Source organism: Bradyrhizobium macuxiense (genome assembly GCF_007993935.1).
Classification (GTDB): domain Bacteria; phylum Pseudomonadota; class Alphaproteobacteria; order Rhizobiales; family Xanthobacteraceae; genus Bradyrhizobium; species Bradyrhizobium macuxiense_A.
Map to the genome: position 1 here is coordinate 345,782 of NZ_VITY01000002.1, position 57,298 is coordinate 403,079.

A 57,298-nucleotide genomic window follows, 5' to 3' on the forward strand; every position below is an offset into this window, starting at 1 on the left:
CCAACGCCTTCTTCCTCTACATCCGCGATCCTGACGGCCATCGCATCGAGCTCTACACCAGCGATTATTTCACCGGGGATCACGACCACGAGCCGCTACGCTGGTCGCTGCGCGATCCGCGCCGTCAGACGCTGTGGGGCGCCCCGGCGCCGCGCTCCTGGTTCGAGGAGGGCTCGACTTTCGCTGGGCAAGCGGTGCGCGAGCCGCGCTTCGTCGCCGACGTGCTGGTCGCGGACTGATACGAGACACTGTTCACCTGTCGTCCCTGCGAAAGCAGGGACTCATAACCACCGGCCCGCGTTGTTGCGAAGATCGTCACCCCGCGTGCCATAATGTGAAGCCTTTGGTCATTGGTCCCGGCTCGCGCTTCGCTTCGCCGGGACGACATCAACGATTGGATTGCCGATGACTGCCCCTCGCCTCGCCACCTATTCCGTCAACGGCGTCACGCAATATGGCACCGTCACCGACGGCGGCATCGTCGACCTCTCGTCGCGCTTTGCCAGGGACTATCCAACCTTGCGCGAGGCGATCGCCGCCGGCGCACTGAGCAGGCTCGTGGAGGATGCCGCCAAGCGATCGCCCGACCACGCGCTCGACGCGGTCACCTGGCAACCGCCGATCCCGGCGCCGGACAAGATCATCTGCATCGGCGTCAACTATCCGGACCGCAATGCCGAGTACAAGGACGGCTCGGACGCGCCGAAGTACCCGAGCATGTTCCTGCGGGTGCCGCGCTCCTTCGTTGGCCACAACACGCCGGTGGTGCGGCCGCGCATCTCGCCGCAGCTCGACTATGAGGGTGAGCTGGTGCTGGTGATCGGCAAGGCCGGCCGGCACATCGCAGAGAGCGCCGCGCTCGATCACATCGCCGCGATCACGCTCTGTAATGAAGGCACCATCCGCGACTGGGTGCGCCACGCCAAGTTCAACGTCACCCAGGGCAAGAACTTCGATTCCACCGGCAGTCTCGGCCCGTGGATCGTGCCCTACACCAGCGAAGCGCAGATCGCCGATATCCGGCTGACCACGCGGGTCAATGGCGAGGTCAGACAGGACGACCGCACCTCGCGCTTGATCTTCGGCTTCCGCTACCTCATCAACTACATCTCAACCTTCACGACGCTGGTTCCCGGCGACATCATCGTCACGGGCACGCCGACCGGGGCAGGTGCGCGGTTCGATCCGCCGCGCTACCTGAAGCCCGGCGATGTCGTCGAGGTCGAAGCCGAAGGCGTCGGCATTCTGCGCAACGGCGTCGTCGACGAAACCATCTAACCTCGCAAGCGAAGTGGACAGTGCCATGACTTCAACATCCGGCGGCGAAGCGATCGTCAACGGCCTCGTCGCGCACGGTGTCGACACCGTGTTCGGCTTGCCCGGCGCGCAGATCTATGGCCTGTTCGATGCGTTCCACCAGGCGCAGCTCAAGGTGATCGGCGCTCGCCACGAGCAGGCCTGCGGCTACATGGCGTTCGGCTACGCCCGCTCCAGCGGCAGACCCGGCGTGTTCAGCGTGGTGCCCGGCCCGGGTGTGCTCAACGCCTCGGCCGCGCTGCTGACCGCGTTCGGCTGCAACGAGCCGGTGCTGTGCCTGACCGGCCAGGTGCCGACGCAATTTCTCGGCAAGGGCCGTGGTCATCTGCACGAGATGCCGGACCAGCTCGCGACGCTGCGCACCTTCGTGAAATGGGCGGAGCGGATCGAATACCCCGACAACGCGCCCGCGATGGTGTCGCGCGCGTTCCAGGAGATGCTGTCGGGCCGCCGCGGCCCCGCCTCGCTTGAGATGCCGTGGGACGTATTCACCCAGCGCACCCAGGTCGCTTCCGTGAAGCCGTTCGACCCGTTGCCGGCGCCGCGGCCTGATCCAGACCGTATCAAGGCGGCCGCCGATCTGATCGCCGGCAGCAAGGCGCCGATGATCTTCGTCGGCAGCGGCGCCATCGAGGCGCGCGAGGAAATCCTCGAGCTGGCCGAGATGATCGACGCGCCTGTCGTCGCATTCCGCAGTGGCCGCGGCATCGTCTCCAACGCGCACGAGCTCGGACTCACCATGGCATCCGCCTACAAGCTCTGGCCGAAGACCGATCTGATGATCGGCATCGGCACCCGCATGGAGCTGCCGACCATGTCGCGCTGGCCCTATCAGCCGGCCGGGCTGAAATGCGTGCGCATCGATATCGATCCGGTCGAGCTGCGCCGCTGGCCGGCCGATACCGGCGTGATCGCCGACGCCAAGGCCGGCACCGCCGACCTTGTCGCAGCGGTGCGCAAGGCCGGCTACAGCAAGACCTCAGGCCGCCGCGCCGCGATCCGCGAGGCGACCGCGGCGACCGAGCAGGAGATCCAGCGCATCCAACCGCAGATGGCTTATCTGAAGATCCTGCGCGAGGTGCTGCCGGCCAACGCCATCGTCACCGACGAGCTGTCGCAGGTCGGCTTCGCTTCCTGGTACGGCTTTCCGATCTATGAGCCGCGCACCTTCGTCACCTCGGGCTATCAGGGCACGCTCGGCTCGGGCTTCCCGACCGCGCTCGGCGCCAAGGTCGCCAACCCGAACAAGCCGGTGGTCGCGATCACCGGCGACGGCGGCTTCATGTTCGGCGTGCAGGAGCTCGCGACCGCGGTGCAGTTCAACATCGGCGTCGTGACGCTGGTGTTCAACAACAACGCCTATGGCAATGTGCGCCGCGATCAGCGCGAGCGCTTCGACGGCCGCGTCGTCGCCTCCGACCTGGTCAATCCTGATTTCGTCAAGCTCGCAGAGTCGTTCGGCGTCGGCGCCGCGCGCGTCACCTCGCCCGATCACTTCCGCCCGGTGCTGGAGAAGGCGCTGGCCGATGGCGGGCCCTATGTGATCTCGGTGGAAGTGCCGACGGATTCGGAAGTCTCGCCCTGGGCGTTCATTCATCCGGCTCGGAACAGCTAAGCGCTCTTGACGCCGCGTTGCAGCCGCGACGCGGCGATCACGAGCAGGCCGGCGCCGGTGACCGACCAGCAAGCGACCGGCGCCCAGTGCACCAGCGGTGCATAGTCCGGCAGCTTCTGCAGGCCGCCGGCTACCGCCGCCATCCGCGCAAAGGTCGCAAGCGCGAGCGCCGAGAACACGAGGCCGGTGACCTTCCCCTCGGCGCCGGTCTCGCCGATCGCGAGCGCGGCCGACACCGCGCTCATCAGCATGCAGCCCCAGGCGGCGCCCGCCATGAACTGCGCCACAATCAGGACGTTGAGGCTGCCGGCGATCTCGGCGGCGACGATGGCGAAGGCACCGAGCAGCCCCGCGCCGCCCATCACGATCAGCCCCCCGCGATGCTTGACGACGATGCTCGCCGGAAACATCGCGATGTTGAAGCCGATCCAGAACACCGGCATCAGCCATTGCAGCTCGTTCGGCTTGGCGAAGCGCAGATAGAACGGGGCGCTGTTGATGTTGAAGTGCAGCTGGTAGCCGAGCGAGAGCAGCACCATCGACGCGATCAGGAACATCGGCACCGCCCCGAGCCGCCTTGCCGGCGCCGCAAGCCGCTCGGGCTGCACCTCCTCGGCGACGCGGCGCTCGATCCCTGAGAGAGCCAGGGCGGTCAGCAGCAGCACGGCGCCCGACAGCACGAATGGCAGCCGCGCATCATGGTCGCGCAGCACGACGCCGAGATAGGGCGAGACCGCGCCCGCGATGCCGTAGCCCAGCATCGCCAGCGCGGTGAGGAACGGGACCGAGGGCTGCGCGCGATACCTGCCGAGCAGCGTCAATGGCGGCGCACGCAGTGCCGACGATGTGACAGCCCAGATCACGATCAACACGATCAGCCAGACCTTGGCGCCCGGCCCGGTGCCGGCGACGTAAGGCAGCGCGACGAAGGCCGCGCATGAGATCGCGGCAAGGACGCCGACGAACACGCCGAGACGGCCGACCAGGATCGAGATCCTGTCGGCGGCCATGCCCATCGCCGTATCCGTGATGGTGAAGATCGCCTGGTCCATCATCAGGATCAGGATGACGGTTGATGGCGCGATGCCGACATCGGCGCACAGCTTGGGCAGATAGATCAGGTAAGTGGTCCAGCCCAGCGTGAAGACAAGCTGCAGCACGGCGAGATAGACGCCGGTGCGATTGACGGCGCGGTCGGCCTTGGTGCTCATGCGCGAAGTCTAGACCAGCTCTCCCATTTGCGGGAGGCCTTTAGCCTGACTGAAGCGACGAAGCAAAGGTACGAGCTGCCAAAATATCGAAAACAACCCCATGCAAAGCAGCAGGCGTTCCGCCGGCACTCGGAAAAAGCGCTTGACCTGTCGGGCAACTCAGTGGCATATTTCCATTATTCCGAAATTGCACAGCCACCCCGCCGCCGCGCAATAGCTAGCGCACCTTGCGGAAGGTCAGATTGATGCGCTGCCGGCCGAGCACGCTGTGCTCGCCATCGGCAAGCGGCGCCACGCCGTGATAAAATAGCCGTGACGGCCCGCCCCACACCGCAACATCGCCATGTTCGAGCCGATAGCGGCGCGGCGTGTCGCTGCGCTTCAGGCCGCCGAACAGGAAGATCGCCGGCAGCCCGAGCGAGATCGAGACGATCGGCGCGCCGTAATCCAGCTCGTCCTTGTCCTGATGCAGCGACAATTTTGCGCCGGGGACATAGCGATTAATCAGGCACGCCTCCGGTGCGAAGCCGTGGAAGCCGGCCGCGGCCGCAGCATCCGCCGCGAGCCCGCGCAGCACCTCCGGCATCGCCGGCCAGTTCTGTCCCGAGTCAGGATCGATCGGATCGTAGCGATAGCCGCTGGGGTCGGAGACCCAGCCGACGCTGCCGCAATTGGTCATCGCGACCGACATCCGGTGGCCGCCCGGCGTGATCAGATGCCGGAACGGTGCCTGCTTGACTATGACGCGCAATGCCGGAATGAGCTCGGCCTCGAACGGCCGGACGAAGCCGCGCAGCAGCACCGCACCATCCGCGATCGTCTCGCGCTGCGGCCGCACATCGCCAAGTGTCTCGAACAGATCAGCGGCCACGCCTCTCTCGCACTCACTTCGCGTCGTGGAAGATCACACCAACGGTGTGGCGGTGGCCGGTGCGAATCCGGCTGACGCCGTGGCGCAGATTGACACGATAGGGTCCGCGTGTCCCCTGCACCGGACGATGATGCACGGCAAACGCCACTGCATCGCCCTTGGTCAGCGGCACCACCTCGGGCCGCGACTGCATCCGCGGCCGCTGCTCGGTCAGCACGAATTCGCCGCCGGTGAAATCGCGGCCCGGCTGCGACAGCAGGATCGCGACCTGGATCGGGAACACGTGCTCGCCATAGAGATCCTGATGCAGGCAATTGTAGTCGCCCTCGCCATACTGCAGCAGCAGCGGCGTCGGCCGGGTCTGCCCGGCGTCATGGCAGCGCTTCAGGAATGCGGCGTGCGACGAGGGATAGCTGATCTCGATCCCCATCGTCTGGTTCCAGCGATTGGCGGTCGCGGTCAGCCGCGCATACAACGCCGGCCGCAGCTCCGCGATCAAATCCGGCAGCGGATAGGAGAAGTATTTGTACTCGCCGCGGCCGAAGCCGTGGCGGCCCATCACGACCTTGCTGCGGAACCGGCCGTCGTCGGGATAGAGCGCGGCGATGGCGTCGCATTCCTCGGGAGTCAGCAGGCCGTCCAGGACGGCGCAGCCCTGCCCGTCGAGGTCGGTCGTGATCTGGTTCCAGCCGAGCGCGTCGACGCGGGCTGGGATGTCGGAGGTGGGGCGGGTGAGGGTCTTGGCTGTTGCTGTCATGGGGCGGAATCTGGCCGATAACCGCGGCCCGCGCCACCCGATTTCCGGTGCAATTTATGCCGGGAGCGCCGCCACAATCACGCTGTCGTCCCTGCGAAAGCAGGGACCCATAGCCACCGTCGTCAGTTGTTCGCGAGGGCTGGGGCCACAGCGTGCTAACGACAGCATCCTGTGGTTATGGGTCCCTGCTTTCGCAGGGACGACAGGTGGAGAAAGTGTCAGCCGATCCTCGACAGGATCGCGCGCAGAAGGAAATCAGCCCCTCACCGGCAGCGTGATCACGTCGTAGCCGTGGCTGATCTTGCGCTTCAGCACCGGGTCTTCCAGCTCGAACTCGAAGCGGCTGGCGGGACGGATGCCGCCCTTGGCCGCAAAAGTGCCGCCGAACATCGCGCAGCCGTCGGGCAATCCACCCTGGTCGAAGCCGCGAGCGATCAGGTCCTTGACCGGCAGCATGTGATCGAGCGTGCCTTCCTGGTAGAGCACGCGCTCGCCGCCGATCACGGCCCAGGAACGCAGAACAAGCTGGTCCCAGTGGCCGATGACGTCCTCGAGCTCCCAGAGCTCGGAAGCCATCGGCTTGTCGCACATCTGCTTCGACACGGTGACGCTGTAGGCCTCCACCTTGCGATCGGTGTGGTCCGAGCCGCAGCCGACAAAGACCCGGCCCTGCCAGCCGATCAGCACGAACTCGACCTCGCCGCTGGAGTCCTCGCCGCAGACCTCGATGGCATCGGCGAAGGTGATCCGGCGCGCCGAGCATCGGTAATAGATCGGCGTCGTCGCCGGCCGCGCGATGCCGAGCGCTTCGAGCTCGGCGATGTGCTTGTCGCGGGCCACCGGATCGCGCCCGGTCCAGCCGGCGATTACGGCCTGCCGGATTTCGAGCGTGAGCGGCGTCGCGACGCCCTTGTCGTCCACGTTGAAGGTGAGATCAAACACGGATGACGGTCTCCATTCCGGCCGCGAGCTCGAAGATGCGGCGATCCGAACCGCCCGCGGCGGCGAGCATCAGGCCGACCGGCGCCTCGCCCTCGCGATGCGCGGGCAGCGAGATGGCGCAGCCATCGAGCACGTTGATCAGCGAAGGATTGCGCAGCGCGCGCAAATTCTCGGTGGCGAACGCCTTGTCGTCGGCGAGGCTCGCAATGGTCGGCGGCAGGTTCGCGGTGGTCGGCAGCACCAGCGCGTCGTAGGGCGCGATCCGCGCCTCGGTGCGGGCAATGAACGAGCGGCGCGCGTTGATGAGGTCGATATAGTCGGCCGCCAGAAAACCCTCGCCGCGCTGGATGCGGACGGCGACGCGCGGGTCGTAGATATCGCCCTTGCTGGCGAGCAGGAAGCGGTGCCAGGCATAGCTCTCGGCCGCGGAGAACCCGCCCTTGGTGTTCATCACGCCGACATCAAGAAACTCAGGCACCTCGATGCGCTCGATCAGGGCGCCGGCGCGCGACAGCGACGCCAGCGCGCGCTCGAAGGTCTTTGCGACGGCATCGTCGAGATCATCGAGCGCGACCGTGGTCGGCACCGCGAGCCGCATGCCCTTGACCGGACGCGGCGCGATCGGCGTCACCGCCTCATCGGCCAGCACCGCGTCGAGCACCGCACAGCAGGCCACCGAATTCGCGAGCGGACCGTAGCTATCGAGTGTGAACGACAGCGGCACGCCGCCATCGAGCGGAATCCGGCGCTGCGTCGGCTTGTAGCCGACGATGCCGTTGAAGGCCGCCGGAATCCGGCAGGAGCCGCCGGTGTCGGTGCCGAGCGCGCCGAACGCCATGCCGTCGGCGATCGAGACCGCCGCGCCCGAGGACGAGCCGCCGGGCACGTGGCCGACGCTCCGGTTCCAGGCGCTCTTCGGCGTGCCGTAATGCGGATTGATGCCGATGCCTGAATAGGCGAACTCGGTCATGTTGGTACGGCCGATCACGATGAAGCCGGCGCGCTTGAGCCGCGCCACCACCGGCGCATCGGCATCCGCCGGCGCGGAATCCTCCAGCGCCCGCGAGCCGGCACGCGTCACCTGCCCCTTGATGTCGAACAGATCCTTGATCGAGACCGGAATGCCGGCAAACGGCGACGGCGCGGCGTTGGCCTTGCGCAGCCGGTCCATGGCGTCGGCGGCCTCCAGCGCCGCGTCGCGGTCGACATGGATGAAGGTGCGCTGGCCCTCGCCGCCCGGATCGGCGATCCGGGCGATGCATTGCTCGACGAGCTTGCGGGCGGAGGTCGCGCCGCTGGCGAGATCGGCGGCAAGGGAGGCGAGTGTCGGATTGTTCGGCATGGCTTTCACTTCACGGCTGGCACTTCATGGCTTCAGCTGATTGTCGCGCGAACCGGGGCCGATTTCCAGTGCGCCGGCCCCCAGTCTCGCATCACTATCACTTCAGCCCGAAATAGGCGCGGTGCAGCTCTTCATTGCCGCTCATCTCGGCAACCGTGCCGGAGAAGCGGATGCGCCCGCCTTCAAGCACGAACACGCGGGTGGCAATCTCAAGGAAGCCGATATTCTGCTCGGCGATCAGGAGCGCCAGTCCGCGGCCCTGCAGGCTCGAGAGGGCGCGCAGCACCTCCTTGACGAACAGCGGCGACAGCCCGGCCGAGGGCTCGTCCATCACGAGTAGTTTCGGCTCGGCCGACAGCGCCTTGGCGATGCCGAGCATCTTGCGCTGGCCGCCGGAGAGGCTGGATGCCGGGTCGCGGCGCTTGTCGCGCAGCACCGGAAACAGGCTGTAGAGCTCGTCGACCCGCGCGCCCGGATTGGCATGGCCCAGCGCCTGCGCGCCGACCCGGATGTTCTCCTCGATCGACAGATCGGGAAATACCGCAAGCTCCGACATGTAGGTCATGCCGCGCTTCATGCGATCCGAAGATCGCATTTTCGTGATGTCCTCGCCGCCGAGCCTGATGTGGCCGCTGCGGGCCTCGATCAGGCCGACCAGCGATTTCAGGAAGGTGGTCTTGCCCGCGCCATTGGCGCCGAGCAGCAGCACGGTCTCGCCGGGGCGAACGTCGAGATCGACGCCCCACAACACCTGCATGGTGCCGTAGCCGGCATCGACGCCCCTGGCGTCGAGAAGCGAAGCTGCATCAGTGGGCATGCTCGCCTCCCAAAAACACTTCGATCACTTGCGGCTCGCGCACCGCGGTCGCAAGCGTGCCCTCGAAGATTTCCTTGCCCGCGTTGAGCACGATGACGCGGTCGGTGATCTGCTCGATGAAGCCCATCAGATGCTCGACTACGATGATCGCCATGCCGGTCGCGGCCAGCGCCTTGATGCGGCCGGCGATCCAGTCGAGCTCCGCCGGGTTGAGGCCGGCCGCGAGTTCGTCGAGCAGCAGCAGCCGCGGCCGCGTCGCGAGCGCGCGGGTGAGATCGAGCATCTTCTGCTGCGCGCTGTTGAGATCGGCGGCGGGACGGTCGGCGACCTCCTTCAGCCGGTACTCTTCAAGCAATTCGGCAATCGACGGCGCACCGGTCGCGCCGCCATAGGCCAGCGCCACCTGGATGTTCTCGCGCACCGTGAGCGACAGGAACGGCTTCGGCACCTGGAAGGTGCGGTTGATGCCGCGGTGAACCAGTTTGTGCGAGGCGACGCCGCCGGACGACACATTGTCGAACACGACCTCGCCGCCGTCGGGGGCATAGAGACCGGATATTACGTTGATCGCCGTGGTCTTGCCGGAGCCGTTCGGACCGACCAGGCCGAGGATCTCGCCCGGCACGACGTGAAAGCTCAGGCCGTCGAGCGCGTGGAAGCCGCCGAAACGCTTGACCAGCTTCGAGACCTCGAGGATGGGGGATTTCTCAGGGGACATGCCACCCCCTGCGGGTTGCCAGCGACACCAGGCCTGCGGGCAGGAACAGCACGAGGCCCATGATCAGGAGACCATAGATCAGCTGGAAATATTGCGGCGTGGTGAAGCCGATCAGATTGTAGATGCCATAGAGGATCAGGACGCCGACGATCGGTCCGCTGATGGTGGCGACGCCGCCGAACAGCGCGAACACGATCGCGAAGATCGAGAACTCGCCGGAGAACACGTTGTCCGGATAGAACACCGAAACGTACCAGGCGTAGATGCCGCCCGCGAGGCCGGCGACAAGCGCCGAGGCGAGCCAGGCGATCACCCGCATCTTGATGATGTTGACGCCGGCCATCGAGGCCGACACCGCATCTTCGCGCACGGCCTGCAGCGCAAGGCCAAACGGCGAGTTCTTCAGATACACCACCGCGCCGACCGTCAGCGCCATCACCACGACCGCGGCATAATACGCATGGGTCGGGTTGAACGTGCCGGTGAGCGAGACGCCGTAGGGACCCTTGGTGATCCCCTCCAGCGCCGGGTTGGCGACGAAGTGCAGCACCGCGAGCGACGCTGCGAGGTTCGCGATCGCGAAATACGCACCCGACAGCCGCAGCAGCGGCGTCAGCAACAGCCCGAGCAGGACCGCGACACCGCCGCCGACCAGCACGGCGAGCGGCGCCGGCGTCTGCAGATGCATCACCATGATGGCAAAGCCATAGGCGCCGGCGCCGAAGAAGCCGACATAGCCGAACGGCAGATAACCGGTGAAGCCATAGATGATGTTCACGCCTTGCGCGAGGATCAGGAAGATCACGAAGTTGAACAGCAGCAGATGGTTTTGATAGACGCCGGGCAGCAGTGCGAACACCACCACCAGCGGCGCCAGGATGAACAGCAGGTGTTTCGGGGCGTTATGCAACGCGCACCCGCCTTCCGAGCAGACCGCTCGGGCGCAACAACAGGATCACGATCAACAACACAAAGGGCAGCAGGTCGGCCCAGGAACTGAGATAGGTCTGCACCAGCATGTAGCAGAGACCATAGACGACACCGCCGAGCGCGGTACCGAGCGGATTGCCGAGCGAGCCCAGCACGACGATGGCAAACGACGTCACGGTCGCATCGGCGCCGAACGCCGGGGTCACCGAGCCGAACATGAAGGGCGCGAACACGCCGGCGACCGCCGCGATGCCCAGACCGATGCCGAACGCCGCCGCCGAGATGCGGTCGACATCGATGCCGGTTGCCAAGGCTTCGTCGCGGCGCGACATCACCGCGCGGGTCAGGGTGCCGAGCCGCGTATGGTAGAGATAGAGGTAGACGAGCCCGATCGCGATCAGGCTGGTGATGGCCGCGATCACCCAGGGCGCGGGAAAGCCCTGGCCGAAGATCTGGATCGGCCCTGCCCCGCCGGCCTTGCCGCCGAACCACTTGACCTTGATGGTCGTGAACACGGTGCCGAGCAGCCGGCTCTGGATCGAGCGCTCGCTGGTGCCGGCGAAAATCGTGGTGACGGCTTCGATCACCTGCGACAGGCCGAAGAACAGGATGATCGACAGCATCTCCGGGTTGGCCGAGCCCTGCAGCCGCGGCACCAGCACCCAGTAAAGCAGCACGCCCGCCAGCACGAACACCACGAAGGCCAGCGGCACCGCGAACAGCGGGTCGATGCCGGCGACGCCGACCACGCCAAGCGCGATGAAGGCGCCCAGCATCAGGATGTCGCCATGCGCAAGATTGACGATGCGCATGACGCCGAACACGAGATTGAGACCGATGCCGACCAGGCTGAAATACAGCCCGAACAGCACGCCGGCAACGAGCGCATAGGTCATGCTACCGCTCGCCGCCGAAGGTTACGCTGCCGCACTTAACCTGCATCACGGCGCCGGATAGATCGGCTTGCCGGTGGCGGTCTCGTGCGGATAGATCGAGACGAACTTGATGTGATCGTGCTCGTCGACCGTGAGCTGGCCGAGCGGCGTCAACTCGCCGATCTGGCCGCCGGTCTCATCCAGCGCGAAGGTGCCGTCCAGCGTCTTGAGCTGGCCGCTGAGCGAGAACACCGCACGGCGCAGCTCCATCTGGTCGAGGCTGGTCGCAACCGACAGCGTCTTCTCGATCACCAGCGCGGTGGTGTAGCCGGCCACCGCGTTGAAGCCGAACTCCATCTTGCCGTCGTTGTACTTCTTGGTCCACGCGGCGCGGAAATCCTTCATGTTCATCCCGAAATTGACGGGATAATCCAGCTCGGACGGCGGCACGTAGGTCCAGATGTGCTCGAGGCCCTTGGCGCCGACGTTCTTCTCCAGCAGCTCGGTCTCGAGGCCGGCATAGATCGCGAACAGCATCTTGAACTTGGTGCCGACGTCCTGGACGTTGCGCAGGAAGGCGATGTCGTTCGGCGCATAGCCAAAGTGGATCACCGCGTCGGGATTGGCGTTGCTGATGTTGTTGATGATGACGTTGTAGTTGGTGGTCTCGGTCGGAACGCCCTGGTCGTAGACGATCTCGATCGGCGCACCGGACTCCTTGACGAACTTGCGGAACGCATTGGCCTGAGTGCCGGTGAACTCGTTGGTCGCGTAGAGGATCGCGACCTTCTTGATGCCGAGGCCGGGACCGTCGTGGCTGATGAAGTCAGCGACCGGCTTCGGCCAGATCGTCGACACCGGGTCGGCCATCAGCGCGATGTAGGGATTGTCCTTGGAGAAGAAGCTCGCGCCGGTGCCGGTCTGGTCGAACAGGAACATTTTGTGATCGCGCGCGATCGCAACCGCAGGCGCCGTCAGCACCGATCCGGAATCGGCGACCAGCAGGTCGACCTTATCCTGGGTGACGAGCTGATTATAAAGCGTCGCGGCGGTCGCGGTGTTGCTCTGGTCGTCATAGGAGACGAGCTTGATCGGGATCTTCTTGTCGAACGCTTTCACGAAGACGCCGCCCTCGGCGTTCTTCTGCTCGACCCACAATTTCAGCGAGCTGTAGACCGGCATCGAGATCGAGGCATAGCGCCCCGAGGACGCATAGAGCGTGCCGATCTTGATCTCCGACGGCGCGTCGGCGGCCACAGCCTGCGTAACGCTGGCCTGCGTGGCAAATGCGAGGCTGGCAGCGAGTGCCGCGCCGATGATCCTCAGCATGATATTATCCTCCCGGGTATCTTGGATGTAGCTTGGACGCGGCCCTTCTACGCGCCGGACCGGAGCGACACAAGCATCGCGGCCTTAGCAATTGTGCGAGGGGCGGAATATGCGGCATGCGCCGGACACAGGCCGCTGCGCGCCGCATGGATGGACCGTTGACGGGACTTGGTCCGATGGCGCATCAAGACTGTAATGATTTCGGGAGGAGACTATAGACATGGCCGAGCCCGCGCGCGCGAAACCAAAACCGACGCCTGAGACCCAGCATTTCTGGGACGGCACCAAGGCCGGCGAGCTGCGCCTGCAGCGCTGCGACGCCTGCGCCAATGTCTACTTTCCGCCGCGGCCGTTCTGCCCCTCCTGCGCCTCGCGCAAGGTCTCGGTATTCAAGGCCAGCGGCAAGGGTAAGCTCTACAGCTACGTCATCAACCATCGTCCCGCCGCACCCGGCTTCACGCCGCCCTATGCGATCGCCGTCGTCGAGCTCGACGAGGGCCCGCGCATGATGAGCAACATCATCGATTGTCCGCAAACGCCGGAAGCGCTCGAGCTCGACATGCCGCTCGAGGTCGCCTTCGAGGCGCTCGACGACAAGATCACCCTTCCCTTGTTCCGTCCGGCGAAGGGGTAACGCGATGCGCAGGAACCAGGTTGCCGTCGTCGGTGCGGCTGAAACCACCGAACTCGGCGTCATCCCGAACATGTCGCAGATCCAGCTGCACGCGGACGCGGCGCTGAATGCGATCGCGGATGCCAGCCTGAAGCTGTCGGACATCGACGGCTTCGCCACCGCGGTCGAGACCCCGCAGCAGATGGCGCACTATCTCGGCATCACGCCGACCTGGGTCGACGGCACCTCGGTCGGCGGCTGCTCCTTCATGCTGCACGTCCGCCACGCCGCCGCCGCGATCGAGGCCGGCCTCTGCAAGACCGTGCTGATCACGCACGCCGAGAGCGGCAAGTCGATGATCGGCAAGCAGCCGCGCTTCACCGCGCCCGACAGCCTCAACGGCCAGTTCGAGGCGCCGTTCGGCGTCTACGGGCCGCCGAGCATGTTCCCGATTCCGGTGCTGCGCTTCATGAAGACCCACGGCATCACGCATGAGCAGCTTGCAATGGTCGCCGTCGTGCAGCGCGAATGGGCGGCCAAGAATCCGCGCGCGACCATGAAGGATCCGATCACGGTCGCCGACGTGCTGAACTCGCGGATGATCGCTTATCCGTTCCGCCTGCTGCAATGCTGCCTCGTCACCGACGGCGGCGGCGCGCTGATCCTCACTTCGGCCGACCGCGCCAAGGATTTCCCGCAAAAGCCGGTCTACATCCTCGGCACCGGCGAGAGCGTGGAAACGCCGATGGTCAGCCAGATGAAGACGTTCGACTCATCGCGCGCCTTCAAGGTGGCAGGTCCGCTCGCGTTCAAGGAGGCTGGCATCTCCCACAAGGACGTCGATCATCTGATGATCTACGACGCCTTCGCGCATCTGCCGCTGTACGGCCTCGGCGACCTCGGCTTCATGCCGCATGAGGAAACCGGCAAGTTCATCGCCGACGGCAACACCCGCCCCGGCGGCAAGCTGCCGCTCAACACCAATGGCGGTGGCCTGAGCTACATGCACTCCGGCATGTACGGCATGTACGCGCTGCAGGAGAGCGTGCGGCAGATGCGCGGCATCGCGCCGGCGCAGGTGCCGAACGCGAAGATCTCGGTCTGCCACGGCGTCGGCGGCATGTTCGCCGCGAGTGGCACGATCATCTTTACGAACGAGAAGTAACCCAACCCGTCATTCCGGGGCGCGCAAAGCGCGAACCCGGAATCTCGAGATTCCCCGATGCGCAATTGCGCATCTGAGGTCTGGGTGCTTCGCACCATCCCGGAATGACGGCCCCAACAAGGAGAACCCACATGGCAAAATCACTGCAAGACAAGGTCATCATCGTCACCGGCGCGGGCCGCGGCATCGGCCGCGAGATCGCGCTGCTCTGCGCGGCGGAAGGCGCCAAGGTCGTGGTCAACGATCCCGGCGGCGCGGCCGACGGCGGCGGCTCGAGCGCGGCGCCCGCCGAAGAGGTGGTCGAGGAGATCAAGAAGCGCGGCGGCACGGCCGTTGCCAATTTCGAATCGGTGGCGGAAGCCATTCCGGCCAGCAAGATCGTGAAGACCGCGACCGATCATTTCGGCCGGCTCGACGGCGTGGTCAACAATGCCGGCATCCTGCGCGACATGATCTTCCACAAGATGAGCGTGGAAGCCTTCGAGGCCGTCATCAAGGTGCATCTGATGGGCTCGTTCTATGTCAGCCACGCCGCCGCGCGCATCTACCGCGAGCAGGAGTCAGGCTCGTTCGTGCACTTCACCTCGACCTCGGGCCTGATCGGCAATTACGGCCAGGCCAACTACGCCGCCGCCAAGCTCGGCATCGTCGGCCTGTCGAAGTCGATCGCGCTCGACATGGGCCGCTTCAACGTGCGTTCGAACTGCGTGTCGCCGTTCGCCTGGACCCGCATGATCGGCACCATCCCGACCGAGACCGATGCCGAGAAGGCGCGCGTCGAGAAGATCAAGCAGATGGGCCCGGAGAAGATCGCGCCGGTCTGCGCCTATCTGCTCTCGGACGCCGCCAAGGACGTCACCGGGCAGATCTTCGGCGTGCGCATGAACGAGATCTTCCTGTTCGGCCAGCATCGTCCGGTGCGCTCGGTGCATCGCGGCGAAGGCTGGACGCCCGAGACCATTGCGGAACACGGCATGCCGGCACTGAAGGGCTCGTTCGCCAAGCTCGACCGCTCGGCCGACGTCTTCAGCTGGGATCCGATCTGAACTTGTTCTGATCCTCGGATCGGATCTGACAGTTTTGTGAAAAAGTCGCCTCCGCAAAGCAGCGGGGGCGACACACTCTTCGGTTGTTTCTTCATGGCGTGCCCGCATTGTGCCAGAATTGCGGGCGCATGATCGTCCTCCCCGATAACAAGAAACCTGGGAGGACTTTCGTGACAAATCCAAGCAACACAGAGCAACACGAGAGCGACGGAACGAAGGCGTTCGACCGTCGGACCATTTTGCGCGGCGCAACCGCGCTTGCTGCAACCGCGATGGCGGCGTCAGATGCATCCGCGCGCGACTACGGCCACAACGCGGAACCGCAGCGTTATCCCGATCCTGACATCGTCGTGATCGACGACAAGCGCTTCAAGGCCAAGGTCGGCAACACCGCGATCAAGCGGCTGTACACCGGCTGCCTGTGGGCGGAAGGCCCGGCCTGGAATGCGCAGGGCCAGTATCTGGTGTGGAGCGACATCCCGGCCAACCGGCAGTTGCGCTACCTCGACGATGACGGCCACATCTCCGAGCAGTTCCACAAGCCGTCGAACGAAGCCAACGGCTCGACCTTCGATTTCGAGGGCCGGCAGATCACCGCCGAACGCACGCGGCTGGTGCGCTACGAGCACGACGGAACCGTCACGTCCTTGGCAGAGCAGGTCAACGGCAAGCAGCTCAACGGGCCGAACGACATGGTGGTGCACCCGAACGACAAGTCGATCTGGTTCACCGATCCCGGCTACGGCGCGGTCTCGATCTATGAGGGCCAACTGGCCAACACCGGATCGAAGCAGCCGTATCAGAAGGAAGCCGTCTATCGCATCGATGCATCGACCGGACAGATCACCAAGGTCTGCGACGAACCGTTCAAGCCGAACGGCATCGCCTTCAGCCATGACTACAAGAAGGTCTATGTCTGCGACACCGGCATCACGCATTATCCGAGCGCCAAGAACATCGTCTGGCAGTACGACCTCAACGGCGACAAGCTCTCCAACCCGCGCACGCTGATCGACATGACGCTGGACGGCAAGTCGGGCTTCCCGGACGGCATGCGTGTCGACATCGACGGCAACATCTGGGTCGGCGCCGGCTGGGTCGGACCGGGCTATGACGGCGTGCAGGTGTTCGCACCCGACGGCCAGCGGATAGGCCAGATCCTGCTGCCGGAGACCTGCGCCAACCTCACCTTCGGCGGCAAGAAGCGCAACCGCCTGTTCATGACCGCGAGCCAGTCGCTCTATGCGGTGTATGTGGAGACCAGAGGCGCGCACAACTGTTGAGGCAAACACGCTGTCGTCCCTGCGAAAGCAGGGACCCATAACCACCAGTGCCGATTGTTTTGAAAGGCTGGGGCTCCAGCTTCTCACAACACAACCGGTCGTGGTTATGGGTCCCGGCGTTCGCCGGGACGACAATGTGGCTGGCCGCTATTCCCCAGTAACTAACCGCTATTCCTCAGCCCCGCCGAAATCCCGTTGATCGTGATCTGAATCCCGCGCAGCACCTGCTCGTCCGGGTTCTGCGCGCGATGCTCCTTCAACAGCTCGACCTGCACGTGGTTGAGCGGATCCATGTAGGGGAAACGGTTGCGGATGCCGCGCTCCAGCAGCGGGTTGCCCTGCAGCAGCCGGTCATGGCCCATGATGTCGAGCAGCGTTTCGATCGACAGATGCCACTCGCGGCGGATCTCGCCGAAGATCTTCTCGCGCAGCGCGACGTCGGGCACCAGCTCGGCATAGCGCGAGGCGATTGCGATCGAGCTCTTCGCCAGCACCATGTCCATGTTGGACAGCAGCGTGCGGAAGAACGGCCATTCCCGGTAGAGCTCCTGCAGGAACGGCATGCCCTGCTCCGGATGCTCAGCGATCCAGGTCTCGACCGCAGCGCCGAAGCCATACCAGCCCGGCAACATCAACCGGCATTGCGCCCAGGAGAACACCCAGGGAATCGCGCGCAGATCCTCGATCTCGCGGGTCTTCTTGCGCGAGGCCGGACGGCTGCCGATGTTCAAGGTCGCGATCTCGTTGATCACCGTCGAGCCCCAGAAGTAGTCGGCAAACCCCGGTGTCTCGTAGACGAGGCCGCGATAGGCCTTGAACGCGAGCGCGGAAATCTCCTCCATCGCCTTGAGATATTCGGGGCGCGGCGCGCTCTGCCGCGGCTGCAACAGGCTGGTTTCGAGCGTCGCCGCGGCGAGGATCTCCAGATTGCTGCGCCCGACCTCGGCATTGGAGTATTTCGACGAGATGATCTCGCCCTGCTCGGTGATGCGGATCTGGCCGTTCACCGCGCCGCCGGGCTGCGCAATGATCGCATCATAGCTCGGGCCGCCGCCGCGGCCGACCGAGCCGCCGCGGCCGTGGAACAGACGCAGCCGCACGCCGTGGCGCTCGAACACTTCGACGAGGCCGATCTCGGCTTTGTAAAGCTCCCAGCCCGAGGTGACGAAGCCGCCATCCTTGTTGCTGTCGGAGTAGCCGAGCATCACCTCCTGCACGCTGCCGAGACTGTCCACCAGCTTGCGATAGTCGTGCAGCACCAGCATGCGGTCCATGATGCCGCTCGAGGCCTGCAGGTCCTCGATGGTCTCGAACAGCGGCACGATGTTGACGGCGCCGCGGCCGGACGGATTGACGAGCCCGACCTCCTTCAAGAGCACCGCGACCTCGAGCATGTCGGACATGCCCTGGCACATCGAGATGATGCATTGGGAGATCACCTCGGGGCCGAACTTGGCATGCGCTTCGGCCGCGGCGCGGAACACCGCAAGCTCGCTTTGGGTCTCCTCGGAATATTTGACGAAAGGCGAGGCCAACGGCCGCGCGCTGCGCAATTCGCCGAGCAGCAGGCTGACGCGCGCATCCTCGCCGAGCGCAAGATAGGACATGCCGGGATTGGCGGTATCGAGCAGCTCGGCGACGGTGCGCTCGTGCACCGCCGAGTTCTGGCGAATGTCGAGCCGCGCCAGATGGAAGCCGAAGCAATCCACCGCTCGCCGCAACTGCCGCAGCCGGCCGCGCGCGATCACGCCGGAATTGTTCGCGATCAGCGAACGATTAAGCACATCGAGGTCGGCCTGGAATTCCCTGACGGTCGCATAGGGCTCGGCCTTGCCGACCGGCGGCCGCGTGGTCTCGACCTCGAGCCGCGTCGCGGTGGCTGCGAGCCGCGCATAGATGCCGGAGACCGCCAGGCGGTACGGCTCGCCGCTGCGATGCGGCGAGGTGTCGGGCGAACGCTCAGCAAGGATCCGCAGTTCCTCGGAGACGTCGGCGAGGTGCGCCGCCAGCGACAGCTCGGCGCCGAGCGCATGCAGCTCCTCGAGATAGAAGCTGAGCACCCTGCTCGACTGCAGCCGCAGCGTGCCGCGCATCACCTCTGCGGTGACGAACGGATTGCCGTCGCGATCGCCGCCGATCCAGCTTCCCATCCTGAGGAACGAGGCGAGATCGCCGGCCTCGCCGCCTTCCTTGTTGAGCCGGTCCTCCAGCGCGCAGTGCAGCCGCGGCACCTCCCGCAGGAAGGTGTAGTCGTAGAACGACAGGCCGTTGGCGACCTCGTCGAGCACCGTCAGCTTGGTCCGGCGCAAGAGATTGGTCTGCCACAGCGTCACGACCGCGCGGCGCAGCTGCTCGTCGCTGGCTTCGCTCTCGTCCGGCGTCATCTGCAACCGCTCGCGGCGGTCGAGCAGATCGGCGATCTCCATCTCGCGATCCATCGTGCTCTTGCGGCGGACCTCGGTCGGATGCGCGGTCAAGACCGGGCTGACCAGCGCGCTCTTGAAGAAGCTGCGCAAATCGGCCGGGCTGATGCCGGCCTGGCGGGCATGGACGAGGGTTTGCTCCAGCGTGCTCGGCCGCGGCGTCCCGCTCGGCCCGCGGCTGCGCATCTGGCGGATGTTGTTCTGGTCCTCGGCGATGTTGGCGAGGTGGGAGAAATAGCTGAAGGCGCGGACGATCCGCAGCGTTTCGGCGATCGACATGCCGTCGAGGATGCCTTCCAGCTCCCGCCGGGCCAGCTTGTCCTCGTCGCGGTGGAACCGGACTGACGTCTGGCGGATGCGCTCGACCAGGTCGAACACATCGGCCCCTTCCTGGTCGCGCACGGTGTCACCCAGCACGCGCCCCAACAGCCGGATGTCGTTCCGGAGCCGTGTATCCTCCTCCTGCGCCTGGGCTTCCGCAGCGCTCTTGGCACGGATTTCGGTCTCGGAAGGCAAGATCTGGGGAGACATGGCGTGGCTACTCCAGAGGCTGCCCGGCTCCTCCCGAGTGTGCGCTTTTTTTGCCGCAGCGCAAGATGAACTTGCGCGGTGCACCACCGCCGTCGTCCCTGCGAAAGCAGGGACCCATAAACACCGGCTATGGTTATACGGAAGGTGTCTACCACCGCCTTTCATTGATAGATCACGCGGTATGGGTCCCGGCCTTCGCCGGGACGACACCGAGTTTGCGGCCCTAGATCCTCCGCCCCGCGCGCTCCCAATACGGGTCGCGCAGCCGGCGCTTGAAGATCTTTCCGGAATCCTCGCGCGGCAAATTGGTCTGGATCTCGATGTGCTTGGGCACTTTGTAGTCGGCCAGCGCGACTTTCAGCTGGGCCCGGACCGAGGCGATGTCGAGCGCGACGCCCGGCTGCGGCTCGACCACCGCCATCAGTGCCTCGCCGAATTCGGCGTCGGGAATGCCGAACACCGCGCAGTCGTGCACGCCGGGCACCGCGTGCAGCACGGCCTCGATCTCGGCCGGGTAGATATTGACGCCGCCCGAGATCACCATGTCGCGCTTGCGGTCGCAGATGAAGACGTAGCCATCGGCGTCGATGTAGCCGACGTCGCCCGAGGTGATGAATCCCTGACGGTCGATCTCGGCACGTTTCTCGGACTTGTTGTGATAGGTGAAATCGGGATTGCCCGCGATCCGCGAATAGATCTCGCCGATCTGGCCCTGCGCCACCTCGCGGCCGTCGTCGCCGATGAAGCGAAGCTCGGCGCCGGGCGAGATCTTGCCAACCGTTCCCGGCTTCTTCAGCGCATCTTCCGACGTCGCGAACGTCACCGCGCCCGACTCGGTCGAGCCGTAGAATTCATAGATCACCGGCCCCCACCAATCGATCATGGCGCGTTTGACATCGGCCGGGCACGGCGCGGCGGCGTGGATGATGTGGCGCAGCGACGACATGTCGTACTTCCTGCGCACCTCCTCGGGCAGCTTCATCAGGCGAATGAACATCGTCGGCACCATGAAGATGGTGTCGATCCTCTCGCGCTCGATCAGCGCCAAAAATTCCTCCGCGTCGAACCGCGGCATCAGCACCAGCGCGCCGCCGAGCTTGCCCGAGCGCAACCCGAAAGAGTTCGGCGCCGAATGGTAGAGCGGTCCGGGCAGGATCGCGCGCGCACCCGGCTTCAGGCCATAGATCATCGCGCGCATCGCTTCCGCATTCGCGGTCTGCTCCGGCGTCGGCGCGAAGCGGCGCACGCCCTTGGGATGGCCCGTGGTGCCCGAGGTGTAGATCATGTTCTGCGGCTGCGGCACCACGGGGCCGTCATAGCGCGAGAATTGCGCCAGCCAGGATTCGAAATCGATCGCGAAATCCGGGGTTCCGAGATGATCGGGATTGATCTTGTAATGGCTAAGGATTTCCGGCGGCGTCGGCACGCTGAGCACGGTGACATCAGGCGGGATCGCGCCACGCAGCGGATGCAGCATGTCGGCATGGCCGATCAGGACGCGCGTGCCGGAATCCGTCAGCACGTAGTTGATCTCCTCCGGCTTGAAGTGCCAGTTGATCGGCACGCCATAGGCGCCGAGCCGCATCGCGGCATAGGCGGCCTCGATGAAGGCGATGTCGTTGCGCATCAGCATGCAGACGCTGTCGCCCGGCTTGACGCCGAGCTTGGCAAGGCCGCTGGCGATGCGCTCCGTGCGCTCGGCCACCGCAGCGTGATCACGCCGGCGCTCGCCGCTGATGACGCCGAGGAAGGGTTTGGACGTTTCCATTGTCGTTGTCCGATCTTTCGTCGGGTTAGTTGGTCATTCCGGGTCCGAAGGACCAGACCCGGAATCTCGAGATTCCGGGTTCGATGCTGTGCATCGCCCCGGAATGACACTGCGGCCACTCTCACACATCCGCAAACTTCGGCGCACGCTTCTCCAGATTGGCGCGCACGGATTCGGTCTGGTTCGGGCTGCCGAGCAACTTCTGCTGCTCGACGGATTCCGCGAGCAGCGCAGCCGCCGGATCGACCGACAGATTGTTCAGCATGCGCTTGGCGGCACGGATCGCATCCGGGCTCTTGCCGGCGATCTCGCGCGCGACCTCGAGCGCGGCGGCGCGCGGGTCGTCACAGACGCGGGTGGCAAGGCCGTAGCTCTGCGCCTCCTGCGCCGAGAAGATGCGCCCGGTGTAGGTGAGCTCGCGCAGGATGTCGTCGCGCACCAGGCTCGCGAGGATCGGCGTGCCCGCCATGTCGGGCACGAGACCCCATTTGATTTCCATGATCGACATCCGCGCGTCCGGCGAAAGGAAGCGCATGTCGGCGCCGAGCGCGAGCTGAAAGCCGCCGCCGAACGCGACGCCATGGACCGCAGCGATCACGGGCACCGGAAGCTGGCGCCAGCCCCAGACTGCCTGCTGCGGGGCATTGGCCTTGCCGTGGGTGCGGATCGTGAGGTCGCGGTTTGCGCCACCCGGCACCCCGTTACCGCCATCCTTCATGGCGGCGAACCGGCCCATATCGAGGCCAGCGCAAAACGCCCGGCCCTCGCCGGACAGCACGACCACTCGGACGGCTTTTTCCTTGGAAAGTCGGTCAGTTGCAGCGACCAATGCCTCGAACATCGCGGCATCGAGCGCGTTCATCTTGTCGGCCCGCACCAGGCGGACATCGGCGATACCGTTTGAAATCGATATCGAAACGCGATCTTCCATCATTCCCTCCGCTTTGTTCCTTGAGTTGGCGCTTTACAGAAAGGCCGTTGTCCGCTTTTAGTCAATCGACCAATTAACTGACAACCCCCGTGGAGGAAACGATGTTCTCTGATCAGCTTCTTGCCGGGCGGCGCATCCTGGTAACCGGTGGTGGCACCGGCCTTGGCAAGGCCATGGCCGAGCGGTTCCTCCAGCTCGGCGCCGAGGTGCATATCTGCGGCCGCCGCAAGAGCGTTTGCGACGAAACCGCCACCGAGCTGATGGCCGAGCACGGTGGACGCGTGGTCAGCCACGGCGTCGACATCCGCAATGCCATGGCGGTCGACGAGATGATCGACGCGATCTGGACCACCAGCGGTCCCCTCACCGATCTGATCAACAACGCCGCCGGCAATTTCATCTCGCGCTCGGAAGAGCTCTCCGCGCGAGGGTTTGACGCGGTGGCCAACATCGTGATGCACGGCACCTTCTACGTGACGCATGCGGTCGGCCGGCGCTGGATCGCCGGCGGCCATCGCGGCAACGTGATTTCGATCACGACGACCTGGGTGCGCAACGGCTCGCCCTATGTGGTGCCGTCGGCGATGAGCAAATCGGCGATCCATGCGATGACCATGTCGCTCGCGGTCGAATGGGGCCGCCACGGCATCCGCCTCAACACCATCGCACCCGGCGAGATCCCGACCGAGGGCATGAGCAAGCGCATCAAGCCCGGCGACGAGGCCGGTGCGCGCACCAAGGCGATGAACCCGATGGGCCGCGTCGGCACCATGGAAGAGTTGCAGAACGTCGCGGTGTTCCTGATCTCCGGCGGCTGCGACTGGATCAATGGCGAGACCATCGCCATGGACGGCGCACAGGCGCTCGCGATGGGCGGCAATTTCTACCAGCTGCGCGACTGGAGCGACGACGACTGGACCAAGGCGCGCGAGTCGATCAAGGCCCAGAACGAGAAGGATCGCGCGGCGCGGGGGTGAGGCCTGCGCACCTGCCGCAATCACCGCCGTCGTCCCGGCGAAAGCCGGGACCCATAACCACCGTTGCGCGTCGTTAAGCTCGCTGCGGCCCCAGCGTCGCGCCACACTAACATTCGTGGTTATGGGTCCCGGCTTTCGCCGGGACGACGATGTTGAAGCAGCGCGTGTACTTACCCCGTATTGTTTTTCCCGCGCGATGCCGTCACACTCCGCGCAAACAAAAAGCATCACGGGGGAAACATGTCCGACGCGCCGAAACTGAACAACCTTGCCGACATGGTGCGCGACCGCGCGAGCAGCCGTGGCGCTGCGCTGGCCTATGAGTTCGAGGGCCGGCAAACCAGTTTCGCGGAGTTCGACATCAAAACCAACCGCGTCGCCAATGCGCTGATCGCGATGGGCATCAAGAAGGGCGAGCGCATCGCCTATCTCGGCAAGAACAGCGATTTCTATTTCGAGCTCCTGATGGGCGCGATGAAGGCCGGCGTGGTGATGGCGCCGGTGAACTGGCGCCTCGCAGGCCCCGAGGTCGCCTTCATCGTCGACGACTGCAGGGCGCCGGTGCTGTTCGTCGGTCCCGAATTCATCGCCCAGGCGCGCAACATCGCCGACAAGCTGCCCAGCGTCCGCACCATCATCACCACCGAGGGCGGCGCGCCGGAGTGGCCCGATTTTCTCGCCTGGCGCGATGCGCAGAGCGGCGACGACCCGCGAATTGCGATCGAGCCGAAGGATATCGCGATCCAGCTCTACACCTCGGGCACGACAGGCAAGCCGAAGGGCGCGATGTTGTCGCACGCCAACTTCCTCAATCTCGTGCAGAGCGGCAACGAGGCCGAGAAGCCGGAGTGGAACCGGTGGACCACCGACGACGTCTCGCTGGTCGCGATGCCGATCTTCCATATCGGCGGCTCCGGCTGGGGCGTGATGGGCCTCTATCACGGCGCCCGCGGCGTGATCGCCCGCGAGTTCGATCCGACCAAGGTGCTCGACTTCTTCGAGCAGTCCGGCATCACCAAGCTGTTCATGGTGCCGGCGGCGATGCAGTTCGTGGTCCGGCAGCCGCGCGCGCGGCAGGTCGACTTCTCCCGCCTGAAGTACATGCTGTATGGCGCCTCGCCGATCCCGGCGGCGCTGCTGAAGGAGTGCATCGAGGTCTTCAAATGCGGCTTCGTGCAGATGTACGGCATGACCGAGACCACCGGCACCATCGTCGCGCTGCCGCCCGAGGATCACATCGAGGGGCTCGAGCGGATGCGCTCGGCCGGCAAGGCGCTGCCCGGCGTCGAGCTCGCGATCCTCAACGAGAACGGCAAGCCGCTGCCGCCGGGCGAAGTCGGCGAGATCGCCACCCGCTCGGGCTCCAACATGGCCGGCTACTGGAATCTGCCCGAGGCCACCGCAAAGACGATCGACGGCGACGGCTGGCTGCGCACCGGCGATGCCGGCTACATGGACAAGGATGGCTATCTCTACATCCACGACCGCATCAAGGACATGATCATCTCCGGCGGCGAGAACATCTATCCGGCCGAGGTCGAAAGCGCGCTGTGCGATCACCCTGACGTGGCGGAGGCCGCCGTGATCGGCATCCCCGATGACAAATGGGGCGAGGCGGTGAAGGCGGTGGTGGTGATGAAGCCCGGCAAGACGGCTAGCGCGACCGACATCATCAACTTCACCCGCGAACGCATCGCGGGCTACAAGACGCCGAAGTCGGTCGACTTCATCCCGGCGCTGCCGCGGAACCCGTCGGGCAAGATTTTGCGACGGAGCCTGCGTGAACCGTATTGGGTCGGCAAGGACCGGCAGGTGAATTAGCTCCCTCCGTCGTCCCGGCCAAGCGAAGCGCGAGCCGGGACCCATAACCACCGCTGTTCGAGGTGGTAGCACGCTGGGGCCACAGCCCGCTCAACCAATAACCGACTGTGGTTATGGGTCCCTGCTTTCGCAGGGACGACGGTGGAGAGAGGCGTGCATCATTTCTGCTTCATCTTCTCCCGCAACACCCGCCAGCGCTCCTGCGCCTCCTGCGGCCAGACTTCCCGCCTATCGTAATATTCCGCGAACACCTTGGCGCCAGGCGGGAACGTCACCCAGGGCTGTTTGGACGAGGTGAAGATGTGGACATCCGGCGGGCACTGGCTCGGATCATCCAGCGTGCCGACGCGGACGAAGCGCACCGCGGGGCCGGATCCCGGATAATTGCTCCACACCGCGACCTTGCAGCGCGCGCAGCGGGCGATCTTCTGGCCCTTGCCGCTGGCCGACGGCGTGTCGACGATCTCGGGCTCGGCTGCGATGTGCGCGACCCGCTCGGCCTCGTACATCGCGTTGAGCGCGTGCACGGTGCCGGTCTCGCGCTGGCACCAGGTGCAATGGCAGGCGTGCACGATCAGCGGCCTGCCGGTGAGGCGGTAGCGGACGTTTCTGCAGGTGCATCCGCCTTCCATGCTCGGCCTCCTCGTGCCGAAGTGTTAGTGCTTGCCGGCTCCCATGTAACCGAACAGGAAGCCCGCCACCTTGCGCTTCTGGATTTCCTCGCTGCCCTCGGTGATGCGATAGCGGCGGTGATGGCGGTAGATGTGCTCGAACGGCTTGTGACGCGAATAGCCCATGCCGCCATGCACCTGCATCGCGCGGTCGGCGGCCTCGCAGCACAGCCGGTTTGCCCAGTAATTGCACATCGAGACCCGGTCCGACAGCGTGTGCTCGACCTGCGCCTGGGTCAGCTGATCCATCTCCCACGCCGTCTTGCGGATCAAGAGCCGCAGCATCTCGGCCTGGGTCGCGAGCTCGACCAGCGGCCACTGGATCGCCTGGTTCTCGGCCAGCGCCTTGCCGAACGGCTTGCGCTCGCGGGCATACTTCACGCTCTCGTTGATGCAGTAGACCGCGGCGCCGAGCGAGCTTGCCGCCTGGCGGATCCGGTTCTCGTGGACGAAGCATTGCGCCAGCGACAGGCCGCGGCCGACCTCGCCGAACTGCGCATCCTCAGGCACGAACACGTCGGTGAAGCTGACGCGCGGATGATCGGTCGGCATGTTGAAGGTCCACATATACTCCTCGACCTTCACGCCCTCCGATTTCGCCGGCACCAGGAAGCAGCTGATACCGCGGGCGTCGCCGTCATTGCCCGACGTGCGGGCAAACAGCGCGCAGTGCGTCGCGACATGCATGCCCGTCGTCCACATCTTCTCGCCGTTGATGATCCAGCCCTTGACGTTGTCGCGGGTTGCCTGCACCGCCTTGGTTTCCATATGCGTCGCGTCCGAGCCGTGGTCGGGCTCGGTGAGGCCGAACGTGATGCGGTACTTGCCGGTGATCGAGCCATCGATCATCGCCTTCTGCTCGTCGGTGCCATAGCGATCGAGCATGGTCACAATGGGGAGATTGCCGACGATCGAATGCTCATTCTGCAGATCGTTGTGCAGGCCGAGCCCCTTCGAGGCGAAATGCTCGCGGATCACCGCCATCCAGAGGTTGGAGCCGTCCCTGCCGCCGTAGCGCTTGGGGATCGCGAAGCGCAGATGGCCGGCGGCATCGGCCAGGTTCTTGGCCTTGCGCAGCAGGAGCTCCCATTCATGGCGCGGCAGGCCGCCCTTGTCGAAATCGGTGCGCGCCCATTCGCGGCGATGATCGAAGAAGCGGATGTTGTCATCAACCGCTTCCAGCGGCTTGATCTCGCGTTCGATGAATTGGTCGAGCTCGGCGAGATAGGCTGTCAGGTCAGCCGGCAGATTGAAATCCAAGGCGGTCTCTCCCGAAGATTTTGTTGATTCTGGTTTTGCGTTTAGACGCTATCGCGTATCCGCGTTCGGATCGATTAAGGTGAGAAGCACGCGGCCAAGTCAAGCAGGCCGGTGAGGCTTGCGCGCGCGGTCGCGTTGCGTAATTGGATGGCACGGAACGGCGCGCAGGCGCTAGGATATCGGCAATATTCTTCGCCGCAGAAAATCGACGGGAGCAAACATGGATCTGAAATTCTCCAAGGTGACGCGCAAGGGTCCCATCACCATCGTGACGCTGTCGCGGCCCGAGGTTTACAACGCGCTGCACATCGACGCGCATTTCGAGCTCAACAAGGTGTTCGACGACTTCTCCGCCGATCCCGAGCAGTGGGTCGCGATCGTCACCGGCGCCGGCGACAAGGCGTTCTGCGCCGGCAACGACCTGAAATGGCAGGCCGCCGGCGGCAAGCGCGGCTGGGACAAGGGCGGCTTCGCCGGCCTCACCACCCGCTTCGACTGCGACAAGCCGATCATCGCCGCCGTCAACGGCGTCGCGATGGGCGGCGGGTTCGAGGTCGCGCTGGCCTGCGACCTGATCATTGCCGCCGAGAATGCGACCTTCGCCCTGCCCGAACCACGCGTCGGCCTCGCCGCGCTCGCCGGCGGCCTGCAGCGGCTGCCGCGGCAGATCGGGCTCAAGCGCGCCATGGGCATGATCCTGACCGCGCGCCACGTCAGCGCCAAGGAAGGTCTCGAGCTCGGCTTCGTCAACGAGGTGGTGCCGCAGGGCGAGGCGCTGGCCGCCGCCGAGCGCTGGGCCGAGACCATCACCAAGAACTCGCCGATGTCGATCCGCGCTTCCAAGCAGGCGATCCAGAAGGGCCTCGAGGTCTCGCTAGAACAGGCCATGGCCGAGCAGCGCGAATATCCGGCGGTAAAGGCGATGGCCGCCTCGCAGGATTACATCGAGGGTCCGAAGGCGTTTTCGGAGAAGCGGCCGCCGAAGTGGCTGGGGCGGTGAGCGCCTCCTTCCGCGTCATTGCGAGGAGCGAAGCGACGAAGCAATCCATGTCTCGGCAAGCGGTGAGATGGATCGCTTCGCTTCGCTCGCAATGACGGTTTCTTCGTAGGATGGGTGGAGCGCAGCGATACCCATCCGCGCTTTCGCCGCGCCGTGATGGGTATCGCTGCGCTCCACCCATCCTACGTTTCCTGTTCCCGCTTGTAGGACGCGTAGTTCGGCTGGTCGACGGCGAGTTTGTCCATCGTGGTCTGCCAGAGATGCTCCGCCAGACCCGGTGTTGTCAGATCGACCTCACCGCTTGCGATCTTCTCCGACAGCGCGCGGTTCAGCTCCATCAGCGAGCCGTCGGCGCCGAGCAGCGCCTTCAGCCGCGCGGCTTCGGTCGCATCGCAGGCCTCGGCGAGCGCAAGCTGCCGCGTCACCAGGTCGAGGGCGTTGATGCCGACGCGCAGCTTGAAGCCGTTGTGGCCCTTGATCACAGGCGTGATCTCGTTGCGCAGGAAATCGGCGACCGCCTTGATCAGTTCGGTGGGTGTCGGTTCGTCCTGCATGGTTATCTCCCCCGCGGAGCTAGCAACCGCAACAGATCGATTTCGGTCTCCGACGCGCGGCGCCCGATCATCGCACGCTCCATCGAGTGATCCGGCCCCGCGCGGAAGCGCTGCATCATGCCGCAGCACATCACGCCCCAGCGCAGCGTGCCCATCACTTCCCAGAACATCACGCGGTCCGGATCGGCCTTGCGGCCGGCTTCCGCATAGCCCGCGAACAGATCCTCGCGGGTGCCGAAGCCGCCGACCGGCTTGTCGATCTCGCCGAAGCGCCACGAATTGACGCAGATCCAGCCGAGATCCTCCATCGGGTCACCGAAGTGCGCTAGCTCCCAGTCGAGCACCGCACGCACGCCGTCGGGGCCGATGATCAGATTGCCATGGCGGAAATCGCCGTGCACCAGCGTCACCTCCGACGACGGCCCGGGATCGTGATCGCGCAGCCAGCGCAACGCCAGCTCGAACACCGGCCGCGGCCAGTTGAAGCTGTGATATTCGCGGGAGAGATCCTCGATCTCCCTGGTCGCCGTCAGGCTGCGCAGCTTCGGCAGTTTGGCCTGCGGCAGGCCATGAATGCCGGCGATCACGCGGCCGAGCTGGCGGGCGAGGACCGGCCGCGCCTTGGCAAATTCCTCGTCGCGCAAAATTTTCCGCGCGATGGTCTCGCCTTCGACCCGCACCATGATGAAGCCGCGGCCGAGGCCGTCCTCCGGCGTCAGCACATGCATCACCTTCGGCGACGGCAGGCCCGCGTCATGCGCGAGCTGCATCAGCGTGGCCTCGGCATCGAGGCCGGCGGCGCGGCCGGGCGCGGCACCGTAGCCCGGCGGCGCGCGGCGCAGGATGGCGCCGACATTGCCGTCCGGGTGCACGATGTCGAACGTCCAGGTCTCCTGGCTGGCGCCGCCGGAGAGCTTGGCGGCGCCGGTGACGCCGGTCGCGCCGGGACGAAACGCGGCGACGCAGCGGCTGAGTTCGGTCTCGATCATTTGCCCTTGAACTTCGCCGGCCGCTTCTCGAGAAATGCCGTGACGCCTTCCTTGAAATCCTCGGCTCTGCCCGCGATCCGCTGTGACTCGCATTCCAGATTGAGCTGATCCTCGAGGGTGTTTTCCGGGCTGTCCCAGTAGAGCTTGCGGATCAGCGACAGCGCGATCGTCGGTCCGTTGGCGAGATCGTGCGCCATCTTCATCGTCTCTTCCATCAGCGCAGCGTCGTCATAGACGCGGTTGACGAGGCCCCATTCCAACGCCTTCTCGGCCGGCAGCCGCTCGCCGAGCAGCGACAGCTCGACCGAGCGCGCCTTGCCGATCAGCCGCGGCAGCAGCCAGGTCGAGCCGCAATCCGGCACCAGGCCGATGCGGCGGAACGCCTGCAGGAAATAGGACGAGCGCGCGCACAGGATGAGGTCGCCCATCAATGCAAAACTCATCCCGGCACCCGCGGCCGGACCGTTCACCGCGGTGACGATCGGACAGTGCAGCTTACGCAATCGGCGCAGGAACGGATGGAACGCGGTTTCCAGCGCGGCGCCGGCGTTGCTCCTGCCGGGCTTCTGCTGCTGGTTGCGGCCCTGCAGATTGGCGCCGGTGCAGAAGGCGCGGCCCGCGCCCGTGATCACCAGGCAGCGCACCTCGTCGCGCTTGTCGTCGATTGCATCGAGCGCCTCGGCAAGGCCGCCCAGCATGTCGATCGAGACCGCGTTCATGACTTCCTGGTGGTCGAGCTTGAGGATCGCGACCGATCCGTCGAAGTCGAGCGTGACGTGCTTGAACTGCATGGTTTCCTCTTTACGTTGCTTCCGAGGTTGGTACCGCGGTAGGTCGATGTTTCGACCCATATTTGATTTTTGTGCCGGGCTTGTCCATGGTCGGCGGCAAGCCCATCCGTGACCGCGTGATTAGCGCGCACCAAACCAAATGGAAACCCCAATGAGTGGCATCTTCGATCTCACCGGCCGCGTCGCCGTCATCACCGGCGGCAATGGCGGCATCGGCCTCGGCATCGCGCAGGCGTTGAACGCCGCCGGCTGCAACGTCGCGATCTGGGGCCGCAACGCGGAAAAAAACGCCAACGCCGCCGCCTCGATGAAGGCCGGGCCCGGTAAGGTCGCGACGCAATTCTGCGACGTCAGCGATCCCGGCTCGGTCAAGACCGCGATGAAGGCAACGCTCGACACCTTCGGCCGCGTCGACGGCTGCTTCGCCAATGCCGGCATCGGCGGCGGCGGACGCCGCTCCTTCATCGACCGCACCGAGGAGGAATGGCGCAAGATGTTCGCGACCAATCTCGACGGCGTGTTTCACGTATTCCAGGCTGCGGCACGCCACATGACCGAGCGGTCCGAGGCCGGCGACAAGTTCGGCCGGCTGGTCGCGACCTCGAGCCTCGCCTCGCTGTTCGGCACCGCGCGCAACGAGCACTATGCCGGCACCAAGGCCGCGCTGAATGCGCTGTGCCGCGCGCTCGGCGTCGAGCTCGCCCGCCACGGCGTCACCGCGAACGCGATCCTGCCCGGCTGGATCAAGAGCGACATGACCGCCGGCATCATGGCCAACGACAAGTTCGTCGCCAACGTGATGCCCCGCATCCCGGTGCGCCGCTTCGGCGAACCGAGCGATTTCGGCGGCATCGCCGTCTACCTCATGAGCAAGGCATCGTCCTATCATACGGCGGATTGTTTTGTGATCGACGGCGGGTACACGGCGTTCTGATCGTCGCGGCGCTTCCGCATCCACCGCTGTCGTCCCTGCGAAAGCAGGGACCCATACTCCGCGGCGGATGTTGTTGAAGGGACTCGTCGTTCCGGCGCCGCGTAACAATGGCCATTCGTGGTTATGGGTCCCTGCGTTCGCAGGGACGACACCGAATATGTTGCACGCCTTGTGAGTCATACATCCGCATCCTCGCGGCCCTGATGCGTCCGGGTCTTGCGTTTACTTGCGCTCTTCCGGAGTAGAGGCGCAGGAATAGCCGGTGCCGATCGCAGCGTCGCTTCCGTCGCGGCAAAACTGCTGCTAAGCGTTCCGGCTGCAAGGGCGCAACAAGGCGGCTTTCGTAACCAAGAGGGAGGATATTTCAGATGTTTTCACACGTGATGGTTGGCACCAACGATCTGGACAAGGCCAAGGCGTTCTACGATGCGCTGCTCGGCACGCTCGACGTCCGGCCGGCCCGGGTCGACGGTCACCGCATTATGTACCTCACCAAGGCCGGCATTTTCATGGTGTCCAAGCCGATCAACGGCGAGCCGGCGACGCACGCCAATGGCGGCACGATCGGCTTTGCCTGCTCCTCGCCGGAGCAGGTCGAGGCCTGGCACGCGGCCGGCATCGCCAATGGCGGCAAGCCGATCGAGGATCCGCCGGGCGTGCGGGAAGGAGGCGGCATCAAGCTCTACCTCGCTTACTTGCGCGACCTCGACGGCAACAAGATCTGCGCGATGCACCGGATGGTCTGACGATCCGACACGCGTCGTGCGCGGCGGCGTTCAAACAACGTTTGAAACGCCGCCGCTAAATTCCGCGATGCGGTAGAGATCCTGCGAAAATCGGTGCTCGCGCTTCGCGCCGCACGCGTCTATTGTCCGCCGCGAAACGCGCCTTCGCGAGGGAGAAAAGACAATGAAGCATGCCTATGTGCCGCGCACCACGAACTACACGCTCAATCCGGGCGACGAGCTCAACGACCTGCGCATGTCGGACAAGGTCCGCCCGCTCTACGACCATGTGAAGCAGTTCATCCGCGACACCGTCGACCCGATGTCGGTCGAGTTCTATCGCGCCGGCGAGAAGAAGACCAACCGCTGGAGCTTCACGGACGAGCAGCTCGCGATCCTGCAGAAGGCCAAGGACAAGGCCAAGGAAGTCGGCCTCTGGAACTTCTTCCTGCCCGACGCCGAGACCGGCGACGGCCTCAACAACCTCGACTACGCCTATATCGCCGCCGAGCTCGGCAAGAGCCCGCTGGCCTCCGAGACCATGAACTGCTCGGCCCCCGACACCGGCAACATGGAGGTGCTGGAGCGCGTCGGCACCAAGGCGCAGAAGGAGAAGTGGCTGAAGCCGCTGCTCAACGGCGAGATCCGCTCGGCCTATGCCATGACCGAGCCGAACGTCGCCTCCTCCGACGCCAAGAACATCTCGACCACCGCCAAGCTGGTCGGCGACGAGTGGGTGATCAACGGCGAGAAGTACTACATCTCCGGCGCAGGCGATCCGCGCTGCAAGATCATGATCGTGATGGTGAAGACCAATCCCGATGCGGCGCCGAGCAAGCAGCAGTCGCAGATCCTGGTGCCGATCGACACCCCCGGCGTCGAGATCCTCGGCCCGATGCACGTGTTCGGCCATGACCACGCGCCGCGCGGCCACATGCATCTGCGCTTCAACAATTGCAAGGTGCCGAAGGAGAACATGCTGCTCGGCGAAGGCCGCGGCTTCGAGATCTCGCAGGTCCGCCTCGGCCCGGGCCGCATCCATCACTGCATGCGCACCATCGGCAAGGCCGAGAAGGCGCTCGACATGATGGTGCAGCGCGGCCTGACCCGCGAGGCGTTCGGCAAGAAGATCGCCCATCTCGGCGGCAACATGCAGATCATCGCCCAGGCGCGCTGCGAAATCGAAGCGATGCGGCTGATGGTGCTGAAGGCGGCCAAGGCGATGGACGTGCTCGGCAACAAGGAAGCCCGCGTCTGGGTCTCGATGGTCAAGGCCATGGTCCCCGAGCGCGCCTGCAAGGTGATCGACCAGGCGATCCAGATGCACGGCGCCACCGGCATCTCGCAGTGGTCGCCGCTCGGCGAGATGTACCAGGACGTCCGCCATCTCCGCTTCGCCGACGGTCCGGACGAGGTGCACTGGATGGTGGTCGGCCGTCACGAGCTGAGCATGCCGTAGGCTGTTCTTCTCCCTCTCCCCGCTCGTGTCGGGAGAGATGAACAAGCAGGATCGTAGGGCGGGTTAGCGCAAGCGTAACCCGCCTTTTGCTTTCCGAACCGGCGGCGGCGGGTTACGCTTCGCTAACCCGCCCTACGTTTCTCGGATCCGTCCCATGGAATACGCTCCCGAAGACCTCACGCAGCGCGAACGCTACAAGGTGCTGACCTCCTTCGTGCTGCCGCGGCCGATCGCCTGGGTGACGAGCACGAGCGCGGACGGCGTGGTCAATGCGGCGCCGTTCTCGTTCTTCAACGTGTTCTGCGAGGACCCGCCGCTCTGCATGTTCGCGGTCAACCGGCGGCCTGACGGCCGCGAGAAGGACACGCTGGCCAACATCCAGCGCCTCGGTGAATTCGTGGTCAATCTCACCGACGAGCCGCTGGCGCGCGCGATGCACGAGAGCTCGGACGACTTCCCGCCCGAGATCGGCGAGCCCGATTACCTCGGCCTGAAGCTTGCGCCCTCGCGCAAGATCGCGGTACCCAGGCTCGCGGACGCGCCGTTCGCGATGGAGTGCAAGACCTGGAAGCTGATCGACGTCAATGGCGACCGCGAGCTGATCATGGGTGAAGGCATCCACTTCCACATCCGCGACGAATTGTGGGATCGTGATGCGATGCGCGTCCACATGGAGCGCTACCACCCGATCGGCCGCATGTTCGCCGATCGCTACTGCCGCACCGACGACCGCGTGGTGTTTCCCGCGGCTGAAGGCGCGAAGCAAAAATAACGAGGACCAGACAATGAGTGAAGCATTCCGCGACGACGCCGCGCAGAGCCGGTTCGAGCTCGCCGTCGACGGCCACACCGCCTTCGTGGTCTACCGCAAGACGCCGGACACGATCACGCTGGTTCATACCGAAGTGCCGCCGGAGCTCGGCGGCCGCGGCATCGGCTCCAAGCTCGCCCGCGCCACGCTCGACGCCGTACGCGCACAGAAGATCAAGCTCGTCGTGACGTGCGAATTCATCCAGGGCTTCATGAAGAAGCATCCGGAGTATGATGATTTACTGGCATGATGCATGGTGAGGAGCGCGGAACGCGCTCCTCATGACGGATCTATCATCGTCATTGCGAGCGAAGCGAAGCAATCCATCGCGCCGCATACGCGGAAGCATGGATTGCTTCGTCGCTTCGCTCCTCGCAATGACGACGGTGAAAGCTTCAGAACCAGGATGACGGGTCAGATTGATCGCGCAGACTACGACGCCGCCGGCTCGCCGATCTTGTCCTGTGTCTTCGTTTCGAAATCGCCGGCGTCATGCCGCTCGTGCAGCTGGCTCGACGGCTCGCCCCAGGTGCGGTTGACCATGCGGCCGCGCTTCACCGCGGGCCGCGCCGCGATCGCGTCGGTCCAGCGCTGCACGTTCTTGTAGTCCTGCACCGCGAGGAATTCGCCGCCACCGTAGAGCAGGCCCTTGGCCAGGCTGCCGTACCAGGGCCACACCGCCATGTCGGCGATCGTGTAGACGTCGCCCGCGAGGTATTCGTTGTCGGCAAGCCGGCGGTCGAGCACGTCGAGCTGGCGCTTCACCTCCATCGCAAAGCGGTCGATGGCGTATTCGATCTTGGTCGGCGCATAGGCATAGAAGTGCCCGAAGCCGCCGCCGAGATACGGCGCCGAGCCCATCTGCCAGAACAGCCAGGAGAAGGTTTCGGCGCGGGTCTTGGCATCGGTCGGCAGGAAGGCGCCGAATTTTTCCGCCAGGTAAACCAGGATCGAGCCTGACTCGAACACCCGGATCGGCTCAGGCCCGCTACGGTCCATCAGCGCCGGGATCTTGGAGTTCGGGTTGACCGCGACGAAGCCGCTGCCGAACTGGTTGCCGTCGATCTTGATCAGCCACGCGTCGTACTCGGCGCCCTTGTGGCCCGCCGCGAGCAGCTCTTCCAGCATCACGGTGACCTTGACGCCGTTCGGCGTCGCCAGCGAGTAGAGCTGCAGCGGATGGCGGCCGACCGGCAGCTCCTTGTCATGGGTCGGGCCGGCGATCGGCCGGTTGATGCTGGCGAAGCGCCCGCCGCTCTCCTTGTTCCAGGTCCAGACCTTCGGCGGCTCGTAGGCAGAGGTGTCGTCAGTCACGTCGTTGGCTCCCGGGTTACGTTTTCCATGGCGCGGCAACCGCCGTGCCGATCCGCACATCCGCACTAGATGGTGGGCTCACTACGCTTTGCCCACCCCGCTGGATCGCATTTTCTATCCAGCGGAATGCGCTGCGCGCGATGCTGCCAAGCAGCGCCTGCACGCAAGATCGCCACGGCCGAAACCCGCTTGGCTTCGTTGACCGTGATGCGCTAGCGTTGCAGGGGCTGATGCCAACAAGCACAAGAAGCAGCCGCCGGGAGAAAACCAACCCATGAAATCACCGATCTGCGACATGCTGGGGATCGAATTCCCCCTGCTCGCTTTCAGCCATTGCCGCGACGTGGTGGCGGCGGTCAGCCGCGCCGGCGGCTTCGGGGTGTTCGGCGCCACACGGTACATGCCGGAGACGCTGGAGCAGGAGCTGAAATGGATCGACGCGCATGTCGACGGCAAGCCCTACGGCATCGACGTGCTGATCCCCGAGAATATCTCGACGGCTGGTGAGAAGAACGTCACCTGGAAAAGCCTCGAGCAACGCGTCTCCCAGGAGCACCGCGATTTCACCCGCAATCTGCTGAAGAAATACAACATCGAGCTCACGGCGCAGAGCGTCGCCGACAACCAGCCGCAGCCGTTCGATGCCGAGACCGCGCTGCAATTGCTCGAAGTCTCGTTCCGCCATCCGATCCGGTTGATCGCCAACGCGCTCGGCGTGCCGCCGAAGGCGATGATCGAGATGGGCCGCCAGCACGGCGTGCCGGTGGCGGCGCTGGTCGGCTCCAAGGAACACGCTCTGCGCCAGGTCGCGGCCGGCGTCGACATCCTCGTCGCGCAGGGCACCGAGGCCGGCGGCCATTGCGGCGAAGTCTCGACCATGGTGCTGGTGCCCGAGGTGATCAAGGCGGTCAAAAAAATCCGTGACGTGCCGGTGCTCGCCGCCGGCGGCATCATGACCGGAAGCCAGATGGCGGCCTGCATGGCGATGGGCGCGGCCGGCGCATGGACCGGCTCGGTGTGGCTTGCCACCGTGGAGTCGGAGACCTCGGAGATCTTCCGCGAGAAGATGATCGCCGCCTCGTCGCGCGATGCGATCCGCTCCAAGGGCCGCACCGGCAAGCCGGCGCGGCAGCTCCGCTCGGTCTGGACCGACGCCTGGGACCGCTCGCCAGACAGCCCCGGCGCGCTGCCGATGCCGCTGCAGAGCATCATCAGCCGTGACGCCTTCAACGCCATCGACCGCGCCGCCGCTGGTGGTAACGAGAAGGCGCGCGATCTCGTCAGCTATTTTGTGGGCCAGGGTGTCGGCCTGGTCGACAGCGTGAAGTCGGCCGGCGCCGTGGTGCAGGAGTTCAAGGAAGAGTTTGTCGAGGCCGTCGAGCACATGAACGCGCTGGTGGCGGAGTAGAACACCCACCGCTGTCATTGCGAGGAGCGGAGCGACGAAGCAATCCATCTATCCCCGAGTCGTGAAATGGATTGCTTCGCTTCGCTCGCAATGACGACCAAATAGCCATCGAGTCCAATACCGCAGAGTGAAGCAACAAGAATGTCGAACAGCATCCCCGAAGACCGCATTCCCGTCATCGTCGGCGTCGGCGAGATCGTCGATCGTCCGAAGGACATCGCCGCCGGCCTCGAGCCGTTGACGCTGCTGGAGGAGGCGCTGAAGCGCGCCGAGGCGGACAGCGGCGCAAAGCTGCTCGCCGACGTGCAGTCGCTCGACGTCGTCAACTTTTTGAGCTGGCGCTATCGCGATCCTGAGAAGCAGCTCGCCGCACGGCTCGGCATTGCGCCCGCGCATCTCTATTACGGCCCGGTCGGCGGCGAGAGCCCGATCCGCTATCTGCACGAGGCGGCGCAGCGCATCGCGCGCGGCGAATGCAGCGTCGCCGCGGTGTGCGGCGCGGAGGCGCAGTCGACCGCGACCAAGGCGCAGCGCGCCGGCGTCGAGCTGCCGTGGACGCCGTTCGCGCATGACGTCGAGGAGCCGAAGCGCGGCGCAGCGTTCCAGAAGCCGATGGCGGTGACGCTCGGCGTGTTCAGGCCGATCACGGTCTATCCGCTCTATGAGTCCGCAACCTCTGCGCATTGGGGCCAGACGCCGCGCGAGGCGCTGAAGGAATCCGGTGACCTATGGTCGACCTACGCGCGGGTTGCGGCCGACAATCCGAACTCCTGGCTGAAGAAGAAGTTCACCGGCGACGAGATCACCACCGCGACGCCTGATAACCGGATGATCGCCTGGCCGTATACAAAGCTGATGGTGGCGAACCCGACGGTGAACATGGGCGGCGCGCTGATCCTGACCAGCCTCGCCAAGGCGCGCGCGGCCGGCGTGCCGGAGGACAGACTGATCTATCCGCTCGGCGGCGCCTCGGCGGAAGAGCCGCGCGACTACCTGATCCGCGACCAGTTCGTCGAGAGCCACGCGCAGACCGCGGTGCTGAAGGCGGTGATGGATCTCGTCGGCGGCGACGGCAAAAAGTTCGACGCGATCGAGCTCTATAGCTGCTTCCCCTGCGTGCCGAAGATGGCACGCCGCACGCTGGGCCTGGGCGCCGACGTGCAGCCGACCGTGACCGGTGGCCTGACGTTCTTCGGCGCGCCGCTCAACACCTACATGACGCATTCGGCCTGCGCGATGGTGCGCAAGCTGCGCAGCGGCGGCACGCTCGGCCTGCTCTACGGCCAGGGCGGCTTCGTCACCAAGCACCACGGCCTCGTGCTGTCGCGCGCGGCGCCGACGGCCGCACTCAAGCAGGAGACCTCCGTGCAGGCGGAGGCCGATCGCAACAGGCGCGATGTGCCCGACTTCACCGCGGAGGCGACAGGCAAAGGCAAGGTCGAGGCCTTCACCGTGATCTACCGCGCCAATGGTGAGGTCGAGCACGGCGTCACCATGCTGCGCACCGAAGACGGCCGCCGCACGCTTGGCCGCATCCCGGCAAGCGACACGGCGTCGCTGGCTTATTTGCAGGACCTGGACCGGACGCCGGTCGGCACCACCGGCAACATCGTCACCGCCAGTGACGGCATGCTGGAATGGCGGGTAGGTTAAAACTCCCTCACCCCGCTATTGCGGGGTCGAGACGAGCGTAGCTCGCTCTTGTGCGTAGCCCGGATGGAGCGCAGCGCAATCCGGGGGCACTCTATCCACTGCCTGCCCCAGATTTCGCTTCGCTCCATCCGGGCTACTTAAGAACCTACCCCTTCACGTCCTGCTTTTCGGACGCGGTCGTCGGCTTGCCCTTGGCGGCACCTGCGCCGGTGACGCGGACATGATCGCCGTCGGCGAGACCGTCCGGCGGGGCGGTGATGATGCGGTCGTCGGGCGCGAGGCCCGAGGCGAGCTCGATCTCCTTGCCGAGGTCGCGGCCGATCTTCACGGTCTTGAACAGCACCTTGTCGTCCGGCGTCACGGTCGCGACCCGCAGGCCGTTGCCGTTGAAGATCAGCGCGCTGGCGGGAATGCTGAGCGGCGTTGCGTCGCGCTGCAGGTTCAGCTTCACGCTGGCATAGCTGCCCGGCATCAGTTCGCCGGAGGAATTGTCGAGCCCGAGCTGCATCCGCGTCGTGCCGGAGGCGACATCGACCGCCTGCGAGGAAGCTTCCACCGTCGCCTGGAAGCTGCGGTTCGGGTAGTCCGGCAGCGACAGCGTGGCCTTGGCGCCGATCTTGATCGCCGGAACGTAGTTCTGCGGCACGTTGACATAGACGCGCAGCTTGGTGATGTCGGAGACCGTGAACATCGCCGGACCCGAGTTGCCGCCGGCATTGATCAGCGCGCCGACGTCGGTGTCGCGCGAGGTCACCACACCGTCGAACGGCGCCGCGATCTTCTTGTAACCGGCGAGCGCTTCCAGCCGCTCGACATTGGCCTGGCCGGCCTTGACCGCGCCGTTCTTGTTGGAGAGGTCGGCGGTGCGCTCGTCGATCTCCTGCGCCGAGACGAAGTTCGAGGCCACCAGCGTCTTGCGCCGGGCGAGCGTCGCCTCGGAGAGCTTGGCCGAGGCCTGGGCGCTGGCGAGATCGGCGCGCGCCTGCAGCAATTGCTGGTCGAGGTCGGGCGCCTCGATCTCGGCGATCACCTGGCCGGCCTTGACGCGGGCGCCGATGTCGGCGTCCCAGTTCTTCAGATAACCCGACACCCGGGCATAGATCGGCGCGCGGGAATAGGCCTCGAGCCGGCCCGGCAGGTCGATCGTGGGGCTCAGCGCCTTGGCGTTGGGCAGTGCCACCGCGACGGTCGGAATGGCCTGGTCGTCGGTCCATTCCTTCAGCCGGTTGTCCTGCTCCTCGCGGGCGCGGATCCCGGTGCCGACGATCAGCCCCGCGCCGACCAATGCAACCACGCCGAAGATGCCCAATCGCCGGCCGGACACCGGTGGGCGCTGTTCAGTGGGCTGCATGCGGAATCTCCGATGAGGCGGCGGCTTTGGCGCCTTGCTTCTTGTGTACCATACTGAATACCACGGGAACAAACATCAGGGTCGCGAAGGTCGCGAAGATCAGGCCGCCGATCACGGCCCGGCCCAGCGGTGCGTTCTGCTCACCGCCCTCGCCGAGCCCGAGCGCCATCGGCGCCATGCCGATGATCATGGCGAGCGCGGTCATCAGCACCGGGCGGAACCGGACGAAGCCGGCCTCCAGCGCCGCCGCGACGGGATCGCCGAGCTCCTCATAGCGCTCGCGCGCGAAGCTGATCACGAGCACGCTGTTGGCGGTCGCGACGCCCATGCACATGATGGCGCCGGTGAGCGCGGGAACCGACAGCGTGGTCTGGGTCGTGAACAGCATCCAGATGATGCCGGCGAGCGCTGCGGGCAGCGCCGTGATGATCACGAACGGGTCCGACCAGGACTGGAAGTTCACCACGATCAGGAAGTAGATCAAGACGACCGCGCCGAGCAGGCCGAACAACAGGCCGGTGAAGGCCGAATTCATGGTCTGGACCTGGCCGAGCAGCACCACGGAGGAGCCCTTCGGCACCTCCTTGGCGGTGTCTGATATCAGCTGGCGCACGTCGGTCGCGACGCCGCCGAGATCGCGGCCCTGGGTCGTGGCGTAGATCTGCACCAGCGACTGGATGTCGTATTGCGAGACCACCGCGCTCGAGGTCGCGCGCTTGATGTCGGCGATGCCGCCGAGGATCGGTGCCTGGGTGTTGCCGGTCGCGGTGATCGGCAAGGTCTGCAGCGCGCTCAGCGAGTCGATCTGATACTGCGGCGTCTGCATCACGATCGAATACGACACGCCGTTATCGGGATTGAGAAAATAGGTCGGCGCGACCTGCGAGGAGCCGGCGAGGTTGACCACCAGCGAATTGGTGACGTCGCGCTCGGTCAGGCCGACATATTGCGCGCGGGTGCGGTCGACATCGATGTTGAAGGTCGGGTTGTTCGGCGACTGCTGGATCCGCGCGTCGGCGATGCCGGGAATGCGCTTGATCTTCGCCAGTAGCCTGTTGGCATAGGCGTAGTTGGCCTCGAGATTGGCGCCGCGGATCTGCAGATCGATCGGCGCCGGCGCGCCGAAGTTGAGGATCTGGCTGACGATGTCGGCCGGCAGGAAGGAGAAGCTGGTGCCCGGGAACAGCCGCGGCAATTGCTCACGCAGCGCGCGCACATGCTCCTCGGTCGGCTTGTGACCTTCCCTGAGTTTGATCTGGATGTCGGCATCCTGCGGGCCGATCACGCCGGTGTTGTTGTAGGTCAAGTTGATGCTGGAGATCGGCATGCCGATGTTGTCGGTCATGGTCTCGATCTCGCCCGGGATCAGCTTGCGGATCGCCTTCTGGACATCCGCCATCTGGTTGGCGGTTTCCTCGACGCGGGTGCCGACCTGGGTGCGGACATGCATCAGGATGTTGCCGGCATCGACCGACGGGAAGAAGTTGCGGCCGAGGAACGGCACCAGCAGGAACGACGCGGCGACCACCGCGAGGAAGCCGCCAACGAACACCTTGCGATGGCCGAGCGCCATCGCAAGCAGGCCATGATAGCCGCCACGGATGCGTTCGAACCGCGCTTCGAAGCCGCGCTGGAACCAGACGAAAGGATTGCGCGACTTCGGCGGCGGGCCTTCGTGATGCACATGCGCCTGCAACAGATAGTTCGCCATCGTCGGCACCAGGGTGCGCGACAGGAGGAACGACCAGATCATCGCGAACATGACGGCTTCGGCCATCGGCACGAACAGGAAGCGCGCGACGCCGGTGAGGAAGAACATCGGCACGAACACGATGCAGATACAGAGCAGCGAGACGAAGGCCGGCGTCACGATCTGGTTGGCGCCGTCGAGGATCGATTGCTCGACCGGCTTGCCCTGCTCGAGATGGTAATTGATGTTCTCGATCGTCACCGTGGCGTCGTCGACCAGGATGCCGACCGCGAGCGCGAGGCCGCCGAGCGTCATGATGTTGAGCGTCTCGCCGATCAGGGACAGCATGATGATGGCGCCCAGCACCGACAGCGGAATCGACACGGCGATGATCACGGTGGAACGCCAGCTGCCGAGGAACAGCAGGATCATCACGCTGGTCAGCAGCGCCGCGATCACGCCTTCGAAGGCGACGCCGGTGATGGCGCCGCGGACGAACACCGACTGGTCGCCGACGAAGCCGATCTTCAGCGCGTCCGGCATCTGGTCCTTGACGTCGATCACCTTCTGCTTGATGCCGGCGATGATATCGAGCGTCGAAACCGCGCCGGCCTTCAGCACCATCATCAGCACCGAGCGGTTGCCGTCGACATGGACGATGTTGGTCTGCGGCGGGTTGCCGTCGCGGACGGTGGCGACGTCGCGGACATAGACCATCGCACCGTTGACGGTCTTGATCGGCAGGTCGCCGAGCTCCTCGATCCGGAGCGGCGAGTTGTTCAGGTTGATGGTGTATTCGAAATTGCCGATCTTCTGGGTACCGACCGGCGTGATCAGGTTCTGCGCCGCGAGCGCATTGGCGACGTCCTGGCCCGACAGGCCGCGCGCCTGCAGCGCGGTCGAATTGAGGTCGATCTGGATCTGGCGCTGCTTGCCGCCATACGGATAGGGGATCGCGGCGCCGGGCACCGTGACCAGCGGCGTGCGCAACTGGTTGATGCCGATGTCGGCGAGGTTCTGCTCGGTGAGGCCGTCACCCGATAGCGCGACCTGGACAATCGGAACCGTCGAGGCGCTGTAGTTGAGGATCAGCGGCGGCGTCGCGCCCGGCGGCAGCTGCTTGAGCAGGGTCTGGGCGATCGCCGTGACCTGCGCGTTGGCGGTGCGGATGTCGACGTTCGGCTGGAAGAAGATCTTGACGATGCCGATGCCGTTATAGGAGTTCGCAACGATGTGCTCGATGTCGTTGACCGTCGTGGTCAACACACGCTCGAACGGAGTTGTGATGCGCCCCGACATCTGGTCGGGAGGCAGACCGGTGTACGACCAGGCCACGCCGATCACAGGGATGCGGATTTCGGGAAAGATGTCGGTCGGCGTGCGCAGCGCCGCCAGCGGTCCGATAATCAGCAGCAAGATCGCGAGCACGACGAAAGTATATGGCCGGCTCAGCGCGATACGGACCAGTGCGATCATAAAAACAGCATTCCCGAAATGAAGCCCGCCCAGGCAGAGGAATCGACATTGCAAAAGCCGTTCCGCAGCGGCCGATTTACCTGATGCAGCGCAAAACGCCAACCCGCGGAGCCGCCGCGGCCTTCACTTCCTTGGCATAGCGCGGTGAAGCGGCGCGCTTCGATCAACCGGGTCCGACGCAGTGCCGCCGATCGCGCGCGTGTTGTCCTCGAAAAGAGACAGCCCTGCTCAGAAACCGAGCCCGCCGAGCACGCCGTTTCGGCCGCCAGAAGTCTAGCGCATCGCTGCCCTGCGAAAATGCAAAGCGTGGTGAGCCGGACGGCCCACCACGCTTGGATCGGTCAGCCCCGTGCGGACGGGAGGTCCCCCGGCGACTGCGGGTCAGGCGGCGCGGACGGCCTCGAGGAACTTCCCGACTTCGAGCTTGAGGCGGTTGCTGTCACCCGAGAGCGACTGTGCTGCCGACAGCACCTGGCTTGAGGCCGAGCCAGTTTCGTTGGCGCCGTGCTGCACGTCGGTGATGTTGGCCGAGACCTGCTGTGTGCCCTGCGCCGCCTGCTGCACGTTGCGGGATATTTCCTGCGTCGCGGCGCCCTGCTCTTCGACCGCGGCGGCAATGGTGGAGGAGATCTCCGACAGCCGTTCGATGGTCGACGAGATCTCCTTGATCGCACCGACCGACTCCTGGGTCGCGGTCTGGATGCCGGCGATCTGCTGGCCGATCTCGCCGGTCGCCTTGGCGGTCTGCTCGGCGAGCGCCTTCACCTCGGACGCGACGACCGCGAAACCGCGGCCGGCCTCACCGGCGCGCGCCGCCTCGATGGTCGCGTTCAGCGCCAAGAGATTGGTCTGCCCGGCGATGGTGTTGATCAGCTCGACGACGTCGCCGATGCGCGCGGCGGCCTTCGACAGCTCGCTGACGCGATCGTTGGTGGTGCGCGCCTGGCCGACGGCGTCGCCCGCCATCCGCGCCGACTCCTGCACCTGGCGGCTGATCTCGGTGACCGACGACGACAGCTCTTCGGTCGCCGACGCCACCGACTGCACGTTGGTCGAGGCTTCCTCGGACGCAGCCGCAACCGACGTGGTCAGTTCCTGCGAGCGACGCGCCGTCGACGACAGCGTAGAGGCGGAAGCTTCGAGCTGGGTCGAGGCCGACGACACGGTCTGCACGATCTCGCCGATCATCTGTTCGAAATTGCGGGTGATGGCGTCGACCCGGCGGCCGCGCTCGATCTTGGCTTCGGCATCGGCGGCCGCGGCCTCGTCGGCGGTCTTCTTGGCGACCAGGGCTTCCTTGAACACCTGCAACGTATCGGCCATCGCGCCGATCTCGGTCTTCTCGCCCTGATGCGGCACCACGGCGGTCAGATCGCCACGGCCCAGTGCCTGCATCGGGTTGACGATCGAGGCGATTCCGGAAGAGACATCGCGGATCATCAGGAAGCTGACGCCAACGCCGACGACGATGGCGGCGCCAAGGATGATCGCAAGCAGCATGACGGCCGATGTGTAGCTGTTCGACGCGTCCTGCGTCGCCTTGTCGGCACCTGCATTGTTGAGGTCGATGTCCTTACGCAGGATCTCGTCCGCATCGAGGCCGATCTTGTTCACGGTCTTGGCGTTCAGCTCATGCGCCTCGTGCGGGATCTTGCCGGCCTCCTTGCGCGAGAGCGCCATCACTTCCTCGGTGCCCTTCTTGTAGCGGGTCCAGGTATCGACCCATTGATTGTACAGCGCACGCTCCTCGGGGGACGTGATCATCGGCTCGTAGTTCGCGCGGAACTTGGTGTTGGCTTCGACCACCGTCGCAAGGGTCTTTTCCTGCGCCAGCTTTTCCTCCAGCGTCTCGGCCAGCATGTGCTCGCGGATCACGTTGCGGTAGGTGATGACGCCGGCGCGCAAATCCCCCAGCACGCGCACGCTCGGCAACCAGCTCGTCGTGATGTCGACTGTGTTGGCATTGATCGACCGCAAGTTCATGACCGCGAGCAGGCCCATGCCTGTCGTCGCGACGAGCAGGAATGCAACCACGGCAATGATCTTGGCGCGGATCGAGTATTTTGCGAACATCGTGGGGTCTCTTGGGTATCGGGCTCGCGAAGCCCAATCGAATGGCTGGGGGCGCGGCGGTGCGCCACAGACATCAAAGCCAGCCCCCCTCCTTAAGTAGGGTTAATTTGGTCCTCCGCTGAACTACGGAGATACCCGTCACCATCGTGACATGATGCGCAAGAGACGCATCAGGATGCGCAAGGGGCGCATCAGGGCATCAATGCCAGCGCATCCGAGAAGAACTCCGGCCCGCCGAAATTGCCCGATTTCAGGGCAAGCACCATCTCGCCATTGCTGGCACCGACCGCGCGGAGAACCGGCACGCCTGCGGCGATTTCCGCACCGACCAGGAAGCCTGGGATGCCCAGGCGATCGACCACGGCGCCTGACGTTTCACCACCGGCAACCACCAGTCTGCGCACGCCCGACTGCACCAACCCCTCCGCGAGGTCGGCCATGGCCTGCTCGATGGCGTGTCCGGCCGCATCTCGGCCATGACGCGATTGCAGAGCTGCAACCTGGTCCGGGGTCGAGCTGCTCGCGATCAGGACCGGCCCCTTCCCCAGCCGCTCCCTGGTCCAGGCGAGCGCGCGCTGCGCCTCGTCCTTGCCCGCGATCACGCGCTCGGGGTCGAGGTGCAGGACCGGCATCACCTTCTCGGCGCTGGCGATCTGGCGCAGGGTCGCCTGCGAGCAACTGCCGGCGAGGCACGCCGCCGGCCCGCCGATCGCGGCTGCGGAGATTGCATTTTCGGCAGCCGATCTGGCCTTGCCGGCGGCGACCAGGGCCCGCGCCAAACCAAGCCCGATGCCGGAGGCGCCGACCGAGAGACGGTGATCCAGCGCCACCTGCCCGATGGTCTCGAGGTCGCGGTCGAACACCGCGTCGATGATGGCGGCGCCGACGCCGCTACCCGCGAGGTCGGCGAGCTTCGCTCGAACGGCCTCCACGCCGCGCGCGAGCGTCGCCAGATCGACCAGGCCGACCTTGGTCTTGCTCTGGCGCGCCAGCACGCGAACCAGATTGGAATCATGCATCGGGTTGAGCGGATGATCCTTCAACGGGCTCTCGTTCAGCGGCACGGAGCCTACGAACAGATTGCCCTGATAGACGGTGCGGCCGGTTTCCGGGAACGCCGGCGTCACCAGCACGATGCTGTCCTTGGAGTCGGCGCGCAGCGCGTCCATAACCGGGCCGATATTGCCGGCGTCGGTGGAATCGAAAGTCGAACAGATCTTGAACTGGATGTGAGAGGCGCCGCGGCCGCGCAGCCAGGTCTCCGCGGCGCGCGAGCGCGTCACGGCAAGGCCGGCCTCGATCGAGCGGCTCTTCAGCGACACCACGACGGCATCGACCTCGGGCAGCGTGAGATCGTCCGCCGGGACGCCGATGGTCTGCACGGTGCGCAGGCCGGCGCGGGTCAGCGTGTTGGCGAGGTCGGAGGCGCCGGTATAGTCGTCGGCGATGCAGCCGAGCGACAGTTTCGCAGCTGATGTCACGGCTTCACTCCGGCATAGGGCTTGAACCAGGCAAGGCCATCGGTGGTCTTGCCGCGCGGATTGTATTCGCAGCCGACAAAGCCGCCATAGCCGAGCCTATCCAGCTCGCCGAACAGGAACGGATAATTCAGCTCCTCACCATCGGGCTCGTTGCGCGACGGGATCGAGGCGATCTGGATGTGGCCGATGATCGGCATCATCTCGCGCAGCCGCATGGTGACGTCGCCATGGATGATCTGGCAGTGATAGATGTCGAATTGCAGCTTGAGGTTCGGGATGCCCAGCTCATTGATGACGTCGCGCGCGAAGATGAAGTCGTTGAGGAAGTAGCCGGGCACGTTGCGCGGATTGATCGGCTCGATCACGACGTCGAGGCCGTGCGGCGCGAAGAACTCGGCGGCATGTGCGACCGATTTGCGAAACGCCGCAACCGCTTTGGCATCGCTGCGGTCGGCAATCCCAGCCATCAGGTGCACCCGCTTGACGCCAGTCGCGCGCGCATAGGGTAGCGCGGTCTTCAGGCTCGCTTGCAAATCGGCGAACCGATCCGGCAGCGCGGCAAAGCCCTTCTCGCCGGCGTTCCAGTCGCCCGGCGGCAGGTTGAACAGCGCCTGGATCAGCCCGGCAGCCTTCAGCCGCTTGCCGACCTCCTCGGCCGGATGGTCGTACGGAAACAGGAATTCGACCGCGGTGAAGCCCGCTTTCGCCGCGGCGTCGAAACGGTCGAGGAACGGGACCTCGTTGAACATCATGGTGAGGTTGGCGGCAAAGCGGGGCATTGCAGGATCCTCTTATTTCGCGCCGGGAAGCTTGGTGCCGGTGACCTGGGCATACATCCGCGCCACCGACGCATCGTCGTCGCGGCCCATGCCGGCGGCCGCGGTCATCAGGAACATCTGCAGCGCCGCGGCCGACACCGGCACCGGGAAGCGCGCATTGCGCGCCATGTCCTGGATGATGCCGAGGTCCTTGACGAAAATCTCCACCGCGCTGCGCGGCGCATAGTCGCCGTCGAGCACATGCGGCATGCGGTTCTCGAACATCCAGGAATTGCCGGCGGAGGCCGTGATCACCTCGTAGACCTTGCGGATATCGAGGCCCTGCTTGGCGGCAAAGGCGATCGCCTCCGAGGCGGCCGCGATGTGCACGCCGGCCAGCAGCTGGTTGATCATCTTGAACGCGGCGCCTTGGCCTGCGGCATCGCCAAGCTCGTAGAGTTTTGCCGCCATCGCATCCAGCGCCGGCCGCGCCTTCGCAAATGCCGCCACGCTGCCGGAGGCGAGAATGGTCAGCTCGCCTTGCGCCGCGCGCTGCGCGCCGCCGGAGATCGGGGCATCGAGATAATGCCGGCCGGTCGCCTCGAGCTGTTTTGCGAGGCGCCGCGCGATATCGGGGTCCATGGTCGCCGAGGAAATGAACACCGCGTCCTTGGCCAGCGTCTCGGCCGCGCCGTCCTTGCCGAACAGGATCGCTTCGGTCTGAGCCGCATTCACCACCACGCTAACGACGATGTCGGCATCCCGGGCCGCTTCGGCCGGCGTTTTCGCGCCCTTGCCGCCGTCGGCCACGAAGCGCGCGACGGCATCGGCCGAAACGTCGCAGCCGGTCACGACGAAGCCGGCGCGGCTGAGCGAGGTCGCCATGCCGTATCCCATCGAGCCCAGCCCGATGACGGCGACGTGTGGTGTTGCGGAACTGGACATGCGGCGATCCCTGAACATTTTTGGTTGTTTGAGCATTTTCGGAAAACCGGCTTTCACCCTTCCCGATCATGCGCGTTGCTGCTTGCCTATCACGGCTTGGCCGCGCTGCCAAAGCATGAGACAAAGCTGAAAACGGATGGCGGCAAAGTTGGCGCCAAGAGCGACCGGAAGAGCGAACCGGATGAGCGAAACAAAGCTTCGTGAAGACATCTGCCGGTTCGGCCGCTCGCTGTTCGAGCGCGGGCTGACGCCGGGCTCCTCGGGCAATATCAGCGTCCGGCTCGACGATGGCGGCTGGCTGGTGACGCCGACCAACGCCTCGCTCGGCTTCCTCGATCCGGCGAAAATGTCGCGGCTCGACGGCAACGGCCGGCTGGTCTCCGGCGATGCCCCGACCAAGGAAGTGCCGCTGCACACCGCGCTCTACCAGACGCGCACGAGCGCCGGCGCAGTGGTGCATCTGCACTCGACCCATTCGGTCGCGCTCTCGATGCTGCCCGAGATCGACCCGCGCGCCGCACTGCCGGCGATGACGGCCTACTACGTCATGAAGTGCGGCCAGACCGCGCTGGTGCCCTATTATCGCCCCGGCGATCCCGCCGTGGCCGACGCGATCAGAGGGCTGGCCGGGAAATATTCATCGGTGCTGCTCGCCAATCACGGGCCGGTCGTGTCAGGCGACACACTGGAAGCGGCCGTGTTCGCGACCGAGGAGCTGGAAGAAACCGCCAAACTCTATCTGCTGCTGCGCGGGCTGAACCCGCGCTATCTCTCGCCCGAACAGGTGGCGGATTTGACGAAGACATTCGGGCTCGTGCTGCCGGATCACCCTCACTAGATCAAGCGGAGGACTATATGCGGAGGACAGTCATGATGAAGTTCACAGGCTTGGCATTCGCGGTTCTGTTCGTCGGCGACGTGGCGGGATCGGCCGCACGGACCGAGGAGAACTTGCCGGACCTGCTGGCGATCCAGTTGCGCGCGCAAGGCTATGCCTGCGACAAGCCGCTCAAGGCCGAAAGAAACGACAAGCTCTCGAAGCCCGACAACGAGGCCTGGACGCTGACCTGCAGCAACGCGACCTACCGCGTCACCCGCGTCCCCGACCTCGCCGCCAAGGTCGAAAAGATCGAAGACGGCAAGGAAGCGGGCAAGTAGGCCGCGTGGGTTGCGGAGCACTATCCTCCCCGTCATTGCGAGGAGCGAAGCGACGAAGCAATCCATCTTTCCCCGAGTGGAGAGATGGATTGCTTCGCTGCGCTCGCAATGACGGTGAAATCAGAGCCCCAGATACGCCTTGCGCACGTCTGGATTGCCGCTGATCTCGGCGGCGGTGCCCTGCATCAGCACGCGGCCGGTTTGCAGGATGTAGGCGCGATCGGCGATCTCGAGGCACTCGGCCATACGCTGCTCGACGATCAGGACCGTCATGCCGGCGTCGCGGATGCGCTTCACGGCCTGGAAGATCTCATCCACCAGCTTCGGCATGATGCCCTGCGACGGCTCGTCGAGCATCAGGAGCCGCGGCCGCGTCATCAGCGCGCGGCCGATCGCGAGCATCTGCTGCTCGCCGCCGGACAAGGTCTCGGCACGCTGCTCGAGCCGTTCGCCGAGCCGCGGGAACAGATTGAACACCAGATCGAGCGGCGCATCGCGGTCAGCCTTGCTGCGATAGAGATAGCTGCCGAGCCGCAGATTGTCGCTCACCGACAGCCGCGGAAACAACCGCCGGTTCTCCGGCACGAAGGCGATGCCTTCAGCCGTGATGACGTGCTGCGGCTGGCCGTCGATGCGCTTGCCGTCGAAGGTGACGGTGCCGGCGCGCGGGCGCTCGGCGCCGGCGATCGATTTCAAAAGCGTCGACTTCCCCGCGCCGTTGGCGCCGGCGACACAGACGATCTCGCCCTGGGTGACGTCGATCGACACCGAGGAGATCGCGACCAGGCCCTGATAGGCGGTGGTGACTTCACGCACCGACAGCATGACGATCCCCGAGATAGGCAGAAATGACTTCCGGATTGCGGACGACCTCAGTGGGCTTGCCCTCGACCAGCACCTTGCCGAGATTGAGCACGATGGCGCGGTCGACCAACGGCATCACGATTTCCATCACGTGCTCGACCATCAGCACGGTGACGCCGGTGGCGCGCACCTTGCGCACCAGTTCGACGCCGGTCTGCGCCTCGACTGGCGTGAGGCCGGTGAGGACTTCGTCGAGCAGCAGCAATTTCGGCTCGGTCGCCAGCGCACGCGCGACCTCTAGCCGGCGCTTCTCCGACGGCACGAGATCGGCGGCAAGCTTGTCGGCGCGCGCCGCAAGGCCGCAGAACTCCAGCACCTCATAGGCCTTCTGCCGCGCGATCCGCATCTTGGTGTTGCGGATCAGCGCGCCGACGATGACGTTGTCGATTACGGTCATGGTCTCGAAGCTCTTGACCACCTGGAAGGTGCGCCCGACGCCGCGCTGGCAGCGTTCCGCCGCCGGCAGCCGGGTGACGTCCTCGCCGTCGAAGATGATCGAGCCCTGGGTCGGCGGCAGCACGCCCGCGATCAGGTTGAACAGCGTCGACTTGCCGGCGCCGTTCGGGCCGATCAGGCCGACGATCTCGCCGCGCCCGACCGAGATCGAGACGTCGCTGTTGGCGACGAGGCCGCCGAAGCGCTGCCAGACGCCACGCGTTTCAAGCAGCGCCGTCATCGTGCGGCCTCCTTGCGCCCGGTGAGCATGCTGAACACACTGACCAGACCGCGCGGCAGCGCCAGCGAGATCGCGACAATCAGCGCGCCATAGACGATCAGGTCGACGCCGCGGCCGGACCCGCCGATGAACGAGCGCGTCAGCTCGGTGAGCGGGATCAGGATCACTGCACCCAGGACCGGGCCCCACAAGGTGCCGATGCCCCCGAGCACGGCAGGCAGCGCCATCAACAGCGAGAACTGGAAGCCCATCACGCTCTCAGGATCGATATAGGACACGAATTGGGCGTAGAAGCTGCCGCCCACCGCGACCAGGAACGCCGAGACCGCAGCCGCCCCCATCTTGGAGTTGAACACGACCACTCCGAGGCTCTCGGCGGCATCGGGATTGTCCTTCACCGCACGCCACCAATAGCCCCATTTGGAATCCTCCAGCCACCAGGTGACGAACCAGGCGATGCAGGCCAGCGCCAGCGCAAAATAGAAGTACGGCAGCTTCGAGCGGGCGAACTGGAATTTCAGCCAGCTGTCGCCGCGCACCGGAATGTCGATCCCGAGGGCTGCGCCCGCCCAATCCCAGTTCTGGATCAAAACCAGCGCGATCTCGGCGATCACGATGGTCGCGATCACGAAGTAATGCCCGCGCAGGCGGAAGCAGGGATAGCCGAGCGCCATCGCGATCACGGCCGAGATCGCCCCGCCCGCCAGCATGCCGAACCACGGCAGCACGCCGAACTTGGTGAACAGCAGCGCGGTGGTGTAGGCCCCGAGTCCGAAATACAGCGCATGGCCGAGCGAGATCTGCCCGCAATAGCCGGACAGGATGTTCCAGCTCTGCGACAGCGCGGCATACATCAGGGTCAGGACCATGATGTTCTGGACGTAGACGTCCTTGACGAACAGCGGCACCAGCGCGGCGACCACCGCGAGGCAGGCCGCCATGATCAGGTCACGCCTGCGACGTTGGGCGAAGTGGGTGTCCATCACATCGATCCGAACAGGCCACGCGGGCGGATGAAGACGACCAAGAGATAGACGGCATAGATGCCGACCGATTTCAGCGACGGCGGCAGGATCAGTGCGGTGGTCGCCTCCACCAGGCCGACGATGATGCCGCCGGCAAAGGCGCCGAACACGCTGCCGAAGCCGCCGAGCGCCACGGTGACGTAGGCGATCAGCGCAAAGGAAGCGCCGACGTCGGGATAGATGTAGAAGAAGATCGCCATGATGGCGCCGGCAAGCCCGACCAGAGCCGCGCCGAGGCCCCAGCCGAGCGCGAACACCCGGTTCTTGTCGATGCCGACGAGGGCCACCGCGCCGGCGTCCTCGCGCGTCGCTTCCAGCGCGCGGCCGAAATCGGTGCGGTTGATGAAGAAATAGAGCGCGACGAAGGCCGCGATCGACAGCATCGCGCCGATCAGCTGCGGCTCCGGCAGATAGATGCCGGCGATCGACACCGTCTTGCCGCCGAGCCAGGAGTTGGTGACGCTGCGGTAGTCGGGCGTGAAGAAGAACTGGGCGAGGCCTCGCATCACGATCGCAAGGCCGAAGGTGGAAAAGATCTGCACCATGCCGGCATTGGCCTTGGCGCGCATCGCGAAGCGGACCACCAACAGATAGACCACCGCGCCGAACACGAACAAGGCCGCGGCGACCAGCGGCGCCGCCAGCAAGGGATCGATCGCGAAGAACGCGAACAGGAAGAAGGTCGCGTACATCGCGATCATCAGGAACTCGCCGTGCGCGAAATTCACGACGTCCATCAATCCGAAGATCAATGCGAGGCCCGCGGCGATCAGCCCGTAGAGCAGCCCCATCAGCAGGCCGCTCGCCAAACTCTGGATAATGGTCTCGGCTGTCACCGCTGACGCTCCGCGTTCCAGGCGTTGTCGTTAGCCCCCGTCATTGCGAGGAGCGAAGCGACGAAGCAATCCATGCTTCCTTTTTGCGGAGAGATGGATTGCTTCGCTTCGCTCGCAATGACGGAACATGCGAGACTCCGTGTGATGTCTTCGGCTGTCACCGCCCTCTGCCCCCTCTAGTGTCCGACCGGTCAGCTGTTCATCGGCCAGATCGCCTCGGAGACGGCGGCCTGCTCCGGGAAGATCGTCACGAAGTTCTTCGCGGAATATTGCAGCAGCACCGGATCGGCGAAGTTGTTCTGCCCCATCTCGTCGAACTTGACGCGCCGCCACGGCATGATGGTGACGTCGCCCGGCATGTCGGTGGCGACCAGCGCCTCGCGGATCTTCTCGCCGTCGGTCGACTTGGCGCGGTTGATGGCATCGGCCATGATGATGAGACCCATGAACTGGCGCGACGAATAGTCGTTGAAGTCCTTGCCGGACTTGGCGCGGAACATCTCGTTGATCAGACCGACCATCGGCCGCTTCTGCGCCAGGTCGAGCGAGAAGCTGCCGCGCGAGATCACGCCCTCGAGCTTGTCGCCGACCGCATCATAGGTCGCCTTCTCCGAGAAGCCGGCGTCCTGCGCCATGATGTTCTTCGGCTTGTAGCCGAGCTCGGCCATGGTCTTGACCAGGAGGATCGAGTCGGTGGTGTAGCTCGACGGCATCAAGACGTCGGCGTTGGCGGCCTTGAGCTGCTGCACCTCGGCGGTGAGCGACGGCGAGTTGGCGCGATACTTGATGTCGCTGACGATCTTGTAGCCGCGCTCATTGGCGAGCTTGGTCTGGGCGTTCGCCGAATCGGTGCCGAAGATGGTGTCCTCGTGGAACAGCGCCAGCGTCTCGATCTTCTGGCCCTTCTTCTTCATCGCATCGAAGAAGTCGAACATCGCGGCCGAGAACATCTCGTCATGCGGCGAGGCGCGGAAATAGTACTTCAGGCCGCGGCGATGCAGGCTCGGCGAGGAATTGTCGGCCGAGATGAACGGCACGCCGTAGCGCTCACAGGTCTGGCTGACGGTGACGGCGACCGCGCTCTGATAGGTGCCGACGACGGCGCAGACCTTCTCCTGGGTGATCAGGCGCTCGGTCTCGGCACGGCCCTTCTGCGGATCGGCCTGGTGGTCGGCGAACACCAGCTTGACCTTGGCGCCGCCGAGGCCGGACAGGCCCTCACCCTTGGCGAGCGGCAGCGCGAAATCATAGTTCTTGTTGATGATGTCGGCCGCGGTGTTGAAGGCATGCTGCGCGTCGACGCCGATCGCGGCGCTGGAGCCGGACAGCGGATAGATCACGCCGATCGCCACTTCGCTTGTTTGCGCGCGTGCGGCCATCGGACCGAGCGCAGCGGCGGCAGTGGCTCCCAGCAATACGTTACGGCGAGAGATCGTCATCGAAATTTCCCCTTCAGCTTTGTTCTTATCGATGTGACGCTTGTAGCGCGCAGTAAAGCCTCAATGAATTGCACGAATTGCCTATTCAGAGCACAGCGAGCTGCTTGTTCCTGAGATCGGTCACCAGCATCAGCCCCGGCGCATGCGTGATCGCGAACGGCAGCTTCGCAGCTGCGATCACCGATTGCGGCGTCACGCCACAGGCCCAGAACACCGGGATCTCGTCATCGGCCACCGGTACCGCGTCGCCATAATCGGGCTTGGCGATATCCTTGATGCCGATCGCATGCGGATGGCCGAGATGCACCGGCGCGCCATGCACCGACGGAAAGCGCGAGGTGATCTGCACCGCGCGGATCGCATCCGCCGGCTTGAACGGGCGCATCGATACCACCATCGGTCCCGCGAACGGCCCGGACGGCTGGCAGGCGATATTGGTCCGGTACATTGGCACACGCAGATTGCGCTCAATGTGACGGATCGGCAGCCCCTCTTCCAGCAGCGCCTCCTCGAACGAATAGGAGCAGCCGAGCACGAAGGTGACGAGATCGTCGCGCCAGTATTTGATGATGTCGGTCGGCTCGTCCGCCACCTCGCCGTCGCGCCAGACCCGGTAGCGCGGCACGTCGGTGCGGATGTCGAGGTCGAGGCCGAGCGCCGGGATGCGGGGATCGCCGACGTCGGACATGCCGATGATCGGGCACGGCTTCGGATTGAGCTGGCAGAACCGGTGGAAGGCGCCGGCGAGTTTTTCCGGCAGGATCGCCAGATTGCCCTGGACGAAGCCGTTGGCGAGACCGGCGGTGGTGGCCGACGCCTCGCCGTCACGGCAGGCGCGCCGCGCTTCGACGCTCGCCAGCCCTGGCTCCCCCTGAGATCGCTGCACTGCCGCAAAAACAGTCATGGGGTTCTCCTGCCCATAATCTCGACAAGGACAAACCAACACCAAGCGTGATATAATGTCTAATCGTCCTTTCTAATCAAAATCGATAAAGCAAATTTATCGATCGGGAAAATGCTTCCATGACGGACTTCCGCTCGATCGAAACATTTCTCTGGGTCGTCAAGCTCGGCAGCTTCCGCGGCGCCGCCCAGCGACTCAACACCACCCAGCCGGCGATCTCCCAGCGCATTGCCCAGCTCGAGCGCGAGATGGGCGTCAAGCTGCTCAACCGCGACCACCGGGTAGCCTCGCCGACGCCGAGCGGGCGGCTGATGCTGATCTATGCCGAGAAGCTGATCGGCCTGCGTTCGGAGATGATGGCCGAGGTCGGCGACCGTTCGGCGATGCGCGGCGCGCTGCGGCTCGGTGTCGCGGAGACCATCGTGCACACCTGGCTGCCGCGGCTGGTCAAGAGCGTCAACGAGATCTACCCGAACCTGTCGCTGGAGATCGAGGTCGACATCACACCCAACCTGACGCCGCGGCTGCTGGCGCAGGAAATCGAACTCGCCTTCGTGCTCGGACCGGTCTCGGCGTCCGGCGCGCACAACCATGTGCTGTGCGATTACCCGATCGGTTTCCTGGCAAGCCCGTCGCTCGGCCTCGGCGAAGGTCCGGTTGCGCGGCAGGACCTGGCGCGGTTTCCGATCATCACCTTTCCGCGCAAGACCCAGCCCTACGAGACCGTGCGCGCATTGTTCAATGCACCCGATCTGCCGCCGATCCGGCTGCACGCCTCGACCTCGCTCGCGACCGTGATCCACATGGCCAATGAAGGGCTTGGCATTGCGGTCATTCCGTCGGCGATCGTCGAGAACGAGCTTGCCGACGGGCGCTTGCAGCTGCTCGACACCGACCTCAAGCTGCCGCCCCTCACCTTCACCGCGAGCTGGCTCGCCTCCCCCGATGCGGTCGCCATCGAGCGCGTCGCCAATCTCGCCAGGCAGATCGCGCAGACCAGCGTGGCGGTTGACGGCGCGAGAGGGGCGCGTCATGAAAAAACGGTCGCGTAAAGGGAAGAGCCGCAATGAGCCGAGCCGCCACCAACCTGCAGATCGATTCCGCCCGCCTCTGGGGCACCATCCACGAAACCGCGCAGTTCGGTGCAACGCCAAAGGGCGGCGTGCGCCGGCTGACCCTCGGCGCCGAGGACAAGCAGGTGCGCGACTGGTTCCGCAAGGCCTGCGAGGACGCCGGCCTCGACGTGCAGGTCGATGCGCTCGGCTCGATGTTCGGCCTGCGCAAGGGCCGGGACATGTCGAAGCCGCCAATCGGCGTCGGCTCGCATCTCGACACCCAGCCGACCGGCGGCAAATATGACGGCATCCTCGGCACGCTGGCCGCACTCGAAATGGTGCGCACGCTGAACGATGCCGGGATCGAGACCGAGCTGCCGATCTGCATCTGCAACTGGACCAATGAGGAAGGCTCGCGCTTCGCGCCGGCGATGATGGCCTCGGCCGCCTATGTCGGCGATTTCACCACCGACGACATCCTGTCGCGCAAGGACGCCGAAGGCGTCACGGTGGCGCAGGCGCTGGACTCGATCGGCTATCGCGGCGATGCCCCGGTTGGCCGCCAGAAATTCTCGGGCTTCGTCGAGCTGCATATCGAGCAGGGCCCGATCCTGGAGGCCGAGGGCAAGACCATCGGCGTGGTCGATTCCGGCCAGGGCGTGCTGTGGTACGACGGCAAGATCGTGGGCTTCGAGAGCCATGCCGGCTCGACCCCG

At 65.2% G+C, this 57,298-nt stretch carries 52 protein-coding genes (2 of these 52 cut by a window edge); 21 read left to right on the forward strand and 31 right to left on the reverse strand.

Features of this window, described 5'->3' with window-relative positions:
• The 3 genes from hpaD to FBZ93_RS05785 form a co-directional block, all read left to right on the forward strand.
• On the forward strand, positions 1–239 hold the end of the coding sequence (gene hpaD / locus FBZ93_RS05775) for a 3,4-dihydroxyphenylacetate 2,3-dioxygenase (RefSeq protein ID WP_146984983.1). It extends 745 nt beyond the left edge of the window; the window shows 239 of its 984 coding nt (coding positions 746–984); its start codon lies off the left edge, out of view; the stop codon is at positions 237–239.
• A 166-nt stretch (positions 240–405) separates the two neighbouring features.
• Complete coding sequence (locus FBZ93_RS05780) at positions 406–1,278, forward strand: fumarylacetoacetate hydrolase family protein (RefSeq protein ID WP_146984984.1); 873 nt, start codon at positions 406–408, stop codon at positions 1,276–1,278.
• 25 nt (positions 1,279–1,303) lie between these two features.
• On the forward strand, positions 1,304–2,932 hold the full coding sequence (locus FBZ93_RS05785) for a thiamine pyrophosphate-dependent enzyme (protein WP_146984985.1): 1,629 nt from the start codon (positions 1,304–1,306) through the stop codon (positions 2,930–2,932).
• Here FBZ93_RS05785 and FBZ93_RS05790 read toward each other — a convergent pair.
• The 10 genes from FBZ93_RS05790 to FBZ93_RS05835 all read right to left on the reverse strand — a co-directional run bounded on the left by FBZ93_RS05790 (position 2,929) and on the right by FBZ93_RS05835 (position 12,724).
• Positions 2,929–4,143 (reverse strand): MFS transporter, encoded by a 1,215-nt coding sequence (locus tag FBZ93_RS05790; RefSeq protein ID WP_146984986.1) that lies wholly within the window; start codon positions 4,141–4,143, stop codon positions 2,929–2,931. The two genes, FBZ93_RS05785 and FBZ93_RS05790, sit on opposite strands and share 4 nt — an antisense overlap.
• Positions 4,144–4,360: 217 nt before the next feature.
• Complete coding sequence (alkB, locus tag FBZ93_RS05795) at positions 4,361–5,014, reverse strand: DNA oxidative demethylase AlkB (RefSeq protein WP_146984987.1); 654 nt, start codon at positions 5,012–5,014, stop codon at positions 4,361–4,363.
• A 13-nt stretch (positions 5,015–5,027) separates the two neighbouring features.
• Positions 5,028–5,771: a 2OG-Fe(II) oxygenase gene (locus FBZ93_RS05800; protein ID WP_146984988.1), complete on the reverse strand. Its 744-nt coding sequence runs from the start codon at positions 5,769–5,771 to the stop codon at positions 5,028–5,030.
• A gap of 255 nt (positions 5,772–6,026) precedes the next feature.
• On the reverse strand, positions 6,027–6,713 hold the full coding sequence (locus FBZ93_RS05805) for a DUF2848 domain-containing protein (protein WP_146984989.1): 687 nt from the start codon (positions 6,711–6,713) through the stop codon (positions 6,027–6,029).
• On the reverse strand, positions 6,706–8,055 hold the full coding sequence (locus tag FBZ93_RS05810) for an amidase (RefSeq protein ID WP_146984990.1): 1,350 nt from the start codon (positions 8,053–8,055) through the stop codon (positions 6,706–6,708). The genes FBZ93_RS05805 and FBZ93_RS05810 overlap by 8 nt, the downstream gene beginning before the upstream one ends.
• Before the next feature lie 97 nt (positions 8,056–8,152).
• A complete protein-coding gene (locus FBZ93_RS05815) occupies positions 8,153–8,872 on the reverse strand; it encodes an ABC transporter ATP-binding protein (RefSeq protein WP_146984991.1) in 720 nt (239 codons plus the stop codon).
• The gene (locus FBZ93_RS05820) at positions 8,862–9,590 is read right to left on the reverse strand and encodes an ABC transporter ATP-binding protein (RefSeq protein WP_146984992.1); all 729 of its coding nucleotides are present in this window, start codon (positions 9,588–9,590) and stop codon (positions 8,862–8,864) included. Before FBZ93_RS05820 ends, FBZ93_RS05815 begins: the two co-directional genes overlap by 11 nt.
• Entirely contained in the window at positions 9,580–10,500 is a 921-nt protein-coding gene (locus FBZ93_RS05825; protein ID WP_146984993.1) for a branched-chain amino acid ABC transporter permease, read from the reverse strand. Before FBZ93_RS05825 ends, FBZ93_RS05820 begins: the two co-directional genes overlap by 11 nt.
• On the reverse strand, positions 10,493–11,416 hold the full coding sequence (locus FBZ93_RS05830; protein ID WP_146984994.1) for a branched-chain amino acid ABC transporter permease: 924 nt from the start codon (positions 11,414–11,416) through the stop codon (positions 10,493–10,495). The genes FBZ93_RS05825 and FBZ93_RS05830 overlap by 8 nt, the downstream gene beginning before the upstream one ends.
• A 45-nt stretch (positions 11,417–11,461) precedes the next feature.
• Complete coding sequence (locus tag FBZ93_RS05835; RefSeq protein WP_146984995.1) at positions 11,462–12,724, reverse strand: amino acid ABC transporter substrate-binding protein; 1,263 nt, start codon at positions 12,722–12,724, stop codon at positions 11,462–11,464.
• Between the two features lie 220 nt (positions 12,725–12,944).
• Here FBZ93_RS05835 and FBZ93_RS05840 point away from each other — a divergent pair, with 220 nt between their 5' ends.
• From FBZ93_RS05840 to FBZ93_RS05855, 4 genes are all read left to right on the forward strand, one after another.
• The gene (locus tag FBZ93_RS05840) at positions 12,945–13,358 is read left to right on the forward strand and encodes a Zn-ribbon domain-containing OB-fold protein (protein ID WP_050420086.1); all 414 of its coding nucleotides are present in this window, start codon (positions 12,945–12,947) and stop codon (positions 13,356–13,358) included.
• A gap of 4 nt (positions 13,359–13,362) precedes the next feature.
• Positions 13,363–14,502: a thiolase C-terminal domain-containing protein gene (locus tag FBZ93_RS05845; RefSeq protein WP_146984996.1), complete on the forward strand. Its 1,140-nt coding sequence runs from the start codon at positions 13,363–13,365 to the stop codon at positions 14,500–14,502.
• 131 nt (positions 14,503–14,633) lie between these two features.
• On the forward strand, positions 14,634–15,548 hold the full coding sequence (locus FBZ93_RS05850; RefSeq protein WP_146984997.1) for an SDR family oxidoreductase: 915 nt from the start codon (positions 14,634–14,636) through the stop codon (positions 15,546–15,548).
• A 170-nt stretch (positions 15,549–15,718) separates the two neighbouring features.
• A complete protein-coding gene (locus FBZ93_RS05855; RefSeq protein WP_146984998.1) occupies positions 15,719–16,831 on the forward strand; it encodes an SMP-30/gluconolactonase/LRE family protein in 1,113 nt (370 codons plus the stop codon).
• A 161-nt stretch (positions 16,832–16,992) separates the two neighbouring features.
• Here FBZ93_RS05855 and ppc read toward each other — a convergent pair whose 3' ends face one another.
• The 3 genes from ppc to FBZ93_RS05870 all read right to left on the reverse strand — a co-directional run bounded on the left by ppc (position 16,993) and on the right by FBZ93_RS05870 (position 22,484).
• Positions 16,993–19,785, reverse strand: a complete 2,793-nt coding sequence (gene ppc, locus FBZ93_RS05860) for a phosphoenolpyruvate carboxylase (protein ID WP_146984999.1) — start codon at positions 19,783–19,785, stop codon at positions 16,993–16,995.
• Positions 19,786–20,008: 223 nt separating this feature from the next.
• On the reverse strand, positions 20,009–21,553 hold the full coding sequence (locus FBZ93_RS05865; protein ID WP_146985000.1) for an acyl-CoA synthetase: 1,545 nt from the start codon (positions 21,551–21,553) through the stop codon (positions 20,009–20,011).
• 121 nt (positions 21,554–21,674) lie between these two features.
• A complete protein-coding gene (locus FBZ93_RS05870; RefSeq protein WP_146985001.1) occupies positions 21,675–22,484 on the reverse strand; it encodes a crotonase/enoyl-CoA hydratase family protein in 810 nt (269 codons plus the stop codon).
• 101 nt (positions 22,485–22,585) lie between these two features.
• Between FBZ93_RS05870 and FBZ93_RS05875 the strand changes: the two genes are divergently transcribed.
• Positions 22,586–23,461 carry an SDR family oxidoreductase gene (locus tag FBZ93_RS05875; RefSeq protein ID WP_146985002.1) on the forward strand — a complete coding sequence of 292 codons (876 nt, stop codon included), beginning with the start codon at positions 22,586–22,588 and terminating at the stop codon, positions 23,459–23,461.
• Between the two features lie 240 nt (positions 23,462–23,701).
• Positions 23,702–25,282 carry a fatty acid--CoA ligase gene (locus tag FBZ93_RS05880; protein ID WP_146985003.1) on the forward strand — a complete coding sequence of 527 codons (1,581 nt, stop codon included), beginning with the start codon at positions 23,702–23,704 and terminating at the stop codon, positions 25,280–25,282.
• Between the two features lie 158 nt (positions 25,283–25,440).
• On the opposite strand, the gene FBZ93_RS05885 is transcribed toward FBZ93_RS05880, so the two are convergent.
• The gene (locus FBZ93_RS05885; RefSeq protein WP_146985004.1) at positions 25,441–25,914 is read right to left on the reverse strand and encodes a GFA family protein; all 474 of its coding nucleotides are present in this window, start codon (positions 25,912–25,914) and stop codon (positions 25,441–25,443) included.
• A gap of 24 nt (positions 25,915–25,938) precedes the next feature.
• A complete protein-coding gene (locus FBZ93_RS05890) occupies positions 25,939–27,213 on the reverse strand; it encodes an acyl-CoA dehydrogenase family protein (protein ID WP_146985005.1) in 1,275 nt (424 codons plus the stop codon).
• A gap of 220 nt (positions 27,214–27,433) precedes the next feature.
• Between FBZ93_RS05890 and FBZ93_RS05895 the strand changes: the two genes are divergently transcribed.
• On the forward strand, positions 27,434–28,213 hold the full coding sequence (locus FBZ93_RS05895; RefSeq protein WP_146985006.1) for an enoyl-CoA hydratase-related protein: 780 nt from the start codon (positions 27,434–27,436) through the stop codon (positions 28,211–28,213).
• Between the two features lie 182 nt (positions 28,214–28,395).
• Here FBZ93_RS05895 and FBZ93_RS05900 read toward each other — a convergent pair whose 3' ends face one another.
• Genes FBZ93_RS05900 through FBZ93_RS05910 form a run of 3 tightly spaced genes read right to left on the reverse strand, consistent with a single transcriptional unit; the run spans position 28,396 to position 30,547 of the window.
• Positions 28,396–28,767, reverse strand: a complete 372-nt coding sequence (locus tag FBZ93_RS05900; protein ID WP_146985007.1) for a DUF6285 domain-containing protein — start codon at positions 28,765–28,767, stop codon at positions 28,396–28,398.
• A gap of 2 nt (positions 28,768–28,769) precedes the next feature.
• Positions 28,770–29,756 (reverse strand): phosphotransferase family protein, encoded by a 987-nt coding sequence (locus FBZ93_RS05905; protein WP_146985008.1) that lies wholly within the window; start codon positions 29,754–29,756, stop codon positions 28,770–28,772.
• Positions 29,753–30,547: an enoyl-CoA hydratase/isomerase gene (locus tag FBZ93_RS05910; RefSeq protein ID WP_146985009.1), complete on the reverse strand. Its 795-nt coding sequence runs from the start codon at positions 30,545–30,547 to the stop codon at positions 29,753–29,755. The genes FBZ93_RS05905 and FBZ93_RS05910 overlap by 4 nt, the downstream gene beginning before the upstream one ends.
• A 151-nt stretch (positions 30,548–30,698) precedes the next feature.
• On the opposite strand from FBZ93_RS05910, the gene FBZ93_RS05915 reads away from it, so the two are divergent.
• The 5 genes from FBZ93_RS05915 to FBZ93_RS05935 all read left to right on the forward strand — a co-directional run bounded on the left by FBZ93_RS05915 (position 30,699) and on the right by FBZ93_RS05935 (position 34,726).
• A complete protein-coding gene (locus FBZ93_RS05915; protein WP_050406764.1) occupies positions 30,699–31,481 on the forward strand; it encodes an SDR family NAD(P)-dependent oxidoreductase in 783 nt (260 codons plus the stop codon).
• A gap of 368 nt (positions 31,482–31,849) precedes the next feature.
• On the forward strand, positions 31,850–32,227 hold the full coding sequence (locus FBZ93_RS05920; protein WP_146985010.1) for a VOC family protein: 378 nt from the start codon (positions 31,850–31,852) through the stop codon (positions 32,225–32,227).
• Between the two features lie 163 nt (positions 32,228–32,390).
• The gene (locus FBZ93_RS05925) at positions 32,391–33,665 is read left to right on the forward strand and encodes an acyl-CoA dehydrogenase family protein (RefSeq protein WP_050420072.1); all 1,275 of its coding nucleotides are present in this window, start codon (positions 32,391–32,393) and stop codon (positions 33,663–33,665) included.
• Positions 33,666–33,819: 154 nt separating this feature from the next.
• Complete coding sequence (locus FBZ93_RS05930) at positions 33,820–34,437, forward strand: flavin reductase family protein (protein WP_146985011.1); 618 nt, start codon at positions 33,820–33,822, stop codon at positions 34,435–34,437.
• 13 nt (positions 34,438–34,450) lie between these two features.
• Positions 34,451–34,726 carry a GNAT family N-acetyltransferase gene (locus FBZ93_RS05935; protein WP_146985012.1) on the forward strand — a complete coding sequence of 92 codons (276 nt, stop codon included), beginning with the start codon at positions 34,451–34,453 and terminating at the stop codon, positions 34,724–34,726.
• A gap of 182 nt (positions 34,727–34,908) precedes the next feature.
• On the opposite strand, the gene yghU is transcribed toward FBZ93_RS05935, so the two are convergent.
• On the reverse strand, positions 34,909–35,790 hold the full coding sequence (gene yghU / locus FBZ93_RS05940; protein WP_146985013.1) for a glutathione-dependent disulfide-bond oxidoreductase: 882 nt from the start codon (positions 35,788–35,790) through the stop codon (positions 34,909–34,911).
• Positions 35,791–36,064: 274 nt separating this feature from the next.
• Between yghU and FBZ93_RS05945 the strand changes: the two genes are divergently transcribed.
• A complete protein-coding gene (locus FBZ93_RS05945) occupies positions 36,065–37,198 on the forward strand; it encodes a nitronate monooxygenase (protein WP_146985014.1) in 1,134 nt (377 codons plus the stop codon).
• A 141-nt stretch (positions 37,199–37,339) separates the two neighbouring features.
• Positions 37,340–38,851: an acetyl-CoA acetyltransferase gene (locus tag FBZ93_RS05950; RefSeq protein ID WP_146985015.1), complete on the forward strand. Its 1,512-nt coding sequence runs from the start codon at positions 37,340–37,342 to the stop codon at positions 38,849–38,851.
• A gap of 145 nt (positions 38,852–38,996) precedes the next feature.
• On the opposite strand, the gene FBZ93_RS05955 is transcribed toward FBZ93_RS05950, so the two are convergent.
• The 6 genes from FBZ93_RS05955 to ltnD form a co-directional block, all read right to left on the reverse strand.
• On the reverse strand, positions 38,997–40,202 hold the full coding sequence (locus tag FBZ93_RS05955) for an efflux RND transporter periplasmic adaptor subunit (RefSeq protein WP_146985016.1): 1,206 nt from the start codon (positions 40,200–40,202) through the stop codon (positions 38,997–38,999).
• The gene (locus FBZ93_RS05960) at positions 40,189–43,368 is read right to left on the reverse strand and encodes an efflux RND transporter permease subunit (RefSeq protein ID WP_146985017.1); all 3,180 of its coding nucleotides are present in this window, start codon (positions 43,366–43,368) and stop codon (positions 40,189–40,191) included. Before FBZ93_RS05960 ends, FBZ93_RS05955 begins: the two co-directional genes overlap by 14 nt.
• A 381-nt stretch (positions 43,369–43,749) precedes the next feature.
• Positions 43,750–45,441: a methyl-accepting chemotaxis protein gene (locus FBZ93_RS05965; RefSeq protein ID WP_146985018.1), complete on the reverse strand. Its 1,692-nt coding sequence runs from the start codon at positions 45,439–45,441 to the stop codon at positions 43,750–43,752.
• Positions 45,442–45,632: 191 nt separating this feature from the next.
• Complete coding sequence (gene otnK / locus FBZ93_RS05970; protein ID WP_146985019.1) at positions 45,633–46,922, reverse strand: 3-oxo-tetronate kinase; 1,290 nt, start codon at positions 46,920–46,922, stop codon at positions 45,633–45,635.
• The gene (otnI, locus tag FBZ93_RS05975; protein WP_146985020.1) at positions 46,919–47,701 is read right to left on the reverse strand and encodes a 2-oxo-tetronate isomerase; all 783 of its coding nucleotides are present in this window, start codon (positions 47,699–47,701) and stop codon (positions 46,919–46,921) included. The genes otnK and otnI overlap by 4 nt, the downstream gene beginning before the upstream one ends.
• A 12-nt stretch (positions 47,702–47,713) precedes the next feature.
• Complete coding sequence (ltnD, locus tag FBZ93_RS05980; RefSeq protein WP_146985021.1) at positions 47,714–48,625, reverse strand: L-threonate dehydrogenase; 912 nt, start codon at positions 48,623–48,625, stop codon at positions 47,714–47,716.
• Between the two features lie 181 nt (positions 48,626–48,806).
• On the opposite strand from ltnD, the gene FBZ93_RS05985 reads away from it, so the two are divergent.
• On the forward strand, positions 48,807–49,463 hold the full coding sequence (locus FBZ93_RS05985; RefSeq protein ID WP_146985022.1) for an aldolase: 657 nt from the start codon (positions 48,807–48,809) through the stop codon (positions 49,461–49,463).
• Between the two features lie 32 nt (positions 49,464–49,495).
• Complete coding sequence (locus FBZ93_RS05990) at positions 49,496–49,783, forward strand: hypothetical protein (protein WP_146985023.1); 288 nt, start codon at positions 49,496–49,498, stop codon at positions 49,781–49,783.
• Positions 49,784–49,903: 120 nt separating this feature from the next.
• Here the strand turns inward: FBZ93_RS05990 and FBZ93_RS05995 are convergent, their stop codons facing one another.
• The 6 genes from FBZ93_RS05995 to FBZ93_RS06020 all read right to left on the reverse strand — a co-directional run bounded on the left by FBZ93_RS05995 (position 49,904) and on the right by FBZ93_RS06020 (position 55,527).
• Positions 49,904–50,608: an ABC transporter ATP-binding protein gene (locus tag FBZ93_RS05995; RefSeq protein WP_146985024.1), complete on the reverse strand. Its 705-nt coding sequence runs from the start codon at positions 50,606–50,608 to the stop codon at positions 49,904–49,906.
• Entirely contained in the window at positions 50,592–51,323 is a 732-nt protein-coding gene (locus FBZ93_RS06000; RefSeq protein WP_146985025.1) for an ABC transporter ATP-binding protein, read from the reverse strand. The genes FBZ93_RS05995 and FBZ93_RS06000 overlap by 17 nt, the downstream gene beginning before the upstream one ends.
• A complete protein-coding gene (locus FBZ93_RS06005) occupies positions 51,320–52,306 on the reverse strand; it encodes a branched-chain amino acid ABC transporter permease (protein WP_146985026.1) in 987 nt (328 codons plus the stop codon). The genes FBZ93_RS06000 and FBZ93_RS06005 overlap by 4 nt, the downstream gene beginning before the upstream one ends.
• Positions 52,306–53,184, reverse strand: coding sequence for a branched-chain amino acid ABC transporter permease (locus FBZ93_RS06010; protein WP_095733566.1), 879 nt, complete (start codon positions 53,182–53,184; stop codon positions 52,306–52,308). Before FBZ93_RS06010 ends, FBZ93_RS06005 begins: the two co-directional genes overlap by 1 nt.
• A 191-nt stretch (positions 53,185–53,375) precedes the next feature.
• The gene (locus tag FBZ93_RS06015; RefSeq protein WP_146985027.1) at positions 53,376–54,623 is read right to left on the reverse strand and encodes an ABC transporter substrate-binding protein; all 1,248 of its coding nucleotides are present in this window, start codon (positions 54,621–54,623) and stop codon (positions 53,376–53,378) included.
• 85 nt (positions 54,624–54,708) lie between these two features.
• Entirely contained in the window at positions 54,709–55,527 is an 819-nt protein-coding gene (locus tag FBZ93_RS06020; RefSeq protein WP_146985028.1) for a putative hydro-lyase, read from the reverse strand.
• Positions 55,528–55,646: 119 nt separating this feature from the next.
• Between FBZ93_RS06020 and FBZ93_RS06025 the strand changes: the two genes are divergently transcribed.
• Positions 55,647–56,579 (forward strand): LysR family transcriptional regulator, encoded by a 933-nt coding sequence (locus tag FBZ93_RS06025; RefSeq protein ID WP_146985029.1) that lies wholly within the window; start codon positions 55,647–55,649, stop codon positions 56,577–56,579.
• 14 nt (positions 56,580–56,593) lie between these two features.
• On the forward strand, positions 56,594–57,298 hold the 5' portion of the coding sequence (locus FBZ93_RS06030) for a Zn-dependent hydrolase (protein ID WP_146985030.1). The gene runs 546 nt beyond the window's last position; the window shows 705 of its 1,251 coding nt (coding positions 1–705); it begins with the start codon at positions 56,594–56,596; its stop codon lies off the right edge, out of view.

Coding starts and splice junctions, on each gene's coding strand:
- FBZ93_RS05925 (WP_050420072.1), top strand. CDS start 32,391: ATGAAGCATGCCTATGTGCCGCGCACCACGAACTACACGCTCAATCCG.
- FBZ93_RS05900 (WP_146985007.1), bottom strand. CDS start 28,767: ATGCAGGACGAACCGACACCCACCGAACTGATCAAGGCGGTCGCCGAT.
- FBZ93_RS05840 (WP_050420086.1), top strand. CDS start 12,945: ATGGCCGAGCCCGCGCGCGCGAAACCAAAACCGACGCCTGAGACCCAG.
- FBZ93_RS05785 (WP_146984985.1), top strand. CDS start 1,304: ATGACTTCAACATCCGGCGGCGAAGCGATCGTCAACGGCCTCGTCGCG.
- FBZ93_RS06005 (WP_146985026.1), bottom strand. CDS start 52,306: ATGGACACCCACTTCGCCCAACGTCGCAGGCGTGACCTGATCATGGCG.
- FBZ93_RS05865 (WP_146985000.1), bottom strand. CDS start 21,553: ATGGAAACGTCCAAACCCTTCCTCGGCGTCATCAGCGGCGAGCGCCGG.
- FBZ93_RS05780 (WP_146984984.1), top strand. CDS start 406: ATGACTGCCCCTCGCCTCGCCACCTATTCCGTCAACGGCGTCACGCAA.
- FBZ93_RS05885 (WP_146985004.1), bottom strand. CDS start 25,914: ATGGAAGGCGGATGCACCTGCAGAAACGTCCGCTACCGCCTCACCGGC.
- FBZ93_RS05850 (WP_146984997.1), top strand. CDS start 14,634: ATGGCAAAATCACTGCAAGACAAGGTCATCATCGTCACCGGCGCGGGC.
- FBZ93_RS05960 (WP_146985017.1), bottom strand. CDS start 43,368: ATGATCGCACTGGTCCGTATCGCGCTGAGCCGGCCATATACTTTCGTC.
- FBZ93_RS05985 (WP_146985022.1), top strand. CDS start 48,807: ATGAGCGAAACAAAGCTTCGTGAAGACATCTGCCGGTTCGGCCGCTCG.
- FBZ93_RS05915 (WP_050406764.1), top strand. CDS start 30,699: ATGAGTGGCATCTTCGATCTCACCGGCCGCGTCGCCGTCATCACCGGC.
- FBZ93_RS05815 (WP_146984991.1), bottom strand. CDS start 8,872: ATGCCCACTGATGCAGCTTCGCTTCTCGACGCCAGGGGCGTCGATGCC.
- FBZ93_RS05950 (WP_146985015.1), top strand. CDS start 37,340: ATGTCGAACAGCATCCCCGAAGACCGCATTCCCGTCATCGTCGGCGTC.
- FBZ93_RS05830 (WP_146984994.1), bottom strand. CDS start 11,416: ATGACCTATGCGCTCGTTGCCGGCGTGCTGTTCGGGCTGTATTTCAGC.
- FBZ93_RS05920 (WP_146985010.1), top strand. CDS start 31,850: ATGTTTTCACACGTGATGGTTGGCACCAACGATCTGGACAAGGCCAAG.
- FBZ93_RS05870 (WP_146985001.1), bottom strand. CDS start 22,484: ATGGAAGATCGCGTTTCGATATCGATTTCAAACGGTATCGCCGATGTC.
- FBZ93_RS06000 (WP_146985025.1), bottom strand. CDS start 51,323: ATGACGGCGCTGCTTGAAACGCGTGGCGTCTGGCAGCGCTTCGGCGGC.
- FBZ93_RS05910 (WP_146985009.1), bottom strand. CDS start 30,547: ATGCAGTTCAAGCACGTCACGCTCGACTTCGACGGATCGGTCGCGATC.
- FBZ93_RS05800 (WP_146984988.1), bottom strand. CDS start 5,771: ATGACAGCAACAGCCAAGACCCTCACCCGCCCCACCTCCGACATCCCA.
- FBZ93_RS05845 (WP_146984996.1), top strand. CDS start 13,363: ATGCGCAGGAACCAGGTTGCCGTCGTCGGTGCGGCTGAAACCACCGAA.
- FBZ93_RS05935 (WP_146985012.1), top strand. CDS start 34,451: ATGAGTGAAGCATTCCGCGACGACGCCGCGCAGAGCCGGTTCGAGCTC.
- FBZ93_RS05945 (WP_146985014.1), top strand. CDS start 36,065: ATGAAATCACCGATCTGCGACATGCTGGGGATCGAATTCCCCCTGCTC.
- FBZ93_RS05990 (WP_146985023.1), top strand. CDS start 49,496: ATGATGAAGTTCACAGGCTTGGCATTCGCGGTTCTGTTCGTCGGCGAC.
- FBZ93_RS05810 (WP_146984990.1), bottom strand. CDS start 8,055: ATGCCGAACAATCCGACACTCGCCTCCCTTGCCGCCGATCTCGCCAGC.
- FBZ93_RS05820 (WP_146984992.1), bottom strand. CDS start 9,590: ATGTCCCCTGAGAAATCCCCCATCCTCGAGGTCTCGAAGCTGGTCAAG.
- FBZ93_RS06025 (WP_146985029.1), top strand. CDS start 55,647: ATGACGGACTTCCGCTCGATCGAAACATTTCTCTGGGTCGTCAAGCTC.
- FBZ93_RS06020 (WP_146985028.1), bottom strand. CDS start 55,527: ATGACTGTTTTTGCGGCAGTGCAGCGATCTCAGGGGGAGCCAGGGCTG.
- FBZ93_RS05905 (WP_146985008.1), bottom strand. CDS start 29,756: ATGATCGAGACCGAACTCAGCCGCTGCGTCGCCGCGTTTCGTCCCGGC.
- FBZ93_RS05930 (WP_146985011.1), top strand. CDS start 33,820: ATGGAATACGCTCCCGAAGACCTCACGCAGCGCGAACGCTACAAGGTG.
- FBZ93_RS05835 (WP_146984995.1), bottom strand. CDS start 12,724: ATGCTGAGGATCATCGGCGCGGCACTCGCTGCCAGCCTCGCATTTGCC.
- otnI (WP_146985020.1), bottom strand. CDS start 47,701: ATGCCCCGCTTTGCCGCCAACCTCACCATGATGTTCAACGAGGTCCCG.
- FBZ93_RS05875 (WP_146985002.1), top strand. CDS start 22,586: ATGTTCTCTGATCAGCTTCTTGCCGGGCGGCGCATCCTGGTAACCGGT.
- FBZ93_RS05895 (WP_146985006.1), top strand. CDS start 27,434: ATGGATCTGAAATTCTCCAAGGTGACGCGCAAGGGTCCCATCACCATC.
- FBZ93_RS05955 (WP_146985016.1), bottom strand. CDS start 40,202: ATGCAGCCCACTGAACAGCGCCCACCGGTGTCCGGCCGGCGATTGGGC.
- FBZ93_RS05995 (WP_146985024.1), bottom strand. CDS start 50,608: ATGCTGTCGGTGCGTGAAGTCACCACCGCCTATCAGGGCCTGGTCGCG.
- FBZ93_RS06015 (WP_146985027.1), bottom strand. CDS start 54,623: ATGACGATCTCTCGCCGTAACGTATTGCTGGGAGCCACTGCCGCCGCT.
- FBZ93_RS05965 (WP_146985018.1), bottom strand. CDS start 45,441: ATGTTCGCAAAATACTCGATCCGCGCCAAGATCATTGCCGTGGTTGCA.
- ppc (WP_146984999.1), bottom strand. CDS start 19,785: ATGTCTCCCCAGATCTTGCCTTCCGAGACCGAAATCCGTGCCAAGAGC.
- ltnD (WP_146985021.1), bottom strand. CDS start 48,625: ATGTCCAGTTCCGCAACACCACACGTCGCCGTCATCGGGCTGGGCTCG.
- FBZ93_RS05880 (WP_146985003.1), top strand. CDS start 23,702: ATGTCCGACGCGCCGAAACTGAACAACCTTGCCGACATGGTGCGCGAC.
- FBZ93_RS05790 (WP_146984986.1), bottom strand. CDS start 4,143: ATGAGCACCAAGGCCGACCGCGCCGTCAATCGCACCGGCGTCTATCTC.